The organism is Sphingobium xenophagum (assembly GCF_031457465.1).
GTDB classification, from domain to species: Bacteria; Pseudomonadota; Alphaproteobacteria; order Sphingomonadales; family Sphingomonadaceae; genus Sphingobium; species Sphingobium xenophagum_A.
This window is the reverse complement of record NZ_JAVDWV010000020.1, coordinates 1-55,233: the sequence shown is the minus strand read 5'-3', so window position 1 is coordinate 55,233 and position 55,233 is coordinate 1. Positions and strand designations below refer to the sequence as shown.

General features: G+C 61.4%; 60 protein-coding genes and 1 pseudogene (1 of these 61 only partly in view). 22 read left to right on the top strand and 39 right to left on the bottom strand.

Going from position 1 to position 55,233, the window contains the following annotated elements:
- The 4 genes from mobF to J2W40_RS18005 form a co-directional block, all read right to left on the bottom strand.
- A protein-coding gene (gene mobF, locus J2W40_RS18020) for a MobF family relaxase (protein WP_310227344.1) crosses the window boundary here: on the bottom strand, positions 1-357 show its start. Its footprint begins 2,598 nt before the window's first position; the window shows 357 of its 2,955 coding nt (coding positions 1-357); its start codon is at positions 355-357; the stop codon falls past the left edge of the window.
- Complete coding sequence (locus J2W40_RS18015; protein WP_310227343.1) at positions 354-2,444, bottom strand: type IV secretion system DNA-binding domain-containing protein; 2,091 nt, start codon at positions 2,442-2,444, stop codon at positions 354-356. Before J2W40_RS18015 ends, mobF begins: the two co-directional genes overlap by 4 nt.
- Entirely contained in the window at positions 2,441-2,740 is a 300-nt protein-coding gene (locus J2W40_RS18010; RefSeq protein ID WP_310227342.1) for a CopG family transcriptional regulator, read from the bottom strand. The genes J2W40_RS18015 and J2W40_RS18010 overlap by 4 nt, the downstream gene beginning before the upstream one ends.
- Before the next feature lie 159 nt (positions 2,741-2,899).
- Positions 2,900-3,226 carry a hypothetical protein gene (locus tag J2W40_RS18005; protein ID WP_310227341.1) on the bottom strand — a complete coding sequence of 109 codons (327 nt, stop codon included), beginning with the start codon at positions 3,224-3,226 and terminating at the stop codon, positions 2,900-2,902.
- Between the two features lie 661 nt (positions 3,227-3,887).
- Between J2W40_RS18005 and J2W40_RS18000 the strand changes: the two genes are divergently transcribed.
- Positions 3,888-4,115, top strand: a complete 228-nt coding sequence (locus tag J2W40_RS18000; RefSeq protein WP_262503701.1) for a hypothetical protein — start codon at positions 3,888-3,890, stop codon at positions 4,113-4,115.
- A 404-nt stretch (positions 4,116-4,519) separates the two neighbouring features.
- On the opposite strand, the gene J2W40_RS17995 is transcribed toward J2W40_RS18000, so the two are convergent.
- From J2W40_RS17995 to J2W40_RS17950, 10 genes are all read right to left on the bottom strand, one after another.
- Positions 4,520-5,500, bottom strand: coding sequence for an SLOG family protein (locus J2W40_RS17995; protein ID WP_310227340.1), 981 nt, complete (start codon positions 5,498-5,500; stop codon positions 4,520-4,522).
- 416 nt (positions 5,501-5,916) lie between these two features.
- The gene (locus J2W40_RS17990) at positions 5,917-6,927 is read right to left on the bottom strand and encodes a DUF2493 domain-containing protein (protein ID WP_310227339.1); all 1,011 of its coding nucleotides are present in this window, start codon (positions 6,925-6,927) and stop codon (positions 5,917-5,919) included.
- Positions 6,928-6,999: 72 nt separating this feature from the next.
- Entirely contained in the window at positions 7,000-7,278 is a 279-nt protein-coding gene (locus tag J2W40_RS17985; protein ID WP_310227338.1) for a hypothetical protein, read from the bottom strand.
- 86 nt (positions 7,279-7,364) lie between these two features.
- Positions 7,365-7,835, bottom strand: coding sequence for a DUF736 domain-containing protein (locus J2W40_RS17980; protein ID WP_069063991.1), 471 nt, complete (start codon positions 7,833-7,835; stop codon positions 7,365-7,367).
- 641 nt (positions 7,836-8,476) lie between these two features.
- Positions 8,477-8,809, bottom strand: a complete 333-nt coding sequence (locus J2W40_RS17975) for a hypothetical protein (protein ID WP_310227337.1) — start codon at positions 8,807-8,809, stop codon at positions 8,477-8,479.
- A 48-nt stretch (positions 8,810-8,857) separates the two neighbouring features.
- Positions 8,858-9,403 carry a hypothetical protein gene (locus J2W40_RS17970; protein WP_310227336.1) on the bottom strand — a complete coding sequence of 182 codons (546 nt, stop codon included), beginning with the start codon at positions 9,401-9,403 and terminating at the stop codon, positions 8,858-8,860.
- Between the two features lie 227 nt (positions 9,404-9,630).
- Positions 9,631-10,929: a hypothetical protein gene (locus J2W40_RS17965; protein WP_310227335.1), complete on the bottom strand. Its 1,299-nt coding sequence runs from the start codon at positions 10,927-10,929 to the stop codon at positions 9,631-9,633.
- Between the two features lie 12 nt (positions 10,930-10,941).
- Positions 10,942-12,144: an ATP-binding protein gene (locus J2W40_RS17960; RefSeq protein ID WP_310227334.1), complete on the bottom strand. Its 1,203-nt coding sequence runs from the start codon at positions 12,142-12,144 to the stop codon at positions 10,942-10,944.
- 95 nt (positions 12,145-12,239) lie between these two features.
- A complete protein-coding gene (locus J2W40_RS17955; protein ID WP_310227333.1) occupies positions 12,240-12,803 on the bottom strand; it encodes a DUF5983 family protein in 564 nt (187 codons plus the stop codon).
- Positions 12,804-12,868: 65 nt separating this feature from the next.
- Complete coding sequence (locus tag J2W40_RS17950; RefSeq protein ID WP_310227332.1) at positions 12,869-14,536, bottom strand: sensor histidine kinase; 1,668 nt, start codon at positions 14,534-14,536, stop codon at positions 12,869-12,871.
- Between the two features lie 157 nt (positions 14,537-14,693).
- Here J2W40_RS17950 and J2W40_RS17945 point away from each other — a divergent pair, with 157 nt between their 5' ends.
- Both J2W40_RS17945 and J2W40_RS17940 read left to right on the top strand, forming a co-directional pair.
- Positions 14,694-14,861 (top strand): hypothetical protein, encoded by a 168-nt coding sequence (locus J2W40_RS17945; RefSeq protein WP_310227331.1) that lies wholly within the window; start codon positions 14,694-14,696, stop codon positions 14,859-14,861.
- Complete coding sequence (locus J2W40_RS17940) at positions 14,861-16,258, top strand: DUF6880 family protein (protein ID WP_310227330.1); 1,398 nt, start codon at positions 14,861-14,863, stop codon at positions 16,256-16,258. Before J2W40_RS17945 ends, J2W40_RS17940 begins: the two co-directional genes overlap by 1 nt.
- Positions 16,259-16,295: 37 nt before the next feature.
- Here J2W40_RS17940 and J2W40_RS17935 read toward each other — a convergent pair whose 3' ends face one another.
- The 3 genes from J2W40_RS17935 to J2W40_RS17925 form a co-directional block, all read right to left on the bottom strand.
- Positions 16,296-17,360, bottom strand: a complete 1,065-nt coding sequence (locus tag J2W40_RS17935; protein WP_310227329.1) for a DUF5983 family protein — start codon at positions 17,358-17,360, stop codon at positions 16,296-16,298.
- 120 nt (positions 17,361-17,480) lie between these two features.
- On the bottom strand, positions 17,481-17,693 hold the full coding sequence (locus tag J2W40_RS17930) for a hypothetical protein (protein WP_310227328.1): 213 nt from the start codon (positions 17,691-17,693) through the stop codon (positions 17,481-17,483).
- A gap of 93 nt (positions 17,694-17,786) precedes the next feature.
- Complete coding sequence (locus J2W40_RS17925) at positions 17,787-18,995, bottom strand: DUF932 domain-containing protein (protein ID WP_310227327.1); 1,209 nt, start codon at positions 18,993-18,995, stop codon at positions 17,787-17,789.
- A 186-nt stretch (positions 18,996-19,181) separates the two neighbouring features.
- Here J2W40_RS17925 and J2W40_RS17920 point away from each other — a divergent pair, with 186 nt between their 5' ends.
- Complete coding sequence (locus tag J2W40_RS17920; protein WP_069064000.1) at positions 19,182-19,454, top strand: hypothetical protein; 273 nt, start codon at positions 19,182-19,184, stop codon at positions 19,452-19,454.
- Complete coding sequence (locus J2W40_RS17915; protein WP_310227326.1) at positions 19,444-19,995, top strand: type II toxin-antitoxin system VapC family toxin; 552 nt, start codon at positions 19,444-19,446, stop codon at positions 19,993-19,995. The genes J2W40_RS17920 and J2W40_RS17915 overlap by 11 nt, the downstream gene beginning before the upstream one ends.
- Positions 19,996-20,046: 51 nt before the next feature.
- Here J2W40_RS17915 and J2W40_RS17910 read toward each other — a convergent pair whose 3' ends face one another.
- The 5 genes from J2W40_RS17910 to J2W40_RS17890 form a co-directional block, all read right to left on the bottom strand.
- Entirely contained in the window at positions 20,047-20,388 is a 342-nt protein-coding gene (locus J2W40_RS17910) for a hypothetical protein (RefSeq protein ID WP_310227325.1), read from the bottom strand.
- A 31-nt stretch (positions 20,389-20,419) separates the two neighbouring features.
- Entirely contained in the window at positions 20,420-21,238 is an 819-nt protein-coding gene (locus tag J2W40_RS17905) for an N-6 DNA methylase (protein WP_310227324.1), read from the bottom strand.
- Positions 21,239-21,354: 116 nt separating this feature from the next.
- Positions 21,355-22,053 (bottom strand): hypothetical protein, encoded by a 699-nt coding sequence (locus tag J2W40_RS17900; RefSeq protein WP_310227323.1) that lies wholly within the window; start codon positions 22,051-22,053, stop codon positions 21,355-21,357.
- Positions 22,054-22,097: 44 nt separating this feature from the next.
- Positions 22,098-22,760, bottom strand: a complete 663-nt coding sequence (locus J2W40_RS17895; protein WP_310227322.1) for a hypothetical protein — start codon at positions 22,758-22,760, stop codon at positions 22,098-22,100.
- Entirely contained in the window at positions 22,753-23,211 is a 459-nt protein-coding gene (locus J2W40_RS17890) for a hypothetical protein (RefSeq protein ID WP_310227321.1), read from the bottom strand. The genes J2W40_RS17895 and J2W40_RS17890 overlap by 8 nt, the downstream gene beginning before the upstream one ends.
- A 214-nt stretch (positions 23,212-23,425) precedes the next feature.
- Between J2W40_RS17890 and J2W40_RS17885 the strand changes: the two genes are divergently transcribed.
- On the top strand, positions 23,426-24,316 hold the full coding sequence (locus tag J2W40_RS17885; RefSeq protein ID WP_310227320.1) for a Ros/MucR family transcriptional regulator: 891 nt from the start codon (positions 23,426-23,428) through the stop codon (positions 24,314-24,316).
- A gap of 144 nt (positions 24,317-24,460) precedes the next feature.
- Here the strand turns inward: J2W40_RS17885 and J2W40_RS17880 are convergent, their stop codons facing one another.
- From J2W40_RS17880 to J2W40_RS17870, 3 genes are all read right to left on the bottom strand, one after another.
- Entirely contained in the window at positions 24,461-25,429 is a 969-nt protein-coding gene (locus J2W40_RS17880; protein WP_310227319.1) for a M28 family peptidase, read from the bottom strand.
- 4 nt (positions 25,430-25,433) lie between these two features.
- Complete coding sequence (locus tag J2W40_RS17875) at positions 25,434-27,035, bottom strand: hypothetical protein (RefSeq protein WP_310227318.1); 1,602 nt, start codon at positions 27,033-27,035, stop codon at positions 25,434-25,436.
- Positions 27,036-27,197: 162 nt separating this feature from the next.
- The gene (locus tag J2W40_RS17870; protein ID WP_310227317.1) at positions 27,198-27,332 is read right to left on the bottom strand and encodes a hypothetical protein; all 135 of its coding nucleotides are present in this window, start codon (positions 27,330-27,332) and stop codon (positions 27,198-27,200) included.
- Positions 27,333-27,542: 210 nt separating this feature from the next.
- On the opposite strand from J2W40_RS17870, the gene J2W40_RS17865 reads away from it, so the two are divergent.
- Positions 27,543-28,202 (top strand): YecA/YgfB family protein, encoded by a 660-nt coding sequence (locus J2W40_RS17865; protein WP_310227316.1) that lies wholly within the window; start codon positions 27,543-27,545, stop codon positions 28,200-28,202.
- 262 nt (positions 28,203-28,464) lie between these two features.
- On the opposite strand, the gene J2W40_RS17860 is transcribed toward J2W40_RS17865, so the two are convergent.
- Positions 28,465-28,647, bottom strand: a complete 183-nt coding sequence (locus tag J2W40_RS17860; protein WP_310227315.1) for a hypothetical protein — start codon at positions 28,645-28,647, stop codon at positions 28,465-28,467.
- Between the two features lie 109 nt (positions 28,648-28,756).
- Positions 28,757-30,796 (bottom strand): ParB/RepB/Spo0J family partition protein, encoded by a 2,040-nt coding sequence (locus J2W40_RS17855; RefSeq protein ID WP_310227314.1) that lies wholly within the window; start codon positions 30,794-30,796, stop codon positions 28,757-28,759.
- A 148-nt stretch (positions 30,797-30,944) separates the two neighbouring features.
- Here J2W40_RS17855 and J2W40_RS17850 point away from each other — a divergent pair, with 148 nt between their 5' ends.
- Positions 30,945-31,220: an HU family DNA-binding protein gene (locus J2W40_RS17850; protein WP_409050402.1), complete on the top strand. Its 276-nt coding sequence runs from the start codon at positions 30,945-30,947 to the stop codon at positions 31,218-31,220.
- A gap of 56 nt (positions 31,221-31,276) precedes the next feature.
- On the opposite strand, the gene J2W40_RS17845 is transcribed toward J2W40_RS17850, so the two are convergent.
- Both J2W40_RS17845 and J2W40_RS17840 read right to left on the bottom strand, forming a co-directional pair.
- Complete coding sequence (locus J2W40_RS17845; RefSeq protein ID WP_310227313.1) at positions 31,277-31,912, bottom strand: DUF7146 domain-containing protein; 636 nt, start codon at positions 31,910-31,912, stop codon at positions 31,277-31,279.
- A gap of 495 nt (positions 31,913-32,407) precedes the next feature.
- The gene (locus tag J2W40_RS17840) at positions 32,408-32,698 is read right to left on the bottom strand and encodes a hypothetical protein (protein WP_310227312.1); all 291 of its coding nucleotides are present in this window, start codon (positions 32,696-32,698) and stop codon (positions 32,408-32,410) included.
- A gap of 223 nt (positions 32,699-32,921) precedes the next feature.
- Between J2W40_RS17840 and J2W40_RS17835 the strand changes: the two genes are divergently transcribed.
- Entirely contained in the window at positions 32,922-33,203 is a 282-nt protein-coding gene (locus tag J2W40_RS17835; protein ID WP_310227311.1) for an autoinducer binding domain-containing protein, read from the top strand.
- 48 nt (positions 33,204-33,251) lie between these two features.
- Here J2W40_RS17835 and J2W40_RS17830 read toward each other — a convergent pair whose 3' ends face one another.
- The 5 genes from J2W40_RS17830 to J2W40_RS17810 all read right to left on the bottom strand — a co-directional run bounded on the left by J2W40_RS17830 (position 33,252) and on the right by J2W40_RS17810 (position 34,593).
- Entirely contained in the window at positions 33,252-33,437 is a 186-nt protein-coding gene (locus J2W40_RS17830) for a DUF6961 family protein (protein WP_310227310.1), read from the bottom strand.
- Positions 33,434-33,634 (bottom strand): DUF5818 domain-containing protein, encoded by a 201-nt coding sequence (locus tag J2W40_RS17825; protein ID WP_096063370.1) that lies wholly within the window; start codon positions 33,632-33,634, stop codon positions 33,434-33,436. The genes J2W40_RS17830 and J2W40_RS17825 overlap by 4 nt, the downstream gene beginning before the upstream one ends.
- Positions 33,634-34,056 carry a thermonuclease family protein gene (locus J2W40_RS17820; RefSeq protein WP_310227309.1) on the bottom strand — a complete coding sequence of 141 codons (423 nt, stop codon included), beginning with the start codon at positions 34,054-34,056 and terminating at the stop codon, positions 33,634-33,636. Before J2W40_RS17820 ends, J2W40_RS17825 begins: the two co-directional genes overlap by 1 nt.
- 10 nt (positions 34,057-34,066) lie before the next feature.
- Positions 34,067-34,252 (bottom strand): hypothetical protein, encoded by a 186-nt coding sequence (locus J2W40_RS17815; RefSeq protein ID WP_310227308.1) that lies wholly within the window; start codon positions 34,250-34,252, stop codon positions 34,067-34,069.
- Positions 34,253-34,401: 149 nt separating this feature from the next.
- On the bottom strand, positions 34,402-34,593 hold the full coding sequence (locus J2W40_RS17810; protein WP_310227307.1) for a DUF6771 family protein: 192 nt from the start codon (positions 34,591-34,593) through the stop codon (positions 34,402-34,404).
- A 76-nt stretch (positions 34,594-34,669) separates the two neighbouring features.
- On the opposite strand from J2W40_RS17810, the gene J2W40_RS17805 reads away from it, so the two are divergent.
- From J2W40_RS17805 to J2W40_RS17790, 4 genes are all read left to right on the top strand, one after another.
- Entirely contained in the window at positions 34,670-35,260 is a 591-nt protein-coding gene (locus J2W40_RS17805) for an SOS response-associated peptidase family protein (RefSeq protein WP_310227306.1), read from the top strand.
- A gap of 381 nt (positions 35,261-35,641) precedes the next feature.
- On the top strand, positions 35,642-35,797 hold the full coding sequence (locus J2W40_RS17800) for a DUF4113 domain-containing protein (RefSeq protein ID WP_310227305.1): 156 nt from the start codon (positions 35,642-35,644) through the stop codon (positions 35,795-35,797).
- Positions 35,798-35,973: 176 nt separating this feature from the next.
- A complete protein-coding gene (locus tag J2W40_RS17795) occupies positions 35,974-36,366 on the top strand; it encodes a polyhydroxyalkanoic acid system family protein (RefSeq protein WP_310227304.1) in 393 nt (130 codons plus the stop codon).
- Between the two features lie 78 nt (positions 36,367-36,444).
- Positions 36,445-37,251, top strand: a complete 807-nt coding sequence (locus tag J2W40_RS17790; RefSeq protein ID WP_310227303.1) for a S1/P1 nuclease — start codon at positions 36,445-36,447, stop codon at positions 37,249-37,251.
- 117 nt (positions 37,252-37,368) lie between these two features.
- On the opposite strand, the gene J2W40_RS17785 is transcribed toward J2W40_RS17790, so the two are convergent.
- From J2W40_RS17785 to pdxR, 5 genes are all read right to left on the bottom strand, one after another.
- Positions 37,369-40,572, bottom strand: a complete 3,204-nt coding sequence (locus tag J2W40_RS17785; RefSeq protein WP_310227302.1) for an amidohydrolase family protein — start codon at positions 40,570-40,572, stop codon at positions 37,369-37,371.
- 78 nt (positions 40,573-40,650) lie between these two features.
- Complete coding sequence (locus J2W40_RS17780; RefSeq protein WP_310227301.1) at positions 40,651-42,891, bottom strand: TonB-dependent receptor; 2,241 nt, start codon at positions 42,889-42,891, stop codon at positions 40,651-40,653.
- A gap of 66 nt (positions 42,892-42,957) precedes the next feature.
- Positions 42,958-44,628, bottom strand: a complete 1,671-nt coding sequence (locus J2W40_RS17775; RefSeq protein ID WP_310227300.1) for an amidohydrolase — start codon at positions 44,626-44,628, stop codon at positions 42,958-42,960.
- Positions 44,625-45,239: an FMN-binding negative transcriptional regulator gene (locus J2W40_RS17770; RefSeq protein ID WP_310227299.1), complete on the bottom strand. Its 615-nt coding sequence runs from the start codon at positions 45,237-45,239 to the stop codon at positions 44,625-44,627. The genes J2W40_RS17775 and J2W40_RS17770 overlap by 4 nt, the downstream gene beginning before the upstream one ends.
- A 74-nt stretch (positions 45,240-45,313) precedes the next feature.
- The gene (pdxR, locus tag J2W40_RS17765) at positions 45,314-46,789 is read right to left on the bottom strand and encodes a MocR-like pyridoxine biosynthesis transcription factor PdxR (protein WP_310227350.1); all 1,476 of its coding nucleotides are present in this window, start codon (positions 46,787-46,789) and stop codon (positions 45,314-45,316) included.
- Between the two features lie 183 nt (positions 46,790-46,972).
- Between pdxR and ku the strand changes: the two genes are divergently transcribed.
- The 9 genes and pseudogenes from ku to J2W40_RS17720 all read left to right on the top strand — a co-directional run.
- On the top strand, positions 46,973-47,872 hold the full coding sequence (ku, locus tag J2W40_RS17760) for a non-homologous end joining protein Ku (protein WP_310227298.1): 900 nt from the start codon (positions 46,973-46,975) through the stop codon (positions 47,870-47,872).
- 476 nt (positions 47,873-48,348) lie between these two features.
- Positions 48,349-48,735: a GNAT family N-acetyltransferase gene (locus J2W40_RS17755; protein WP_310227297.1), complete on the top strand. Its 387-nt coding sequence runs from the start codon at positions 48,349-48,351 to the stop codon at positions 48,733-48,735.
- A 72-nt stretch (positions 48,736-48,807) separates the two neighbouring features.
- Positions 48,808-51,285, top strand: a complete 2,478-nt coding sequence (ligD, locus tag J2W40_RS17750; RefSeq protein WP_310227296.1) for a DNA ligase D — start codon at positions 48,808-48,810, stop codon at positions 51,283-51,285.
- Between the two features lie 152 nt (positions 51,286-51,437).
- Complete coding sequence (locus tag J2W40_RS17745; RefSeq protein WP_310227295.1) at positions 51,438-52,331, top strand: SDR family oxidoreductase; 894 nt, start codon at positions 51,438-51,440, stop codon at positions 52,329-52,331.
- Between the two features lie 345 nt (positions 52,332-52,676).
- Positions 52,677-53,435, top strand: coding sequence for a pyrimidine utilization protein B (gene rutB, locus J2W40_RS17740; RefSeq protein ID WP_310227294.1), 759 nt, complete (start codon positions 52,677-52,679; stop codon positions 53,433-53,435).
- Positions 53,435-53,818 (top strand): pyrimidine utilization protein C, encoded by a 384-nt coding sequence (rutC, locus tag J2W40_RS17735; protein ID WP_310227293.1) that lies wholly within the window; start codon positions 53,435-53,437, stop codon positions 53,816-53,818. Before rutB ends, rutC begins: the two co-directional genes overlap by 1 nt.
- Positions 53,811-54,593 carry a pyrimidine utilization protein D gene (gene rutD, locus J2W40_RS17730; protein ID WP_310227292.1) on the top strand — a complete coding sequence of 261 codons (783 nt, stop codon included), beginning with the start codon at positions 53,811-53,813 and terminating at the stop codon, positions 54,591-54,593. The genes rutC and rutD overlap by 8 nt, the downstream gene beginning before the upstream one ends.
- Before the next feature lie 5 nt (positions 54,594-54,598).
- Positions 54,599-54,793, top strand: a pseudogene (locus tag J2W40_RS17725) (pyrimidine utilization protein A); the annotation flags it as partial.
- A 66-nt stretch (positions 54,794-54,859) separates the two neighbouring features.
- A partial coding sequence (locus tag J2W40_RS17720) for an IS5 family transposase (RefSeq protein ID WP_310227291.1) occupies positions 54,860-55,233 on the top strand: 374 nt, incomplete at its 3' end.

Below are 55,233 nucleotides of genomic sequence, written 5' to 3'. Positions count from 1 at the left end.
CTCCAGATAGGAGATAGCCGCAGTCACCGCTCCCTCATGGGCGGCAAGCACGCGTTCGTCGCCTGCCACCAGCGCCATGATTGATACCGACTTGGGCGCATTGACCGCAAAATCCCAGCCGGGGTGATGCTGGATTTCGCCATCCCCGCGGTGCCGACCCAGTTGCTGATCGCCAACCTTTCCGGCGAGAAGATCACGAAACAATTTCGGATCGACAGCACCTGATAGACCGAGGTCCACCGCAAGCTTTCCACCCCATTCAGACGGTTCGTTGCCGCCCTTGGTGTAATAGTCGCCGATCGTATAATAGCGGGCGATATTGGCTGGTTTGCCATGAAGGCGTTGGGGCTGAATCATGCTGGCCTCGCCCGCTCACGCGGCCCGTCGTCGCGGCCGTGCTGGACAAGATCGGACCGGATTTCTCCCTGTTTGCCGGCAAGGATGGTCCAAAGGGTGCGGGGAGAGGCGGGAAGTTCGGCATTCTCTTCATCGAGCAATATATCTTCCACGCGCTGGGCATCGATATGCAGCGATGGCGGCGTCAACATATCCGGCTGCGGTGATGGCGTCGTGGTGGGTTCTGAGGATGCCGAAGGCTTCGCCGGCTTGATCTCACCCTGTTTCGCTAGCGAAGAAGCCTGAGTGGCTTCCCGCTCCATTGCTTCGCGAACACGCGCTTCGGCATGAGCGATGCGAACGAGCATCCCGGCCTTGTCGATCTGAATTGGGGGTGTCGTGCGTTCGAGGAAGGCTGGTCCCAGCGATGGTACGTTGTTGAACCGGCTGTCGAACCGGACCACGGGCAGATTGCGGCCAAAGCGCAGGAAGCCGACCAGATTGGGCAGGTTGGTGACCTCGGTCGACAGGACCAGCGGCCGCGTCACCTGCATGCGCGACAGGTTGACGCCGTCGCGCATGTCGTTGACGCCATAGGACATACCCTCATTGGCCTCGACCTGTTCGACCTGACCCAGGTTGATCGAGACATGCTCGGCGGTATCGGTGTCATTCGCCCGCAGCGCCACCCAGGTCGAGCAATAACCAGTGATAGCGGCCGCATCCTCCTTGCCGTAGGTCGCCTTCAATTGGGGATAGGACTGGAAGCCCAATATACCACAGCCACCATATTTGCGGGCACGGGCAAGGAAATCCGAGAGCGACGGCAGCTTATGCAGCGTCGGCAGTTCATCGATCACGCAATAGAGCCGACGGTCGCGATCTGGCGTCAGGCTCATGATCGCGCTGATCGCGATGTCGAGCCACACGGTGATGAGCGGGCGCAGTGACGGGAGCTGGTCGGCCTTCACGGTGATGAAGAGCCAACTTCCGTCCGCGCCTTTCTCAACCCAATCGCGGATCGAAAAGCCGTCCTCGGTATCGTCGAGATAGCCAAAACTGCGCATCACCGAGGCGAGCTCTGCCTGGATGCCGGCGGATGTTCGTTCGCCTTCGGTGCTGATGAAGGCGGCGGCATCGGTGCCGGTCACGAACGCGGCCAGATCCTTGAGCTTCGAGCGCAACAGCCGGTCGAGCAGGACCGAGACATAGGTATGTTGCTGGCGCGCCAGCTTGCGCATGACCGCAACCAGCGTACCCCGCGCCGCCTTGGCCCAGAAGGGATCGCCATGCTTGTCGGGAATGGTCGACTCCGCGATCTGATCATAATGATAGTCGCGCGGCACATCGACCCAGGGCGACCAACGCGCTGCGCGCTGATCGAGTGGGTTGAGCAGCATGTCCGTGCCCTGCCGATAGAATTTCTCGACGAAGGTTCCGGCCGTGTCGTAGACGATCGCGCGTCGGCCGGATTTGCGGATGCCATCAAGCATGCCGACAATGAGATTGGTCTTGCCCGTACCCGGCGCCCCGCACAGCAGGATATGCTCAGGCTCATAGGCCTCAGGCACCGGCACATTGCCGATGACCAGCGGTCCCTTGGTCTGTCGCCACAGTGCGCGTTTCACCTGCCGGATCGTGCCGAACCTTGCCCCTCGCAGATATTCGTTGGAGCCAAGCCCCCTGCCCGTCCGCGTGAAATAGAACCACGCCCATGAGAGCATGACCAAGGTGAGAAGGCCGGACAGCAGTGCGCCATGCAGCAGATACCCTTCAAATGCATGCAAGGTCTTTTTCGCCAATTTGGAGGCAACCAGCCAGTCCGCTGAGGTCCAGTAGGCCTGGCCTCCGGGGGTGCGAAACTGCACCGGATCATTGGTGCCGCCGGCGGCGTCCACCTTGATCGTGGCCTCGGCCAATTTGATCAGAACGAACCGCTCATATTCGGTGGACTTTTCGAACGCATACCAGAGCGTGCCGATGATCCAGATGATGAAACCTGCCAATATGGTCTGGTAAAAGACTTGGGTCGTCATGCGAACATTGTGGACGATCGCCTGCCCGCCGCGCGTCCACGAACCCAGCGTGTCATTGCGAAAGATGCTCATAAGGCATCCTCCCCACCAAGCAGGCCGCGTTCCGCGAGGATCATCCGTGCCTGCGCCATGCCCTGCTCGAGCGCTTTCGGCGATTGCTGGCCGACCGATGTCGCGACGATTGATAGGATCTGAATCGAGGTGGCGAGAATCTCATCCTGGGAGGAAAAGACGTAGCTCTTGCGCTCATCGACCGCCTGTTCGAGCACCTTACGGATAAAGCCCGACAGAGACAGATTTGCACCATGTGCACGGCGCATCAAGGCGGCATGCAGTGGTTCATCGAGACGAAAATTGAGCTTGGGCAAGCGAAGGGCTCCTTATGCGGAGACCTTCGGAAGTATCATGAAGCAATTGGACTTTACCGGATCGGCACATGGGGCGCAAGCTGACGCGTTGCCAGATTCATCCAGAGCGTTAGCGCTGGGGGAGGGGTGGCGACATCGAAAGGACAGGGCTGACGCGGATCAGTTGTTTTTGATGATGATCGATGGCAGCGGCGTTCCGCCTGTCTCCGCACGGTGCCGACGGATTTCTCCGATCCCCAGTCTGATCTTCCTGGCCACGACCTCCGACATGCGCCGCACCTCACTGGGCGTATCGAGACCAGGGACGCCTTCCAGAAACTCAGCCAGCAGAATCGTGAGCGTCTGACAGACTTCGGCCGAGCCGATATAGAGGGTATCTCCCTTATCTGCCGATGGTGATTGTTGCCTTTGCGCCGACACTTCGCAGATCGCCTTGACCACCGCCTGGCGGAGGTCGCTGATATATTCCTCATTCAATTCAGCCATGAGCGATATCCTTTCTGCCGCCCCGCAGAAACCATGAATTAAGCCGCGCTTCAACGGCCGCCGCCCGGCCGGTTCCAGCGCCGTCGCAATCCCGGATCGGGAATGGTGTAGGACGTGTATCACGAAATTAGCGACGCATTCTCAATTGGATAGGCGTATCCTAGGGAGTCCGGTGTTCCGCGTACTACAGCGCGCCGGATCGGCGTGAGACGTGTGATACAGGCATATTGCTTTGTTTTCAGGGCATAATATGCCCGCAGCACCCGTGCGTAGGGTCCATTACAAAACGGCCTTGCGCCGTGCGTCCTGCCTTACGCAGCGCGCTCGCGCTGCGCGGCCTCGTGCCGGTAGGCGCGGGGCTACCTTTCTGCTGGTTTTCAGTCGCCAATATTTGGGTGGTTTGAAGGGTAAAGCTCATGGCCTTGTTCTCCCAGAATATAAAAAAGGGGGCCGTGCATCAGGCCCGGTCCCAAGAGCGGGATTACTTTCATCAGGGGATTTAACGACAGGCTTCGCATGCCAGCATCGCCGCCTCGTCGGCGCGCCCTTTACCTCGCTCGTTCCGCAGGAAGCGGCAAGCCGCTCTTGCGTTGGCCCGTCGATATGGCAAAGTTGCGTGTGACGGGCAGGCCATCGGGGAAGGACGATGGAAATGCCAAAGATGACTGAAAGGGATCGGCTTGCCGATCTTGAAACACGTCAGCGCAAGCTGACGGAAGATCTGGAAACCGCCCGCCGCGCTCTGCGCGGCAAATATGCGGCCATGGTGAACGACGTGCCGATAGAGACGCTGACGGAGCGCGAGTTTCGCGAGCTTCTGACACAGGCTATCCGGGTTGGTGGCAGCGCAGCGCTGACGACCCTGAAAAAGTTGCCGCCGGTGACGTGACCCGCCGCGAAGCGGCAATCTGATGATAACCGGCAGAGGTGCGGCATAATGAACCTATTTCTGTCGGTATCAGAGCGCAAGATGACAACGGATATCGGCGAGACCTCCGCTGCTCCGACCTTACCGGATCACGAAGCCAGAGGACGCATTCCCCGCAATAGCCCTCCCCTCCTGTGAGCGTCACACTGGACGTTTATGCGACGACCAGCCCTTCCAAACCGCACCCGAAGGGTGTCCCTGCGACGAGCACGGCGAAGCCGCGCGCAGGAGGCCGGGACCGCGCTGGCGGTTCCGCATCGCGCCTGCGACGGGCCCGCTTGCGGGTCCCTGAGCGGGGGCGAGTGCTGCGCTCGAAAAAAGAAATGAGGATCGGCCCGGTAAACCGGACCGATCCTCTCGGGGCGTCATTGCGCCTCCCATTCCTGATCGCTGAGCCTGACAAACCGCGCCGGGATACGCTTCTCCCTGACCAGTCGCGCAAGGTGCGATTGCAATCCCGATCCTTCGCAAACCAGCGCTTCAACGGGACGTAATCCGACCATCTGCTCGTTGCGGACAAACCCCGCCCGCTTGCCAAGCTTTGCGCTGAGCCGGAATGTTATGAGCGTCACCTTGCGCGATGCCGCCCACGCGGCCGCCATGGCGTCGCATCCCTTGTCCTGCGCAGTCGTCGCCAGCACCATCATCGGATTTCGGGATTTGGCTTCATCGAGCTTGCCCCAGATGAGACGGTCGTCAAACCAGCATTCCGCTCCTCCTGAGAAGATCACGATGGGCCCTTGCGGGTTGTGCGCGTCGGTTCTGCGCTGGCGACGGGCGGCGAGGAAATCAGTGGCGGCAATAACCGACGCGGTGCGCTTGCTCGACACCAGCGATCCTCTGGGTGCGGACCATGGCCGCCCGGTTTCGGTGTGGAAGACGTCGGCGGCGTGGTCGCGCATGCACCGCAGCGCATCGGTAGCTTCGTCGAGATATTCAAGTTCGTCGCGTGCCTGCTCGAGTTCGACGCTGTGGATTTCGCTGCCATCGGCGCGACGCAGCAGGTCCTGAACTTGCCGTGTCGCCTTGTCGGCTTGGCCCTCCCATTGGTCGGCGACGTGATGGAAGCTGTTGACGATACCCCATGCCAGGCGTTGCGCGGCGGGTTCCAACCGCGTGTCCCGCAGGACATCGAAAAGTGTCGTGACGATCAGTTCGACGGCGAGCTGGGCTTCCCTTGGATCGGGCATGTCGGTCGCCATCTCCTCACCGCCTCGGCCAATGCGGATGCCTTCGAGATCGGACGCGAAGGCAGCGTGGAAATCGTCGGTGGTGGCCACTGTCTCCTGCGTGATGAATGTAGCAATGTCGGAAGGCGTGCGGTCGGCGTGGTTGATCTTCGTCATGAGAACCTCCTTTTGAAGCGAAAGAGGTTCCCCCTTGGGCACGGGCTCCGAGCGGCGGGGTCAAGGATCGCGGAACGCGACCGGCGCAGCCGGCGATGGGGGTCACGATTTTTTGGGGCGGCCACAAGGGTGAAGGCTGGACGCAATGCCTGACCCGCCCCAAAAAAAATGGTGGGGCCCCGTCGTCCTTGAGGCCGACGCGGTCCCGTGCCACCCTTGGAATTCTTGAGAGAGAGAAGAGGCGTTGCGAATCTGGGGCTCGATGCCCCTGATTCGCAAATGGGTGCCTCCAGGCGCTGACATCGGGGGGGGAGGCTGGCAACGCTTGCCCTCATTGCCAGGGTCAGCAGCTGTTCCATGAAAAAGGGGACAACACGCGTAGTGCTGTCCCCGAACGGAATGCAAACGATGTAATGTCAGGCGGCACGGCGACGTCGGCTGCGCAGGGGCGGAGTGACCTTTTCGACCGGAACCTGATCGGCCTTGCGGAAGGCATGGATCGGAACGCCGGCCTTGCGCAGGGCCTGATAAAGATTGGCCTGAATACCCGATCCCTCACCCAGCAAGGCTTCGACGGGTTTCAGATCCACCAGCTTACGGTTGCGGGCAAAGGGCGCTCCGCGCCCTGACCCCGTCAACGAAAAGGTCACCAACTGGACGTCGCGATTGCCCGCCCACGACGCCACGATCGCGTCAAAGCCCTTGCGCTGCGCGGTCGTCACCAGCGTCATATGCGGGATGCGTTCAAGGATCGTGTCGAGCCTGTCCCAGAGCAGCTGCCAGTCATGCCATTCGGCATGGCCCGAGGCGACGACGATCGGTCCACGGGGGCGGTACCGCTCGCGTTCGGCCAGTTCCCGGGCGCGCAGGAAATCCTGTATCGACACCTGTGTGGCGGTGGCGGCCTTCGATACGCGTGATCCGCGCGCCGGCGACCAGGGGCGACCCGACAGCACACGGAAAGTTTCGGCGGCATAATCGCGCATACACTCGACCGCCTCGCGCTGTTCGGTCAGCGACTGGCACAGGAGCTGTTTCTCCTCCAGTTCGCTATTGAACACCTCGGAAGGCTCCGTGCGCCGGATCATGTCGCGCAGCTCATGGACCAGCATATCTTCCTGTCGCTCAAGCTTGCCCGCGACGAAATGGAAACTGTTGACCATGCCCCATGCGATCTCGGGCGCGAGCGCGTCGAGGCGGGTATCGGTCAAAAGATCGAATATGGTGGCGATCACGCCGGCACAGTCGGCCTGCGCATGGAGCGGTTCGGGCATGTCATGCTCGCCCGGAGCCTCGCCCGGCGCAATGATCGAAAGCGGGATGGGATCGCCAAAGGCGCGCTTGAATTCCGGTGTCGCCGTCATCTGCGCAAACAGCGCAGGCAGGTCTGCGAAGTGGCTGATACGCCGCGAATGGTCGTGGGTCATTGGACTTCTCCTCATCATGGAAAAGAAAAAGGGGCGCGAACGCGCAACGGCGTCCCGCCCCATTATGTCGGATCAGTGCATGCTCGGTGCGCGGGCGAAAGCGGTCGAGCGCGTCAGGACGGCATCGACGATTTGCGCCGCATGGGGCGCAAAGGGTGTGCCTTCGAGCAGGTCATAAATAGCAGCGATGATTTCGCCGCATGTAACGCCGCCAAGGATCTCCGGCGAGCGAACCGCAAGCGTGTTTTGGGGTGCCAGCAGGTCCCGGATAGCGGGACTGGCCATGATCGCGGCGCAGAGCGCCGAGAGATCGGACAGCGGCGCGATGTCATGAAAAGAAGGAAGCGGCATGGACTGTCTCCTCATGCGAAGAAAGGAAAAGGGCCGGGGAAGCCTGACGCCTCCCCGGCCCGGAACGGGTTCCGATCAACGGGTGATCAGAACGGACCCTCCTCGCCGAACGGCGCGCCCGCACCGGCCAGCTCGCCGTCAGCCCCTGCGGTGCTGTCGCCGAAGCCGCCCTGATCGCGCGCGCCGCGGTCGTCATAGTTGGTGCGGCTGGTCCCCATGCCACCTCCGAAGTCGGAGCGCATGGTGTCGCGCCGCCATGCGACCATGTAGCCGCCATGATCGGCCGGGAAGAGCGCGATCGGCAGCGGCTCGGGCAGGCTGGGGTCGTCGATATTGCCGGCAAGGAAAACCTCGCCGGTGCGCTTGGAGGCGGCTTCCCACAAAGCGCCGACCTGAACCCAGCGACGCGCGACGTTGAGCGCAAGGACCTCATAGACCGGAGCCTTTTCATTCTCGCTCATGACCTTACGCAGCCCGATGCGCGGGAGATCGATCGTGCGGGTGGCGATCGAGCCCGTCAGGCGGCCGTTCTGATTGAAGATTTCACCGATGTTCATCGTCTTGACCTTTCGAATGTCGCTCGAAATCCATTTTCCGGCGACACCCTCCCCGTCCCTTCTCTCCTCTCTTTCCCACCCTTGCCCCCCGCGCCGCCCGTCGAAGGAACAGCGCTCCCCATGCCTCCCGCGCGACGCTCGCCCCTCCACCCCACCCGCCGCGCTGCGACCGGCGCACAATTCTGCGCACCCCCCCGGCAAGACGGGCCGCGAATGCAGGGCCGCCGGGGGCAGCGAGGGTGGATGAGGCGCGAGGTTGGAGGCGCGGCGATAGCCGCGCGGGCGCTACGGTCGGGGGAGTAGCGGTAGCGGTGCGCAAGGCGAGGCCGGGCGGTTCCTACATCCAGAGCCGGCAGAATTGCGATGACCGGCACCAACCGGTGCATTTCCAGTATCGCGCGCCATCAGTTGATGGCCGCGGACCGCCGGGGGAAACGCCAGGACATAGATCACATTGGCGACGCTTGCGGGACCGACAGCAAGCGCATGGCTCCTATGTGCCGATGAAGCATGGATCACGCCCCGCGGCCCAACCACATGGTCTTGCCAGGCAAACTCCGTAGTGGCGGCAGGCCTGGTGATGGCGGGTATGCGACATAAGGGGAAATCCCAGGACATCACCCTATTCGGGCGTGGCCATCTCAATCCTTGTCAGGCCGTGAAGCGCAGGTCCGCCCGGCATTGAAGCGTTCTATCCACGTGTTGATGTGGGAACGTTGCTCGATCGGGACAGCTGCCGCTGCACGCTGGAACTCGACAAGATCGAGCGGAGCATCCGCCATGATCTCGTCGATCTCGGTGCCATCGAGCAATCCCTCGGCGCGGATGAAGGCCGTCATCGATCCCGGCCGCTTTCGGGTCGATTTGCGCCATAGTCCCTCTATCGTGCGCAGGCGGGGCGCCGCGCGGGATTCGAGCAGCACGATAAGGCGCAATTCCTCGCGCGGCAGCGCGCGCACCTCCGACACCTGCATGGCGGTACAAAAGAAGCAGGAGCTTTTATGAAAGGCCGGCAAACCCTGCTAGGCTATCACACGCTCGCAATCTTCACGCGTGAAGCCCCAATCCCGAAGCGGGTATCGGTATTCATAGAGGTCCGAGCTATGCCCTACGCGGTGGGCGTAACGCTGATTGTCCCGGGCCGAGCAGTCGTAACCGATCAGCCGAACGACTTTCTGGCCATTGGCCCAGGCATGCTGTGCCGGAGGCCAGGCCTTGACCCATTTGTCCTGTGGCGAAATTTTATGACGCGCCGAGCAGCTATGCTGCCCGAATGCAATCGAGGGCAATGTGCCATTCGTCAAACAGGCATCGAGAAGTGAGGTGTAAGGCGGCCAATGCTTGAAGAACCGGGCCTGATATTCGACGATCTCGTTGGGAACGCCATGATCGTCCATCCATTGACGGAAGTCCGGGATGAGCCGTCGGGTGTGGGGCTGCTCGGGCATTGCCGCCAATAAGGTCATGTCAGGGATTTCGCCTCGACGGACAAGTTCGATGATCATGGCGGTCGAGTTGGTGCCTGCCCCCCATGCCGCGACGACGGGCGCACGCTTGCCCGCGCTCATGCGGCCATCGCCAGCCAGCGGTCCGGCCACACCGGCGGCCTTGTCGTTACCCGATAGGCCTGAAGGGGCACGATCCCGCGAATGACATAATGCGGGATACCCGTGTCCCGCCGAAGATTGAGGGCGATTTTATAGGCGTGATCGAATGAGCATAAGCGGCGCCGGCAGGGTGACAACCGGGCGGGCAGATCGAACGAGGGCATCATGGCCTCCATGCTGGAACAGGTTCAGGCAGCGATTGAACGGTCGGCATCGACCGCCGCAGCCGCGTTAAGCGCAAGAAGACTTTGGAGCGTGACGGGTGTGCGATTTGCCCGCCGGGTCCTGGGGCCTCGGGACGGCCTGGCCGGATCGTTGAACCGGCAACCGATACGCGCGGCATGCTTACCGATGACGGCGGGATCGCGGCCAAGCGCCTGGGCGACATCGACCATCGAGACGCCATGGGTCCAGGCATTGCGGATGGCGCAATCCTCTTCCGCACTGAACGCGCGCATGAAGCCATGCACCAGCCCCAGACGATTGGCATGATAGAGGACGGCGCGCACGCCCCGCCCAAGGTCCTGGGCAATGTTCCGTGTCGGGACCTTGCCATAATCCGCTCGCAACCGGGCCTCTTCCCCGGCCGTCCAGACAGGTCCCTGCCGAAACCCGTCGCGGCGGACATGCGTGCCGCGCAAGCCAAGCGCCTCTGCACGCCAGCGGATGGAATGCGGGCTGCGGCCGAGCCGCTCCCGCAGGGGCGTAAGGCTCGCGCCACTGGTATAGGCGTAGCGCAGGAGCTCGTCTTCTTCGATGATCCAGGGCCTGCCCCAACTCCTGCCGTAACCCAGTTTGCGAAGGCGTTGGCCAAGGCTGCGACTGTTCCGGGCCGGAAAACCTTCAGACGCCAGCGCCCTGGCAATGGCGACATAGGGCGCGCCTGTGGCCGCGAGTGCGAGTGCGCGGGCCATTTCCGCGTCGCTCCAGTCGTCCGGCTGGCAGGCATGGCGCAGCCCCAGCGCCGAAGCGCGGGAGATGACGCCAGCGAAGGGACGGCCGATGAGGCTGGCAATCTGGGCGACGGGAACACCCTTGTCGTACCCGGCGCGAAGCTGTGTATCTTCCCAACCGCTATAGGGCGGCGATCCGGGTTCTGAGAGACCGAGCAATTGCGCACGGGCATAGAGGGCGCTCACACCCCGGCCGAGACGCGCCGCCAGCGTCGCGGTTGGTTCCTGCGCGTAGCAGCGCGCCAGTTCCTCATCTTCCCATGCGATCCAGGATCGCCGCGAGTTCCGGCGCAGGCCAAGATCATGGATGCGGGTGGCCACGCCCGCACGGGACCGGCCAAGCAATATCGCGATCTCATCGATCGTGCAGTCGTCGGCGAAGGCTGCGCGCAGGCGCTGTATTTCATCGGGGAGCCATGCGTCGGCACGGAAGGCGAGTTCGACAAGTGGTGTCGTTGCGCCAATGTCCCGTTCAGGAATGAACGGCGTGAGCTCGACGATATCAGCGTCAAGATCGAAGCTTGTCTGGGTCATGGCGTTCTTCCTTCAGACCAGGCCGATAACGGGCGTATCGACGACACGCAGGCGCAACCGGGCCGACAGCCGCGCAATCCGCGTATCGCCGCGTGGCATGGTGTCGGACGCACCGATCGCGGCGAGCAGGTCGAGCCCGGCATCGATATCGTTCGCCGGCAATGCGAGGTGACGCGCGAGATCGTCAGCCGTGGTGGCGTTGGGCGCTATGTTGCCCAACGCGCCGACAATACGGGCTGCAGCGGGGGCGGCCGGATCGAGGAGGAAAGCGTCGAGCGCACGCTGGCCTCGCATGGCTACCTGGTTCCCTCTGGTCGGCGCGACCTCGCGCAGGGTGTCAAGATCGAGCAGGGTCCGGCTCTCGTCCGCATCGAGATCGGCGGCAGGAACGAGATCAGGCGTGCGCCCGATATGGGGGGTGATCGTGGGATCGATCTTCGCCAGCACCGGCGTCGCCGCAAGCGCCGGGCCGAAGGCGAAGAACTCGCCAGGCGGAAGCTGGCGCAGCAACGCAGCCTGATCGCTGCCGAACCCGAGAAGGTCGGCAGCGCGCGCAACATCGCGATCGAAGACGTTAAGGCCAATCAGATGATTATGCAGTTCGGAGACCACCGAACTGGCGAGCTTGGCGAGGCGCTGGGTCGCGATGATCGTGCCAATGCCGCGCTTGCGGCCGCGAGCGCACATATCCGTCAAGGTGGCGACCCCCAGACGGCGGGTTTCCGCGTCGCGGGCCGAGGCTGCCATATGTGGCGCGAGCAGATGCGCCTCATCGATGCACACCAGCACGGTGTGAGCCCAATGTTCGCGCGGCGTCGAAAGCAGCCCTGCAAAGAAGGCCGCCGCCTTTTCGATGCGATGATCGGGTTCCAGATCGGTAAGGTCGAGATGCAGGGCGATGCGGTGCTGCCGTGTTCGAAGCGCGAGCGCGGTAAGGCCATCATTGGCATAGTCACGCGCGATGACCGTAGTGGCGCCGATATGGGCGGCCAGGTTGGCGAACTCGCCTTCAGGATCGATAATGATGGTCGTGAGATAGTCGAACGCTTCTTCGATGATCCGGCGCAGCGTCTGGCTTTTACCAGCGCCCGAAGATCCCTGGATCAGACAGCGCCCCGCCATTAGTTTGCCCAGATCCAGTTCGAGCGGACTGGTCGATGAGCGCCCGAGCGGGACTTTCGTGTCGCGGGTGAAATCATGATTGGCGATCGTCATGGGATATGCTCCTTCGCCCGGGCTCTTTGGGAGCGGCCGGCGATGCTGATCGAGGAAAAGGGCTTGAGACGGTAAGTGGCTGGCGGGCCTGGCGATCAGGGATGTGTGTGCTGCGATCCGCCGAGTGGCTGCTCGGACAGCGTGGCGTCCTTTTCACAGACCTCGCAAAAGGCTGCGTCGAACACAGCGCCGAGCGCCCAGTCCTGGGCATCATCGTCCCAGCGCGCCCAGGCGTCGCGCATCACCTCGGCGCTGCCACATGCAGAACAGCGGATCGTGATCTTCCCAGTAGGGGTTGCGGCATTGACCGATTCCCCAGCGTCGCCCGTTGCCTCCCCCTGCACGGCCGCGAAGACCGGGAACCGATCGGAAGGCGGTTCATCACCGTCGAAGCTCAGCCAGTTCGCTCCAGCCTTGCGGGCGTCTGCCAGCAAAGCCCAGAATTCGGGTGAAAGCCCATCGGGGCGCTCGGGCCAGTCATCCATGAAGCCAAGATGGACCCAGAAGCCATATTGGTGCGCTTCGATGGCCAAGATCGGATGATCGACGATGATCCGGCCGCTCCTTCGCGGCGCGTGCTGGATCAGTCGGTCGATGGTGTCATGCTCGGCGCGGGGAAGATGCGCTGTCGAACAGGCGCAGACGGGGAAGCGGCGCATGGCCGGTCTCCTTGATTGGGTTGGGACAGTGGCGACAGGCGCGGCGAGCAAATTCAGGGGCCATTTCAATTCGGCAGAAAATCGACTGTGATGGCACCGCGTTCTGCGTGAATGACGATCTTGCGATCGAGCGGGATCAGCCAGCTCAGATTATCCCATGCGCTCATGTTGATCGCTTCGAGGGTGGCAGCGTCCTCCCCAAGGAGGATATGCGTAGCGTGCTGCCGCGCCTCGCGTTCGAAGGATCGCGACTGGGTGTCCCAGCTGTCGCAGTCGCTATCATCAGCCGCACAGAAGAGCGTAGCATAGATGATGCGGCTCAGTCTGTCCGGGGTGATACCACCATCGCGCGTGGCCAGGATGATGGCCTCCTCGATATCCCAACCGCCATTGCGGCAGACGAACGCCGGGATTTCGATGGAATGGACGCTATGCGGCGCGTCCTTGCCACCGGATTCACAAACCGTCAGCTCGATGACGATCCGATCGACCAGGCCGCAGGCAAAATCGGCGGGGAGGCACATGTCGTCGTCATAGCGATGCACGGCACCTTCCCTGTCGATGCGCAGGGAAATATCCCTGATCACCGGGAGCGTGTCATACCAGGCGTAGCCTTGCAGCGCGTCTTCCGCCTCGACGAGTTGCACATTCTCGATGGGCGGTTTGCCCCGAGCCAGCGCAAGCGACTGCGCGATATCGGGCTCCAGCGACGGCACGATCAGCATGGCGCCTTCAGGAGCGATCATGCGGCTGCTGCGCCCATGACAGTCGTCAGCGGTCTGCGGCCGCCAGATCGCCAGCCCTGAGCGCGCTTGCGGCAGCGTGACGCCCAGCTCGCACGCCCGCTGCCAGGCGGAAAAGGGCAGCCGATGGTCCGGTCGGGTCGCGATGGCCTTGTACAGGATCTGCTCGGCGGCGTCGCGAAGCGCCTTCAAGGCCGCGTTGTCGATCACTTCCTTGCGTGCCGGCAGCACCAGATGAATTTTCGGGGCATCGATGATGTCCATGCGGACCGTCCAGAGACGGCCACTATCCATTTCTTCCCGAACCGTGGGCAAGGCGCATTTGACACGGTGCCCGTGGAAATTGATGCGCGGGTAGCCTGGCCAATCAGGATCTCGATCATAGACACCGATACGGCAGCCGCAGGCGTTTTCGACAAACATGGCGTCCTTGAGGAAGTCTTCGCGGAGCAGCAGCGCCCCGTTCAAAGTGACCGGCAAGGGATAGTGACGGGCTGCATCGGCGACGGTCGCAGACAAGCCTTGCTTCCAGTCGGGCGGCATTTCGATCGAGATCAGCGTGCCCCAACCAATCCTGGCCGGGCCGATGGCAAGCGGCGCGCCGCTGTCCCATGCATGCGCGGGGATCTGGACTTTCCAGGCCGTGGCGGCAGAGGGGGAGAAGGACTGGATTTCGACCGTGCGGCCGGCAAGGCTGAACATGCCCATGCCGGCCGGGTCTTCGCTGCGCGCGATGTCATCGCCCCAGCCTGAATGTCCCAACATCAGCAGGGCGGCTGGATCGTCGATGCCGCAGCCATCATCGCGGATGTGCAGAAGGGATCGGTCGTCCTGTTCGGTCAGATCGATCGCGATGCAGGTGGCGTCGGCGCGCCTGGCATTCTGGAACATCTCATGAAGGCAGTCCCGGCTGTCGCCTGAAAAAAGGCGTGAAGCGCGGCGGATCGCGTTCGGAATGACGGCGCTATGGATCGTTGCGGGAAGGGGCATGGCGGTCTCCTTGGGTTCCGGACTGGAACCCATCATCCCTTCCCCTCTTCCTCCCCTCCATTTATCGTCAAAGGGCATGGTGCCCGTTGAGGCCCATGTGCAACCCGCTGTTGCGGCAGCGGTTCCCGGCTGCGAAGAACGAGGAATGCCTCAGGATATGGATTCGCAACTGACTGCCTTGCTCCGGCGCCTGCCGGACTGGATGCGTCGGGATATCGCCGCCACCGATCCGGCGCGGCGCGAACGCGCCGAGGAGGCACTGCACGCCATGCTGCTTGCCCTGCTCCAGGGAACGGCGGGGTCGGTATCAGGGCAGGACGGCTGATGGCGACCTCTGGAAAGGGCAATCGCGGTTCGGGCAAACTGACCTCCGAAGCGATCGAGGCGTTGGGACCCGCTCGCCTTGCCCGGCTTGTTCTCGCCCAGGCCGAGCGTGACGCCGTCTTCGCCCGCGCCGTCCGCATGGAGCTGGCGGCGAAGGACGATGGCGGCGCGCTGGCGCAAGAAATCGACAAGCGACTGAAGACCATCCGGCGTTCGCGAAGCTTCGTCGAATGGGACAAGGTGCCTGCACTCGCGCGCGAACTCGATCAGTTGCGCGAAACGATCATGGGGCCGCTAGCCGACCACTCGCTGAGCCAGGCGATCGATAGCTTGCGGCTGTTCCTGAGCCTTGCCGATCCGGTGTTCGAAAGGTCCGACGACAGCAGCGGTTCGCTTGGCGAGATATTTCGCCAAGGCGGCGAGGATTTGGGCCAGCTGTGGTGCCAGGCGGATGCGTCCGATGTCGAGCTGCTGGCGGGTGATATTCTCATGCTCGTCGAGGGCGACGGATATGGCGTTTTCGACGACCTGCCGGAAGCGGCGTCTCCAGCCTTGGGGCAGAAGGGCCGCGCAGCTTTGCGCGGGATGCTGCTTGAGCGGCAGGCGGCCAAGACAGGAAATGACCGGCGACAGTTCGACTATAAGGTCGGCTGGCTGCTACCCAAACTCGCCGATCTCGACGGCGATGTGGACGCCTATATTGCAACGGTCGATCCCGATCGCCGCAATCCCCTGCTCAATGCGCAGGTGGCCGCCCGATTGATCGCACATGGCCGTGCGGACGAAGCCCTCGACTGGATCGACGCGCCGGTTGAGCGCAGCCATAACGAGCGCGAGCTTGCCGATCTCAGATTACGGGCCTTTGAGGCGCTGGGCCGCAGGGACGATGTACAGGCGCAGCGCAAGGCGATCTTCGACCGCTGGCTCGACGGGCAGGCGCTGCGCGACTGGCTGAGGGCTTTGCCCGATTTCGAGGATGTCGCTGCGGAGAGGCAAGCCCTCGATCAGGCCATGGCATATGATCGAGCGACATCGGCGCTGGCGTTCCTGGTTGCCTGGCCCGATCTCAAGCGCGCCGGCAGATTGGCGAGGGACAGGCTCGAAGATCTGGAAACCCGGGCCTATGACGTTCTGCGTCCCGCCGCTGAGGCATTAGCGCAAGCCGACCCGGGTGGGGCCACCCTGCTCTATCGGCGGCTGGTCGCCGGCGTCCTCGACCGGGCAAGCTCGAAATATTACCCCTATGCCGCGCGGGACTTCGCGGCGGCGACGGCCTTGACCAACCGTATCGCAGGCGACGCCGACATCGTGTCGCATGAGGACTGGCTCGCCGAGCTTCGCAAAGTGCATGGACGCAAGATCGGCTTCTGGAATCAGGTCGCGGGGAAATTCGGATAATTAAGAGCAAGCCGGGGTGGCCAGTATGGAAATCCACTCACCAATGGTGGAGCGGCAGTCCGTCGACGTCACTGCCGTCACAGTCGAAGAGCAGGAACTGAAAGCTGCGCGCGCGACCGAAGGCTATGAGCCGCAGCAGGTCCTGCGGCAATTGCGCCCGGCGGTCGTCATCGATGGCGCGCGTCGGCACGAACCAGCCATAGACCGAAGCTGCGATGTCGATCGGTCGATCACTGGGCGGCCAGGACGCCCATTTATCGAGGCATGAGGCGGTATGGACCGTCAGATGGGCGGTCGATAGTACACAATAGCGCCCCTGCTCGATCGATCCGGCAGCAAGGGGAGACGGGTGGGCGACTGGGGAGAGGCGCACGCGATCCTTCGTGCAGCTTTCCGATGGATGACATTCGAAATAGCTTGATGTCACCTTGGCGTCGGACAGCGCATTCGGGTCGCGGGAGTCATCAATCTCGCTCCAATATTCACGGCAATAAGCGCCGATTTCCGCGTCGAGAACCATTTCATCGGCCGCGACGTAGATGTTCATTCCATGCCGATGTTCAATGACCGCCGTGTGGACCTCTATCGGCCATGGCAATGGGCAAGCGGCGATCGCGTCTTCGCTGGCGCGGATAGCATTGATCAGGGCGTAACGTGCCGGTGGATCGAAGGTATCGGGCGCTACCAGGGCAGCGCGCGCCCGCGCGAGAAGCGCGAGATGGCCGTCACGGCCGGAGGCCGCGTCATCTCCTATGGGCGGAGTCGAAGTGACTGGGGCGTTGGCGCCGGGTGGCTTTCCGCGGATAACCGGATGGCGAGGGTCCGACCAGTCGATCGTGTCGGCAATCCAGCGGGGCACAAAATCCCAGTCGAACGACAACGGATATTCGCCTTCGACCGCGCGCCATGCCGCCTCCACCGCATCGACCCAGCCTACCACGACAAGGCGAAGCGCCGCAGTGCCTAGAGTATCGACGCATTTGCCCAGAGCGAGCGCCCGGCTGCTTGCATCGTGATTTGTCACAGGGCGATCGCGCAGTTCGAGGACGGCTTCCCAAAGACAAGCGGCGGTTTCGAGATGGGATAGCGTGTAACGGGTCATGGATATGGCTCCGGCGGGAGGAGACAGAACGCTCGCAGTTCGGGCAGCGGCTGGACTGGCGCACACATCTGAGGATTCCAGCCCGCAAGGGCTGTCATTGGGAATGATCGCAGGAGTGCATCAGACGATACGGACGGTGGCGGTTCGGCTGAGGTCGGGAATGCGCGCATCGTCATAGACGCTGTTCACCGACATCTGCAGCGCCTGTTGCTCCGCAGCGAACCAGGTTGAGGCGGGAATGGTATAGGTCTCGGTGGCATAGTATTCGCCGCCGCTGAAGAAGGCGATGTCGACGACAAATTGCGGCAGGGGAAGGGACGATTGGGCGCGCATGGCGACATCCTTTCATGACGATGGCCACCCCGGCGAATGACCGGGATGGCGAGGAGGGAGGTGGAGAAGGCATGAGAGCGGCGGCGTCGGGCCTCAAAGCGCCTGTTCGAGCAGCTTTCTGGCCTTGTTCTCCAGGTCGAGGCGGCAGTCCTGATGCGGCTTCGCCCGCGCCAGCGCTGTTATGCCCTGGACGAAATCATAGATGGACTCAGGCGGACGGCCTTCTTCTGCCAACACGGTCTGGATGATCTTTGCTGTCTCGGCCTTAGAAAAGCCGCGCTTACGCAGGAAGGGTTCGCGGTCTTCCTCCTTGCGCGCAACGATCCGCTCGCGGGCGGCCTTGATGCCAGAGATGAAATGCGAGGGCGATGAGTTTGCGAAATGCTCAAGCGCCGGCGCGGCCTGATGGGCAAAACGGGCGGCGGCGAATTTCGAGTGGCGGATATTGACCTCCTCAAAATTTTCGACACCCCACAGACAGCGGTTGGCGCATACGCCGCGCAGGTAAAAGGTCGCGATCCCGAGGGTCTTCGAGCCAACCTCGCTGTTCCAAGCGTAGAAGCCGCGAAAATAGAGGTCGGGATCGCCGTTAGGCAGCTTGCCCGCCTCAATGGGGTACGTATCGTCCACGAGGAACACGAAAATGTCCCGGTCCGATGCGTAGAGTGTGGTCGTCTCTCGGGTGATATCGACATAGGGGTTATAGGTCATGCTGCCCCAATCGATGGTTCCAGGCACCTTCCACCTTGTGTCGCCGACGCCATCTCCGGCAAAGGCCATCACCGCCTGCACCAGTTCCCAGTCGAAGATCCTGCCATATTCCGACCCGGTAGCAGCCCGCAATTCGGTGCGGCCATTCTCGGTCTGGAGCAGTTTGACCTGCTCGCCCCGGTGGTTGATCAGCCCATGCTGGAGATTGATGCCGGCAAGCGCGGCTGGAAGCTGGCGCAGATAGGAGGCTGGCGCTCCGACCAGACTTGCCACCTGGCCGAAGGACCAGTTGGTCGGCGCAAGCGGACGATCATCGCCCGGCGCCATGAGCATCAATCGCTCTGGATTGTCGCTTTTAGCCTCAACCCGGATCGACCGACTTTCAACGATGCGCGTGGTCGCCCGGTCCGCGCGACTGCGCACGGCGTCATAAAGGCTGGTGAGCGAGAGATATTTCTCGTCGTCGGGACGTGAGAACCACTCGGAGGATACGCGGCTGCTCATATGTCCGCGCGAGTGTCCGCGCGAGACATCGATCCGATAGGGAGCCTTGAGCCGGGGACTGTCGGTCATGGGGGCAAGAGTCGCCATGGAAATCGTCTCCTTGAGATATATAGCGACAGGCGCTTCAAGGCCCCTGTCACATCCCCACCCCACTCTTCCCTTTCTCGCGTCACGCGATCATGGTTTTACAACGCCAGGACAGGCGGCAACGGCGTCGCCTGTGGCTTGCGCGTTTTACAAAATAGTGTATATGTTGAACGAAAGGAGTCAGTGATGGCCACGAAGCACGAAGATCATCTGTCCCAGCGACATGGAGCGGTCGTGGCCGCTGCGAAGGCGGCGGGCTTATTGTCGGGAACGAACAGCGCTGTCGGCGCGCGCGTGCCGCGTGAACTCATCGATCGCGCCAAGATGCGCAGCGGCATCGCCTCGACCACCGATCTCGTCGAATATGCGCTCGCCAAAGTGGCGCTCGAAGATGACTTCGGCGCCAGGCTTGTGAGCCGGAAGGGTGCGATCCCGGCGGATATTGTGCTTGGGATTTGATCGCAAGGCCTCGTTGCGCAGGATCAGGCCGCAGCGATCTGCAGCAAATCTGGCACGGCGACCCGAAGAAGAACTGCCGCTCGTTCACAAGGCACCGGTCATAGGCCGGGAGCTTCTGCTCGACACCTGCGTCTATATCGATGTGCTTCAGGGCAAGACGTCGGTTGAAGTAGACTCCTTGCTGGAAAACCGGATCGTCAATCACTCCAGCGTCGCGCTTGCCGAGATGACCCATCTGATGGGTGCGCTCGATCCGGCCGACAAACGCACGGCCTCGGTGCTCAAAACGCTGGGGCGTACGATCGACGATATCCCGGAGCATCGCCTGAGCGCCCCTTCCTCTCGCATGTTCGGAGAGGCAGGGATGCTGACAGGCATGGTTACGAGGCTTTCCGGCCAACCGCATTCGATCGCTCTGCTGAACGACGCCCTGCTTTTTTTACAGGCGGCTGCGACTGGCTGTGACCTGCTGACCGGCAACCGGCGCGATTTTGATTTTCTGGATCAGCTCATCCCAGGGACGGGCCTCATCCTGTACTGACGGCTCGCGCGCGCCCGGCAAACCAATTATGATCCCGACCGCCATCATCGCTCAAGCGACGCGCCAGCAGCACCAGCGTTCAGCGGCCTGTCGGGGGCTGAGCAAGCTATGATTTCCGGCACACCATGAACGAAACGAAGGATCAAGCGCGAGAGCCGGATCGCCGAGCCGGTCGATAACATCCTGCATGCAGCAATCGACCGGGTCGATGGCTGTCTCGGCTTTGGCGGCAGCGACGGCGGCCTGAAGCCGCGCCATCATTTTCTCGGCTTCATCGATCGAAATATCCTCGACCGCACGCATGCCGCCGCGTGGTCCGCAGATGGCCAAAGTTATAATTGTCGTGCCGGACGGTATCCGGCTCAATGCGTCGATATGGACATGATGGGACATGCCAATCTCCTATGATGTGAGATGTGGGAGATCAAAAGAGGCTCAACTGTCGCGGCATGGATCGCTGCGATACCCCTGGTTCGTGCGATGGCGGAACGGCGACTTGCGATTGTGAAGTCGGGCCGGTCGCGATGGTCGCGCGTTGAGCGGCCTCAGCCACGGGTTCACGACGTTGGCAAAGGGCGAGCCGAGCGGTCCATCCCTCCAATATATGCGCTGGGGTGAACCAATGGTCCTGTATCTCGCCCGACAAGGCGTTTCCGACCATGAGATGGGCTGGAATATGAAGCAATGAGAACTGGATATAGGCCATGTGGATCGCACGCGGATCGATATCGATCGCTGTCACATGAAGGTGCCGCTGATAGTTATGCCCGATATCGCGCATGGCCTCGGCAAGCGCGATCACCATAGATCCCGCGCCGCATGCGGGCTCCATGGCGGTCACGAAGCCATGCTGCGCGATCATCGCTTCCACATTTTCGCGATTCCCCAGCGTGGCCTGCGCCATGTAGCGACTGAGCGCATAGGGTGTGAAATATTGCCCCCGCGCCTTGCTGTGAAGGTCAAGCTCGTGAAACAGGGCGCCCAACACGTCACCAAGCCCAACCTCGAGCGCCTGCACCAGTTCGCCCAATATTTGCGGAAACAGATCGATAACATCCGGCCGATAGCGCCCAACGATATCTAGATAACGAACCTCACGCGGTTCGCGTTGATGCACATCGACACTGTTGGCCATAGCGATCGCCATAGCCTCCATGCAGTCACCGAAGACGGCATAAAGATCATGGCGCGGCTGGCTACGGCGCAACAGCGCCGCCATGGCCTTGATATGCGGCTGGTGCACGCAGGCCTCCACGCTTGATTGTGAGATGAACGGTGCCGGGTGGCCGATGGCGACGGATTTTCCTCTGAAGCGCTGTTTGCGGCCGATCGGCGTTTCAGCGGATGGTGAGGTCGTGCTCAGGAAGCTTTTTGCCATTCGTAGAGAAGATGATCGTCGGGACCATATTCCGAACCGATGGCGATCCGGACAAAGCGACCATCGCAGGCAAAGGAGGATGCCCGGGGAAAGGACAGGTAGGAACGACCTTCTAGGATAAGGTCGCCGGAGCGCACTTGCGTGATTTCGCGGGTCGTCCCGAGAAGACGATGACCGGCGGGCGCGTCGATCAGCTTCAACCGATCACCCGCTTTGATGCGCTTCTTGAACGCCGCCAACGATATGACTGGGTCAACGGGATTGCGGATACCCCGACGTTTTGCCAATGCCGACCAATAGGCCTGGCCGATGCGGACCTCGCCGTAGAAACTGCATGACCAGAAATCCTGCAGCGGATTGGTCCGGGTAAACCCGAACCGCTCCATTTGATCGCGCACCTCGACGATGAAGGCGTTTTGCGCATCACGGCCGGTCAGGTCGGCAGGGGAATCTAGTATCTCCACAATGACTTTGCGCCCTCCGGCAAATTTCTCTGTGCGGATCGCGAAGGCGGGTCCGGTAAAATGCTGTGTCAGATGGCGTTCGATCCGGGACGCGAGCGATGGCAACGCTTCACCGGCGCGATAGATATCGCCCTCATAATGAAAATTGCCGCGTTCATCATACTCGGTTTGGCTATAGAGGCGCGCGGACGCGCCCGGCGCGTTAGCGTCGGTCATGATGTCATCCTTATGGCTCGATCAAATTTGGGGGGTGGAGTGCGTCAGGCCGACGGCACTTTCATGGAACAACACTCGCGGTAGTCGGCCTCAGTTAGGGCAAGAGCCCAGTCGAGATAGCCGAGACGCGTGTCGCCATTGGCAACCTCGGCCTGCCAATCTGCCGAGGGATATTCTGGATAGTCGATCCATGGATCGGGCGGTTCCACCGGCGGCGTCACAGCATATCGAACCAACCGGCGCGCCAACTCTTCCTGGGTGCTAGCGAATTCAACATGATCGGCGAATATCGCGCACCATCCTCCACCAAAGCTGTCGCGGCGTGGGCGCGAACAGCCATAGCTCCAGACGAACCCGATAGGCGCTACTTTCAAGCTCTCCTGGCAACAGCGCCTGATGAGTTCTGCAATCGGACCTGGCTGGAAGTCAGTCGTGCCATAGATGGCGACGGTGCGCTCGGCAGCTCCTGCAATCTCGATCTCGGCCCCGAAATCCGGGAAGTCGGGATCATCGAAAATCTCAAGCAGGCCGTTGAACGGATTGGCGAGATCGTTCGGCATGAATGCAGCGAGAAATTCGGCGCTCGGTTCGCCTGGAGCAAGGTCAGCCAGCAGATCGGACGCGTGCTGCCATGCCTCCTCGATCAGCGCGCTTTCACGCGCCGTGCAGGTGAACGCGAAGGATCCTTGAACACAATGGTCAGCCATGGACTGTCTCTGTCATTGCTTCATCGGTCGGCTCTTTATCGACCAGCACCAGCGGCGGCGGGTTCATACGCGCCAGCCTATATTCCGCCTCGATTGCCGCGATGCTTCCCAGTTGCCGGATGCGCTCGATCGAAAACATCCGCTGGTCATCCTGCGTCGTGAGAAAGTTTTGCGGTTCGCCATGGCCCCGGTAAATGCCGCGGACAGAGGGGAAGGTTCCGCCAAATCCGTCTGACCATCGGACATAATGCAAACCAAGACGTCGGCAGCTTTCTTCGATTTTCTCGAAGCATCCATTGGCCACTTCATGATCCATGAGCGTGAGAGGGCCGGTTGCGGGAAGATATGTGGGATCGAATGGCGTGCCGTCCCAATCGATGGCAGGATTATCGTGGACGATTGCTTGGACGAAATCAGGATATTGCGAACGGGGAATTATTCCGCCGATCATGATGTGTGCGGATACGCGGTCGGCTATGGCACGCCTTTCCTTGATACAAGACACCGGTCGTTCTCCCCTTTGCTCTTCCCCCTCTCCTTTCGCGGTGCGGATGAACGCCCTTCATTCCCGGCTTGCAAATGCAGCATATTCCCGTTTAGCTGCTGCAATTCTCATCCGGTGATATCCGGCATCTTCCCTTCATTCCTCTACCGGGAGTTCTCTTGTGGCCGATACTGAGCAGTCTGATTTCACCGCAATGACGGTGCAGTTACTGAGCGCCTATTTTTCCAACAATCAGGTTCCAGCCGGCGAGATTGCCGGGATCATTGAAGCGACACGCGGCGCATTGGAACGAAAGGCTCAGGTGGAGGCCCCGCCAGTAGCGCCCGATCATGTTCCTGCTGTCTCGGTCCGCAAGAGCCTTGGCTCACGCGAGCACATCATCAGCATGCTTGATGGCAAACCATACAAAACCCTCAAGCGGCATCTGGCGGTCAATGGTCTGACACCGGCCGAATATCGTGAGCGCTATAATCTTCCCAAGGATTATCCCATGGTCGCGCCTGCTTATTCGGAACAGCGGCGCATCGTCGCCCAAAAGCTCGGACTTGGACGCAGGGTCGGCGCGAAAACGGAGGCTGCGGCACCGCTGGATGAAGCATCGCCAGTTGTAGAGGCGGCACCGGTTGTCGAAGCGGCGCCGGCACCTTCCAGCCCAGAAAAGCCCAAACGTGGTCGTGGCAAGGCTCCCGCTATCAAACCCAGCGATGAGTCCAAGATCATTTCATCCGAGCCAAAGCCGGAACCTGCGACTGTGCCCGTGCAGGCGGCGCCCATAAAGCCAGCCAGGAAGAAACTGGGCGTAAAAACGGCGCAGCGCGCTGCGAAGGCCCCGACTGCAGCCATGGAAGCGCCAGCAGAACTGGCAGTAGCAGATCCCGCAACGCCCAAGCCTGCCAAACCAGTCAACGAGAAAAGGATGGCTGGAAAAGCCGCAACATCAAAGGCTGCAGCATCCGCGAAGCCGAGAGGTGCAAAGCAGCGAGCATCTGCGGTCAAGCCGGACAAAGGCGCTAATAAGGTAGCGGTAGCGGCACCAGCGCTGACGGAATGATGTCTTGGACGAGGCGCGGTATAACAAGCCGTGCCTCGTCTGTTCGCGGATCAAGCAGCGTCTTATCAGGGGAAGGGCATGATCGGGTCGCGCAGGATGTGATGATCGGGTTACTGGGGATGTTCCGCCAGCCTACGTCGAACATCATGATACCATGAGCGGGCGATAGCCTGGGTCATCTTCCATCTCTGCTTCCCAGGCGATTATCCGGAAATCGTCCAGAGTGACGCCGCACTCCTCCAGCATCCGAACGGCCAACTGTGGATTCTCCGCCACCGCGTCCGCGAAGTCGCCCGGGTGTTGGCGATAGCTTTCGTGCCATCCCCAACGAACGTCTTCCTGTATCGAGGGATCGCGCTCGATCACCAACTGGGAAGCATTCAGTTCCAGCATCGCGGCGAGCAGCTTCTCGCAATGGTCGACGTCGAGCGTTTCTCTCGGCCCATGCTGACCATGATAGCCTACCGACAGGTTAGTACACTCGGAGACAATACCTGCATATTCGTTGGTGTCGGTATAAACACCTGTATCGTCAGGCCTGTATCGGAAGCCTGGGTTGAGGCCGTTGAGGGCATTCGCCAGGCTAAACGCAAAGGTGTCAGAACATGTCCGCCCGTAGCTTTGATGGGTGATGACGTCGCCAAGGCCAGCGCGGTCGAAGGCGATTGCAGCTTCGATACCCTGCAGCAGATCCGGCGTATTGCGCTGGATCCAGCGGGATCCCAGGCACCCTTGCTCTTCGCCGCGATGGAACAGGTAAAGGCCGGGGCGACCTGTCGCGATCATGTTGAGCATGATCCATATACCGGCCCCGTCGTCGGCGCCGAGCGACATGCCGGCCTTGCCATTACACAAACCGGCAATGCCGAGTTCGTCGATGCCCACGACCTGCTGCCCGCCGCGTGCTGCGACGGTATCCACATGGCAACTCCACATCACGCGAGGTCTGTCCCCGATGGTGAGTATCCGGTTGCCAAAGGCGTCGGCAGTCATACCGGGGACCCGATCGAGATATTCCCGGCAGAAGGCGCGTTCGATGGTGCTGTCATGAGGACGTGCCCACGACAGGATTTCGAGCAGGCCGGTTCGGCCTGCAACATGATGACAGGTCATGGGATCAGGCTCCTGCTTGGGAAGCGGCGGCGCAGTAGAGGGGCGCTGTCATCGCGATGGTGGGACAGCTATTCCCGGGAATGCGAGGCGACGGGTGGCTCTCGCCCTGCGAGCACGAACCATCGTGCGGCTTATCGACATCGTGCAGGAGCGCTTCGCGACGATGGCGCGCTGCCTCGTCTCGTTCACGCTCTAGCCTTGCGCCTCGAGCGCGCTCGCCAGCGGCCTGCCACTTGGCGACGTCCGCATGGATCGCCGCCATTTCATCGTGGAACTGGCGGTAAGCAAGGATATGCGCATTGGCGCAAGAGGAGTTGTCATCGTCAAGCGGCTCGGGAAGATGATCGTCGGACAGCCATTCGCCATGATATTCGGTGAGGTCCTCCACTTGGAACCAACCGCCGGAGCCATCGCATTGGCGGCAGCAACGGCTGATCCACCATTGGCAGCGATCTTCGAGATAGACGGCGCCGAACGCCACTGCATCTTCTTCAATTATGCTATGCGAACTGCCGTCCGCATAGATAGTGATGAAGTTTTCGTCGTCGCTATAGTGGCACTCGTTATGCTCACAGAAGGTGCTGTGGTTGTGGAAGCAACTGTAGCACCATTCCTCATATCCACCGCCACTAAGATATACCGAATCATAGGGACTGCCGTCACTGTCGCAATGCGGACAATACCAAGGGTCGTTTGCCAGCCCGGTCGTACTCTCACAGGAGACACTACCGTGGCCGATAACGAGATATTCGCCATCATCGGCAAGGTCGCCACCTGCGTCGATATACGGAACGACAAAATGGTCATCATCCTCGATGCGTCGGATGCGAGCGCCGTTCAGGCTGCCTTCGGTGTAGCCAGCACCCTCAAGCAATAGCTTCAGACGGGAGACATCTCCATAGATTCTGGTGTAGATTTTACGGCTTGGCCAAATGACGCTGCGGGCTTTGGCGTCCTCGCGCGATCCAATATAAGCGAGAGCTGTGTCCGGCCCGGCATAAACGCGTGTCGGATGACATGAGCTATCAAAGCCGCACGCCGTATGTGCCATGCAGCTGCTGGGGCCGCCGACATAGACGTCTTCGATCTCGTCTGCGTCCTGGGTTACCTTGAGCGTGTCCTCCTGTAATTGGACGGACAATCTGGCGCACCAGCCTTCGATCGCGTTGTTGTCCAAACGCTCGCAGAAGAAGCGGTTGAGGTAGCGACCCGGCGACATCACCAGTTGGCGATCCATTGCCCCTTTTGCGGCATTTTCGGTAAACGCAATCTTGCCCGACTGCTCCGTGGAGATATGGCAAAAATGCTCGTCATGCCTGGCTTGATACCAGTGTTCATCGTGCCAGGGCGTGGGCAAATAGGTGCCGTCGGCAAAGCGGAGCTTCTCACGGATCTGCCAATCAAGGTCGCCGATCTCCGCGCCGACAAGCGCTACACGGAACCCCACATCAGGTGCACGCTCGATAAGCCTTTGCCGGGCAGCTTCAGCATCTTCAAAGCTGGACCACAAATATTGCTGGTCGCCGTGCGGAGCATAATTGAATTCGATCGTTACCGGCCGCCAATCGGCAGCCGAATAGGAGGACAGGATTTGGAACTGTACCATGGACGTGACTCCACGCAGCTGCGTGCAATGGGCACGGGCTGGATTGTAGGGTTGGGATTGCGCGGGCCTCAGCAAGGGAGGCAGATCCGCGTTCGCTATGATGTTAGCGATCCGCCTCGGTTTGCTTCAGGCGGGTTTATGGAAATTTCGAGGGTCGCGGCGCTACACGAGGGTCAGGTCGACCACCACATGTTCATAGGTTAGATCGGATGTCGGCTCTTCATCCCGGTTAAGGGAGGCGGACAGGACAACGCCCAGTCCTGATTCGATGTCAGTGGAGACGTGAACGGATGGCATGCCAACCAATCCCTTGTCGAAAACTTCGAACAGACGCTTGGCACATCCTGGGACTGCGAAACGGCAGTTGGGGCAAGGTCATGGGCACCTCATGCGAGAACAGGACAATCCGCCCGGCTCCTTCCCGCTCTCCTTCATTTCGTGCCCTGGATTTTCTGGGCGACAGATCAGAACCGGTGACGAGGGATCGGCGCGGAGCTATGGACGGGTATGGCTATTCCACTCGACTATCTCGACGAACTCGACCGGCTGCTGCTTGACCAGGGCGAGGATTGCATGCTGCTGTCGCAACTGGACGGCTTCCTCACCGCCATCCTGGTCAGCCCCGATCTGCTTGCCCCCAGCCAATGGCTGAAGAAGATCTGGGCTGGTGATGACGGCACGGGCATGCTGGAGTTTAGCGAATTGGGCGGTCTGCAACATTTCACCGATCTCGTCATGCACCACTATCATGTCGTCCTGGCCTGCCTGGACCAACCGGGCAGCTTCGAACCGGTGCTGGAGATCGACACACGGTCGGACGAGACATTATGGGAGTTGTGGATCGAAGGTTTTGGGCAGGCGATGGATTTTGCACCGTCGGGATGGCAGCGTATCCTCGACGACGATGATGCCGGTTGCCGCGCCGCGATCGAGGGCATCCGCGAGCTGCGCGCGTTCGCCGATGGCACAAAGACGCTCTCTCTAACTGCGGAAGACCGATGGGATAAAGAAGCACCCGACTTGATCCCGATCTGGGTCGAGATGCTGCACCAGTGGCGGGTTGAAAATGACCCTGATCGACCGGCCGTCATCAAGCGCCAAAAGACCGGGCGTAACGATCCATGCCCCTGTGGTCAGGCGCCAAGTACAAGAAATGCTGCGGCCTGAATTAAACGACGGCCTAAAGCGGAGGGAACTGATCGGCCGTCAGTTCGACGTTTCTCTGCGCCCCTGCAAACGGCAAGCGGCCTGCCTCACCTCGCTGAAGGCAACGGACGATCGACATCTGTCCGGCTAAAGTCGTCTCCGACGAACGGCAACGGGCAACTCCACTTCTTTGCGATCTCATCGGCGAAGCAGTCCCCACGACGATCTCGACGCCAAAACCTGCGACAAGCCGACGCGCCTGTGTTTCACGTTGCGCCGTCCGCTACGTTTCAGGCATGCCGTCATCACCATAGAGGAAATCCTGGCTATGCGCCGCCTTCGGGCCAGTCGTCGCTTTGGCTCTGGCGGCCAAGCGCACCTTTTCCTGCAATGCGCGGCGGCCGGCTGGATCGGTCGGTACTGGGTCAGTTAATCGGCCTTTCGCATCAGATGCGGAAATATGCATGGGAGTTATCCCTGACTCTGTAGATTGATCGCAACTCTTACCATTGTCTGGTCTCATTCAAGGCGCAAGCCCTGGGGCCGGGAATGAATTTCCGGCCCCAGGGTCGCATTCAGGCAGCTTGCGCGAAGCTTTCGTCGCCCGCGCTGTTACCTTCCTCGTTCACCCCGTCCGCAAGGTCGTTCCCGCTATGGTCGGACGAGGTCGACGCGGCGCGGTTTCCCGGCGCGGCAAACCGCATTTCATCAGGCAGCCAGGCGAGCGCCCGTTGCTGGATCTCGGGCTCGATAATGACGTCGCCACCAAATAGCCGCTCGGCCGAAGCGGCCAGATCGTGCTTCTTCGAGCCGGAATAGCGCATGCGAAGTTCCAGTCCGCCGATCTCCTCGAACAAAGCGAGGATGCCGGGCTTGGTCAGCTTGTCGAAATAGGTCAGCGCCGTCGGCCGCCACCAGGCTGCGACATCGATACCCATCTTGCGCCCCAGATGATCGAGGAAGCCTGCCTCGCGGCGTCCTGCAGGAACCGCGTGAAGCGTGCGTGCTATCGCCCATCCCAGCCAGGCCGCGCGCGCTGCATCGGCAAGCGCGCAGAAGGCTTCATAGCGATCCGGAACGGTCTGATGTTGGAGCCAGCTGCGATCGAGCGCCTCGTCGAGTTTCGTCCATTCACCGGCGGCAGCCGTTGCCGGCTTAAAGTCGGGGAGGAGTCGGGACGGTGCGGAGGCCCGCAGATCGCTCGGGATGTCAAAGGATCCCAGGCGGGATTCGCGGTCGACCATGATGAAGGTGCCCAGACTCAACGCGAACGCAGGATCGCTGGCGACGTGGACGGCCAAGAGCTCTGTCTTCATCATCGCCAGCATTTCGCGAAGGCGCTGGCTCATCGCCGGACGAGTGTCGCCGACGATGCTGTTATCCTGCATTTCGTCGCCGACGTCATCATCACCCTCGTCGTCCTCATTGTTGGCCTCGCAGTTCGCCTCATTAGAAACCGGCGCGACATAAAGCTGGTGATGGACATGCGGAGTACCGTCGGGAGCCAGCACGACATAGGCGAGCGCAGACGCTTTCTGTTCAGCGTCAAACACTGGCGCGCGGTCAACGATCTTCGTCAGTTCTGCCTGAAGCGCGGCATAGCGCTGCTCCTCGTCATCATGGGGTTCATAATCCTCATCTTCGGCAAGGCGCTCGATATCCGCGATCTCATCCTCAATCTCCTGCTTGCGCGCTTCCTGCTCGTCCGTGAGCGGCTCGGCAACGCCCGTCAGTGGTCGCAGCGCATAGGTTTCCATATAGGGAATATGACCACCGGCGACGACGCGAACCTCTCCCAGGCCCTCACGCTCGCGGATCGCCTCGGCCTGAGCGGTGAGTTTCGTCTCGGCCAGTTCATCGAGGATATGGGTGTCGATCCAGCGCTCGTCGCCAGCGGTGGAAAACAGATCCGCGTCCTCAACACGGCCGCCAGCCGCGATATAGGCATCCCGCCCGACGAGCAGGGCTTTGGGATCGTTCGCCCGGTAGCTGTAGCCATTGAGCGCCCGTCGGATTTCATTGACGTTGTCGCGCGAATAGCTGTTGCGCAACGCTTCCCAGACCGCAGTCTGGCGACCGGTGTCGGCAGTGGTCGCGTAGGCCTTGGCGATATCGAGGGTGATTTCATCGGCTTCAAGCGCCTCGAAGATCGGCTGGGCGAGGTTAGCAAGACGCAGACGCCCGATTACGAAACGCTCCTCGATGCCGAAGCGCTTGGCGATTTCCGCTGTGCTGCGCCGCTCAACCTCGATCAGATCGCGAAATGCCAGACAGTCTTCGGCAGGCGACATCTGAAGCCGATCATAGTTTTCAGCGAGGCTGATTTCACGGCCGTCTTTCGTGTTGGCGAGAATAAGGACGGGCACCTCATGATCGGGCGGCAGCGTCCCCTTCTCGATCAAGCGATGGATTGCATCGAGACGTCGGCCACCGGCCGTGATCCGATAATGACCCTTTTTGCGGGACACCGGCACCCCGACGAGATTCTGGATGAGGCCATGTCCCGCGATGCTGGCTTCGAGTTCCGCGTCAGCGCGCGGATCGGTCCGCTTGCGCACATTGACGGGCGACTTGGTGAGATGGGTTGCCGGGACGAGGATGGATGGCTTGGTCATGCAACAAACTCCGCAAAAGCTGCGGCCCGCACATCGAACCGCGCATCCGGTCCCTTCCCCCTCTCCTTTCGTTTGCGCCGTTTTGACGCGTGACGGCACGATGCCGTGACGCTAGACACGGCAGCTGCATAATTTCAGGAGGAAGTTTATGAACAATTCCGAGCTGGCTGAAGCGCTCACCGCCGATCATGGACTGACCAAGGCGGATGCAAGCAAACTCGTCGACGCCCTATTCGGCGCGATCGCCGACGCCGCGGCCAAAGGCGATGAGATTTCCCTGAACGGCTTCGGCAAGTTCAAGGTGAAGGACACAGCGGCGCGCGAGGGCCGTAATCCGGCCACCGGCGAAACCATCGCGATCAAAGCTTCGAAGAAGCTGACATTCACGCCCGCCAAGGCGATCAAGGATCGTCTGAACGGTTGAACGGCGTCGGCTGCCCTGTTCCTGGCTTTGCAGGGCAGCCCTTCGTTTCATAGCGATCAGGCAGCGCGCGGCCGCCCTTCGAGCACGTCCGCCCAATCATTGTGTGGCGGTGGTGGCCATGCGCTGACAATCTCCAGGCCAGGGCGTTTATAGGCAAGGCGCGCATTTTGGTTCGCCTTCCACCCGGCCGCGTCCCTGTCGAACAGCAGGACGAGTCGATCGAGCCAATCGGGCAACAGAATATGTCCGGCCCGTTCCGCCCCAAGAACCGCCCAAACCGGAATCCCATGCAGTTGCATCGCCGCCAGCGCGGTTTCGATGCCTTCGGCCAGGCCGAGGACCGGGCCGGGAGGTACAAGTTGTACTGCGCCGCGACCTGGACGCCCGAGCATCATGCGAGGATCGGCCAGATCGCATGCCCGGGTGGCGACTGTCGGATCGAGAAAGGTGCGGTGAATGGCGACGATCCGACGCCGCTCGCGCACGGCTGCGATCATTGCGGGCCGGAACACCGCGCGGCGGCCTCGTCCCAGCGGCGTGCGTGAATTATAACGCAAATCATACCAGGGCGGCTTGAGCGCACGTTTCGAGAGATAGGTTTGCGCGGGCGTGCCGATGAGATTCGCCGATGCGTCCCATATGCGTAGGGCCGGGCCTGCCCCGGCTTGAAGCAACGGTGGCTTGCTCGACAAATTCGAAATATGTCGCTCCAAATGGCGGGCGCGTAAATGCCGGATTGCCCTCAGGACGTCTCTCCTGTCGCAGCCCGCAAAACATTTGAAGAGCAATGCGCGCTCGCCAACCCGGATCGACAGGCTGGGATTATGGTCATCATGGGCCGGACACAGGCATAGGCCTCGATCTTTCTGCCATGTTCCGCCCAGCTTACGGCACAGGCTTGCCCCCTCAAATTCCAGTTCAAGAGATTTCATCATTATTGTCCCGCATGACGAATAATCCGTGATGTCTGTTCGGACACGCAGCGACATGTCCGCGGCGCGGCACATTGTTGCTGGGCGTAATTGATGGAATTTCCAGGTTCGTTTGACGGGCTATCACCGCCCCCGACAGCGAGGGAGTAACCCGCGCGAAATGCTGAAATGGCGAATGCTACGTAACCTGATCCACGCCAAGGGACAGCATGCTCCGCCGCGTTTGAACACCTGCAGATTGTGTGTGGACGCCTCCTATGTAGAATGTTCTTCATCAAAGCGCCGCGCTGCTTGCAGTATGTGTCGGCGCAGCTTTTTCAGGGCTATGCCAAGTCGATCGGCGATATCGTTAATGGCGCACTTCTGAACAAAGTAGAGTTCAAGAACCGGCATAATCGCATCAGGCGCTGTATGGATAACATTATGCAAGCACTGCGCGTCTTTCCGCACTTGCTTTGCGGTGCGGACCGTTGCCGAAATTCGGGAGATAGCCGCGAATGTCGCAAGAGCCAATTTGGTTATGAGGCGGGAGAGCATGCCAGACATCTGAACAGTCCTGATGTCGTCAGGCAGGTTCCATTCTTCCTCTCAGCCTCCCCTCCAGTTCGCTCGAGCCTTTTGCATGTGCGAACCAGGCAGACTTATGGATTGAAGTGGCACGGAAATTTTCCGTTGCGGTGCATTGTTGATAGAAACTCAGGGGCGGACGTTGGCGGGTCGTCGTTAGCGAGCCTGATTAACAACTTCCGCTGCCAAAAGAGAGTTATTCATGATGCACAGCCAAGAGTTTCAGTCGATCATTCAGGCATTCTATGGCGCGAAAGACGACCAGGGAATATATGAAGTATTTGATCATATCACATATTTTCTTGGCTTCAGGTATTTCGCCATTGGCCACCATATCGATGTTCTCAATCCACCGATCGTGTCCTTTGGAATTGAAAACTATTCACCGAACTGGTTGAGAGATTTATTTCATGATCGGTACTTCATGGACGACCCAATTTATTTTCTTTGCAACGGGCGACACGCCGGCTTGTACGTCTGCTGAGAACACCGCCGTCCATGCCTTAAATGTATTGACCAGGGCAACGACCGGCTATTGAGCGCGTGATCGCATCATCATGTCCATCCGGTGTGCAATATCTTTCCATAGCGCCACGCCAGCCATGTCTCCCTCAACCGCAAGGGAACCTATCCGTTCGGCCACTTTGCGCGGTGCGTGCTCCCCATGCTGCTTCATCAGCATGGACACCGCGCCCCACAAAAGCTGGTCTTGCGTCATGCCAGGGTGATCCGTTCGACGGCAATCAGGTCAAAACCGTCACGCACACCGATGATGGCAACGCGCTTGCCCAGCAGAGGCCGCCAGGTCTTGGTGATCTCCAGTCGCCACTCGCCTCCATCGGCTACCCGCAGCACCGGATAGAAGTCGCCTTCCAGAAGAATGCCGGTCAGCTCATGGCGCGTTCCTCTCGGCATCAGCGACAATGCCCCCGCGCATGACGATCCCATCGCAGGACAGTGCCTGACCTGATCATCGCGCAGCTTATGTCACCCGTCCCGGGCAGACTGCACCATGCGCCTGTGCGACCGCCCCGCGCCGATCCACTCGACACGCAGCGCATGGTCGGCGCCGATACAAGAACATGCCCGGTCCGCGCCCTGCCTTTTGCGCCACCCAGCAAGCGCACCAGCCGGTCCCGTGCTGCAATAGCCGATGCCCTGGGGCAGGGGTGCCCCTGTTTGCATGTGCCGTCCAGCTCGCGCGCGGCGATACCAGCCAAACGCACCTTTGGACCTTCCGCACACCAGATAGGGCCGTCCCCGTCCCAGACATGGGTCGGCGTACAGGCAAAGGCCTGCCCGGATGCCAGAACGACTGCAGATAGGGCGGCAAGCATGAGCGTCGCTTCAGCCGTCGGCCAGGATGGTCATGACACTGTCGAGACTGCCCTTGACGACGAGATAATTTCCCTTCTCGAAATTGACCGCGCTGGTGTCGTTCCCACCGCGGTAGCGTCGAACGAAACTGACCCGATCGACATTGACGACCACGAAGTCGCCGTCCACCGTTTCGAAACGTACCAATCCGTTCATATCTATTCCCGATCGCTCAAACCGAGACGCTAGCGTGGCGGGGCCGGATTGCACAGCCGCTATGCGGTCTATTGCTCAAGATCAGGAAAGCGGCAGACTATTCAGCAAGACTGACCCTGTGCATCACCCGATCTACCGCGGGCTTGCCGTCACAAAGGCAGCGTCATCTGGCGGATGTCAGGAATAGTCGGGGGATTTTCGATAGCCACGATGACGCTTTGCGCCAGTTCCACCGCCGCTTGTTCGCGCAGGCGCTCGTTGGGTGCAGTGAGGGCGACGCGTGCCCAGGCCGGGGCGTGAAGCAGGCTCTGCGCGAGCCAAAGAGAATCGGGGTGAGTCATGGGTCTGATCGTAAAGAACATATCAGGAACGAAGCAAGAGGCTTGCGATGAAATTGGCGATCGCTAGGCTGCCCGGATGTGCAATCACTATCGAACCGACCCGGACAAGATCCTCAGTTGGCGGGACTATGCGGGGTTCGATATCCGCCAGCCCAACGCCGCGTTCGCCACGGACGTCTGGCCTAAAAAGCTGGGCATGATCGTCCGCAACGATGATGGTGTGATCCGAAGCGACGTCATGTCCTGGGGCGTGCCAACCCAGGTCAAAGGCAAAAGCGGAAAGATGCTGGAAAAGCGCATCACCAATGTGCGGAATCTCAGCAGCCCATTCTGGAAGTCGATGCTGGCCAATCCTCCGCAGCGGTGCCTCGTACCCTTTTCGACATTCGCGGAACCCAAGATCGGGGAAGGACGCGATGAGTGGTGGTTCAACGTGATCGATCAGCCGATCGCCGCTTTTGCAGGCATATGGCGGCAGAGTGACCATGGTCCGGTCTATGCTTTTCTGACCTGCGAACCCAATGCGCTGGTCGCGCCGCTGCATCCCAAAGCGATGCCGGTCATAGTTGAACCGGCCGACTATCAGGCATGGCTATCGACGGATTATGACGGTGCCTGTGCGATGGCGAGGGCATATCCTGCCGCGCAGATCACCATCCAGGGTTAGAATATACAAGGAATAAAGGACCAGTTCGGACAATCGGACTATGCCGGGTCGGGTATCTGATCCTTGGCCCATTTGATGTTTGAGCCCATACCCATTGCCTTGTCGTGTCCAACCTGCCGCGGCTGCTATTGAGCTTTCCGGCAGGCTTTCCTTCGACGCGCAGGACGACATGGAGGAACCGATCAATCTTGCCGACTGGCTGATTGAGCATCCGGCGGCAAAATGGTCTCATGGCCCTTTCCTACGCCTGGCGTGGCATAGAGAGCGCTTGGCAAGAGGGCTACGGCGTCACCAAGGCGGGCGTCATGCTGGAAGACCATCGACGCTGATGGACGACCGCGAACGCTGTTCGAGGACGATAGCGGGCGGCGTGATCGATTGATGGGCGCCATGGATCAGGTCAATATGCGTTTCGGGAAATTCGCGGCCGTTCCAGCCAGTCAGGGGTTCAAGCGCGAATGGGCGGCCAGATCGGACAGCAAGTCGCCCAACTACACCACCTGCATTGCCGAGGTGCCCGCCGTAAAGGCGAGATGAGCAAGGTTGGCTGCTGGGGATCCCTTGTCCGATGTGTCTGGATATCGCCCAACCGGCTGATCTCGAGCGATGAACGATCCTGGCAGTGAACGGTCAGCGCTGCCCACGTTGGGCATGAAGGCAGTCCTTCCCCTTCCCGGTTAAGCACCACCCCCCTACCCCACAGCCCCAGCCTCATGATGCGGACCCACGCGACAGAGCCGGAACCACATCCTTGGTCCAAGCGTCCATGGACCATGGTAACTCCCACTGAAATTGACATTCCCCACACTCTTGGTCGCGACGAGGCCATACGGCGCATGGAGAGGGGCGTTGGCAAACTGGCCTCGCACATCCCGGGCGGCGCAGCCGCTGTAACCCATTCATGGCCCAGCGCTGAGCGTCTTGCATTGACGGTCGCGACCATGGGCGTCGAAGTGCCCTGCACGGTTGATGCGGAAGACAGTCGGCTGCGGGTGACGCTCCATCTTCCTAGCATGCTGAGCCTGATGTCAGGGCCGATCGCCGCCATAGTAGAGAAGCAGGGCGAACGGCTGATGCTGGACGACAAGGCCGACAGGACGATCTAGGGTCGCGCCACGCGGAACGACATACCATCTACAGCAATCCGTCTTTCCCTGGAGAGGAAATGCCGCCAAGGAACAGCCATGCGTATATTCTCCCTTCTCGCCATCCCATTCCTTGCATGCACACCCGCACAAGCTTGGGGTCCTGTCGGCCACCGCATAACCGGTGCCATCGCCGATGAAAATCTGAGCGGTGTTGCACTTGCCCATGTCCGGCTCTTGCTTGGTGCCGAGAATTTGGCGGAAGCGGCGACCTGGCCCGATGACATGAAGTCCGACCCTGCCGACTATTGGCAGAAGAAGGCTGGCCCCTGGCACTATGTGACGGTCAGACAAGGGGACAGCTATCAAAGCAAAGACGCGCCGCCAGAGGGCGATGCCATGAGCGCGCTGGATGGTTTTACAGCTACGTTGCGCAGTCCCAAATCGTCCATCGAGGACAAGCGGCTGGCCCTCCGCTTCATCGTGCACATCATCGGCGATCTGCATCAGCCATTGCACGCCGGCGGTGGCGATGATCGGGGTGGCAATGATGTCAAGGTGACTTGGTTCGGCCGCGCGACCAACCTTCATTCGGTGTGGGACTCGGCCATGATCGAACAACGCGCCTTGTCCTATTCCGAATATGCGCAATGGCTGTCGCGCTCGATATCGCCCGAGCAGCTGATCGAGTGGAGCGATCCTGCGCCTTCGCTCTGGATTGCCGAGAGCATCGCGCTCCGCAAGACGATCTACCCCGCCGACTCCAACATGTCCTGGGATTATGCCTACGCGCATCGGTCTGAGATGGACGATCGACTGAAGCGCGGAGGCATAAGGATCGCGGCCTATCTCAATCGGGTATTCGAGCCCGGAACCGGCAACGATCTGGCCGCACGAACTAAATGACATGCCTCGACACATAGTGTGAATGTGACGACGCATTCAGTCAGTGGCTATGTCATTTGCGACTTGGCCGTCCGCCTTCAAATTATAATTGAAACTGTAAATGCTAGCGTCGCGACATCACTGCACGCCTTCTTCCGAGAACCACGCCAATTCGGCCTTGATGTCTTGCGGCCAGATTTCGTCTAACGTCATCGGGTCATAGAGGCGACCATTTTTCATCACAGCGCCAATATTCATGGCATTCGAAATATCAGCCGTCGGGTCTGCGTCCAAGATCAAGAGATCAGCGAACTTGCCCGGTTCCAGACTGCCTACATCGTCGCTATGGCCGATCACCTCGGCCGATCCGATCGTTGCGGCCTTGAGCGTTTCCATTGGCGTCGCGCCGCCCGCGGCGAAAGCCTGCATCTCCCACTGATAGCCCAAACCCTGCATTTCGCCATGGCTGCCAATGCCCACCAACCCGCCCGCGCGCTGGATAGCTACGGCATCGGCAGCGATCAGGCGCCAGCTTTGCGACTCGGGCGGCATCCAGTGGCGATTGCGGAGCTTTTCAGCGACGATGCCAGGCGGCACGAAATGGCGGAATTTCAGGTCGTCCTGCGGGCGTTTGTTGATGATGAAATCGAACAGTGCCGGGGTCGTGCCATAAGCGACCGAGATGGTGGGCGTGTAACTGGTGCGGCTCTGCGCAAAGAGGCGGACAATGTCCTCCCGCAGCGGCGATACCGGGACGCTATGTTCGTTGCCCGAAAAACCGTCGATGGCGTGGGTCAGGTTCAGTACCATGTCGCTGGCACCTTCGGTCGTGGGCATCATGCCCAGATCCTTTGCCGCCTCGACCATATATTGGCGCTGCGCGCGGTCGCCGATCATATAGCTCTTGATGTTGCGCGTGCGATAATGGTCGCGATAGCGGGTAAGGACGTCGATCGCGTCCTGCTTGCTGTGGATTTCAGCATTCACGAACACGCCCGGCCCGGTGGACCAAGCGCGCGGGCCGCGCATCATGCCCGCATCGATCATGTCCTGATAGGCGAAGATGTCGGTGGTGAAGGGCTGGACGTCCAACGCCGAGGTAACGCCATAGGCCAGGTTCGCGGCGAAGTCCCAATGACCCCTGTCATGAATGGCGCGGCGGATTTCGAACCAGTGAGCGTGGGTGTCGACAAAGCCGGGGACGATATATTTGCCGCTGACATCGCGGATGGTCGCGCCGCTGGGAATGGCGAGCGAGCCGGATGGGCCGACGGCGACGATGCGGTTGTCGGTAATGACAATGTCGGCGTTGGCGACGACATCCTGCCCGCCCGCCATCGGTAGCACGGTCGCGCCGCGCAGCACGATGCTGCCCCGGGGCACATCGCGCGGCAGATCGACCGGCAGGGTGAAGCTTTGCGCCTGTGCCTCAGCCCCCTGAGCGGAGGCAGACAGCGCCTGTTCGATCGGCAGGCGCTGGAACGTCGCGCCGACCGACCAGGTGATGGTAGCGCCCTTATCCGCCCAGTCTGTGAAGTCGGCGCCGATCCGGGTCAATTTGTGGCGCGCGACGCTGGCGGCATTCAGGTCGATCGTCGGCGGCTCCGCGCCGTTGGCGGGCGGGACGTCGATCAGGTAGATTTGCGCAAAGGATTTGACGAGCGCGTGTCTGCCGTCGGGGCTGAGGCGCACCTCGTCCACCGGTGCGGGTCCCGGGAAATATTGCCCCAGCCCGGGCGCCAGCACGCGCAGTTCCAATTGCGGATCGCCGCCGGACAGCGGCACCGTGCTGACCCCCGCCGGACTGTAGAAAAGGAGACGACCGTCATCGCCGAAATGGAGCAGCCGGGCACCCATGGCATGAGTGACGAGTGTGGCAGGGCCACCCCGCGCGTCCATGCGGATAATGTCGGTTGGGCGTGACGGGTCGATTTCGGACGCGGCGCGCAGGCGATCATAGTGGTTGGCGCGCAAAGCCACCACCGTCTTGCCGTCGGGCGTAAAGACTGGCTGGGTATAGAAAGCCGGAAATTGGGTCAGTCGCCGGGGTTTGCCGCCGCTCGTCGGCACGGTCCAGACATGGCCGCCTTGCGTAGCGGTCCAGGTTACATAGACGATGCTTTTGCCGTCCGGGGACCAGCCGGGCTGGAAAGCGTCATCGGCCATGATCCGTATGGGCGTGGCGCCTGGGACGAGGCTTTGCACATAGAGGCCGCCCAGAGCGGTGAAGGCGACGCTCTTGCCATCGGGCGACTGGCGGGGGGCCTGGACGACACGGACACGAACCGGGCCTTCCTCTTCCTTCTGATGGACGCGGGTGAGCGGACCAAGACCGAGATTGACCGGGGCGGTGAAGGGAATGTCCGTTCGTGTCCCGCTGGCGATGTCCAGCCGCGCCAGTTTGCCGCCCACGCTCATCAGCAGCGCCTTGTCGCCCGGCATGAAGGTGAAGCGCGGCAGCAGGTCGGCATAATAGCCGCCATCCTGGCCGTCGCGATCGATCGGAAAGGCGATCCACTTATCCTCACCCGTATCCAGGTTGCGTAGGCGCAGGCCGTTCTTCTGTCCCCCATTCGCCGTGGTGCGACTGGCATAGGCGAGCAGCTTGCCGTCATGCGACAGCGCCGGGCGCATTGCGCCGCCGGCCGACTGGATGATGGTTTGCTCCACGCCGGTCTTGAGGTCGCGGCGCGCGATCGACCAGTTGGGCAGGTCGTTCTCAGTCCAGGTATGCCCGCGCTTGGTGGCGTAGTAGAGGGTGCGGCCGTCAGGCGCGGCGACCGCGCCCATGGCGTTCATCCGGCCATCCCAATTGTCGGGCGATCCCGCCTTGGTGATCTGGATGCCGCTGCCGCCATCCTTGTCATACATGAACAGTTCGAACGCCAGGATCGCGTGGACGGTCCGCGATACGGTGACGAAGCGGCTGTCGGGAGACCAGGCGGGAGAGCTGTAGATGGCGACGCTGCTGTCGCGGGACAGTTGCTTGAGGCCCGTGCCGTCGGCGTTGGCGATCCACAGGTTGGTGACGCCCGACCGGTCGGAGATGAAGGCGAACTGCTTGCCGTCGGGCGAAAAGACCGGATTGCGCTCGAACGCCATGCCGCTGAGCAGAGGCCGTGCCGTGCCACCGGCTGCGTCGAGGGCATAGATGTCGCCGAGCAGGTCGAACAGGATCGTCTTGCCGTCGGGGGCCATGTCGGGCTGCATCCAGGTGCCTTCATGCGCGTCATAGGCCAGCGTGCGGGTCGGCTGGAGGCTGAGGCCGCCCTTGTCCTGCGCGTGAAGGGCGGGCGCGATCAGAAGGGCGGCGCCAAGCAGGAGGGAAGCGGTAAAACGCATGGCGGCCTTTCTGGCAGGTCTGGATTGTAAAGAAAATGGGGCCGCCTGCCATGTGGCAAGCGACCCCGGTAGTAAGGATTAGAGGCCCCAGTCGAAGCGCAGGCCAATGGTGCGGGGACGAATGATCGAACCCTGCGGCGTGAAGGCATCGTTTGCGAATGGGGCATTCAACACGCCATATTTGTCGAAGACATTGTTCGCGAACGCCATCAGCCGCACCTTTTCGCCCAAGCCCACCGAAGCGCGCAGGTCGAAGACGTTGAAGTCGCCGCGCCGCGACACATCGTCGAAGCTGGTCGGCGCCGACGACAAATAGCGATGCGCGACATCGAAGGTCGGCGCGCCGGACACGTCGGCAAAGGTCAGGGTCAGGCTGTTGGCCACCGACCATTTGGACGAACCGGGCAGCGTCGTCCCCTCGGGATAGCCGCCCAGCCCTGCCGCATCGAAAGGATAAGGCAGGAATTCGGTGATCTTGGCGTCCTGGTAGGTCACGTTGCTGCTGAAGCGGACCATGCGGTTGAGGTTGACCGTGCCAGAAAATTCGACGCCCTTGATCCGTGCGCCGCCGGCATTGACGACATAGGAGAAGTAGGACGGTGCCGGGCCGAAGAGACGGGCCTGGATATCATCCCAGTCGATCTGGAAACCGGTCAGGTCGATGGCGAAACGGCCGTCGGGAGTCTGCGCCTTGATGCCCGCTTCGTAATTCTTGACCGTGTCGCTTTCATAGGAGGCGGGGATGGTCGGCAGCAGGCCCGCATTGGGGTTGATGCCGCCGACGCGGAAGCCTTCCGAATAGGTCGCATAGGCCATCACGTCCTTGGTCGGGCGGAAGGCGACCGTCACCTTGGGGGTGAAGCCGTCTTCCTTCTGGTTCACGCTGCCGGTGCTGTCGGTCGGCGTATAGCCGCCCGGATAGCCGCCCAGCGCGCCGGCCTGGTTCAGCACGTCGGCTTTCGCGGTGGTGTCGAAATAGCGGCCACCCAGGGTGATTTCGAACTGTTCGATCGGCTTGAACGACAATTCGCCGAACACGCCGAAATCCTCGTTCGTGCTGCTGGTATAATAGCCATAGAGGCGATCGCCCGGCGTCAGCTGCGCGCCGCTAAAGCCGCCGAACAGGTCAGGATTGGCGTCGATAAACGCACCCGCGCCCGCCTGAATGATCTGGTCGTAGCTGGTCTTCTTCGCCTGCATGTAGCTGATGCCGACCAGCCATTTGAATGGCCCTTCGCCCGCCGAAGCCAGGCGCGCCTCCACCGTCTTGATGAGCGCATCCGCCTCGCCCAGCGAATAGGCCGCGCCGTCGCCGGTCGTCACGCCCGTCACATAGGGAGAGGGATAGGAGAAGATGGTGGTGTTGTTCTTCTTGGTGATCGATCCCAGCACCGTCAGGTTGGCGATGTCACCCACTTCCTGGTCGAGACGCAGGCTGCTCATCCAGAAATCGGTTTCCTGCGTTTCGGCGCGCGGCAGATTGCGGACATAGGGGTTGGGCAGGTCGAGATAGGTCTGGTCGTCCAGCTTGCTGTCCTGATAATTGGACAGGAACGTGACCTTGGTCGTTTCACCCAGATGCGCGACGATCGATCCGCGAAGACCCCGGCTGCGGAAATCGTTGGAGCCGTTAACGCCGATGCCCGGATTGTCGAGATAGCCAGCGTCCGAGCGCTGGAAAGCGACCAGGCGCAGGGCGAGTTGATCCTGCACCAGGGGGATGTTGATCATCGCCTTGGCCGCATAGTTGAGTTCGCCACTGGCATTCTTGGTCGTGCCAATCAGGCCAGACGCGGCGGCGTCGATCTTCGACGCATCGGCGACATTGGCAACATAGTTGACGAGGCCACCCAGTGTGGACGAGCCGAACAGCGTGCCTTGGGGACCGCGCAGCACTTCGACGCGCTGGAGGTCGAACGTGTCGATGTCGGGGATGCCGATCGGGAAGCCGGGTTCCACGATGGGGACTTCGTTGAGATAATAGCCAACCGTAGTCTGGCCCTGCTCATGATAGGTGGTGGCGGCAACGCCGCGGATGACGACTTCGGAAATTCCGGGCTGATAGTCGTTGAAGACGACGCCGGGCAGGCGCGTGATATAGTCCGACAGGCTGTTGGCGTTCATCGCCTTGAGCTGTTCGCCAGTCACGGCGCTGATCGGCATCGCGACCTGGCGGATATCCTCGTTGCGCTTGCCCGCCGTTACGATGATGGCGTCGCTATCTTCGGCAGGCGCCTGCGCCAGGACGGGCGCGGCGAACAGGGTCGCTGCCGCCAATGCGGCCAGGCTGACCGACTTTATGGGCATAATCGTCTTCATGTCTTGTCCCCTTTTGCTGGGCTGGGGCGCCGTGTTCGGTCGCCCTCGCCCGGTGATGAAATCGCGTCAGGCGCTAAAGCGTTCGGCGCCGTTCACGATGGTCTTGAGTATCTTCGTCGCGCCGGTCTTGGCCGGGTCGATGGCGAACAGGTCGGCGTCCATGACCACGAAGTCGGCCAGCATCCCCGGCGCGATCCGACCCAGGCGATCATCCTGGAATCCGGCAAAGGCGTTGGTCACGGTATAGGCGCGGAGCGCCTGCGCCATGGTCAGCTTCTGGTCCGGCAGCCAGCCACCCGGATTGGCACCGTCGATCGTCTGGCGCAGCACGGCGGCGGCAACGCCCGTCAGCGGATCGAGCGGCGCGACGGGCCAGTCGGAGCCGAACGCGACCTTCGCGCCGGCGTCGAGCAGCGATTTGAAGGCATAGGTCCCCTTCAACCGTTCCGCGCCGACGCGCTGGATCGCCCAGCGGCCATCGTCAATCGCATGATAGGGCTGCATTGCGGCGATGACCTGCTGTTTGGCGAAACGAGGTATCGCGGCGACCGAAAGATGTTGGGCATGTTCGATGCGGAAGCGACGGTCGCGCGGGCCGTTTTTGGCAGCGGCGGCGGCGAAGATGTCGAGCGCTTCGTCATTGGCCCGGTCACCGATCGCGTGGATGGTGATCTGGAAACCGGCGGCATCGGCGTCGTTGGTCCATTGCTGGACGTCCGCCATCTTGTGCAGCGGCATCCCGCTATTGCCCGGCGCATCGTCATAGGGCTGGTAGAACATCGCTGTACGCGAGCCGAGCGACCCGTCATATTGCAGCTTCAGCCCGCCCCAGCGCAGCCAGTCGTCGCCGCGGCCTTCGACATCGACCAGCGCCTTGACCTTCGCCCAATCCTGCAACGGCAGGAAGGAATAGAAGCGCATGTCCGTTTCGCCCTTGGCGCGCAGGCGGCGCAGCGCGTCATGGGTCACCCAGTCCAGTTCAGTGGTGTGGACCTGGGTCACGCCCTTGGACAGGCCATGGGCGATGCCCTTGCGCACGGATGCTTCGCGGTCCGCGTCGGTGGGCGCTGGGATGGCGCGCTTGGCGAGGTCCATCGCGGCGTCTTTCAGGATGCCGGTGGGATTGCCATCTTTGTCGCGCACGATGACGCCGCCGGGGACGTTGGGCGTGTTGCGGTCGATTCCGGCGACATTGAGCGCCGCGCTGTTGAGCGCCAACATATGGAGATCGAGCCGCTGCACGGCGACCGGGGTGTCGGGGGTCACCGGATCCATCCAGCTGCGGTCTGGCAGTTCCCCGCCCCATAGTTCCGCGTCCCAGCTGCCGCCCTGGACCCATTGGCCAGGTTTCAGGCTGCGCGCCGCTTCGCCAACGATGCGGGCAAATTCCTGCGGACTTTTCGCCTCGCGCAGATTGGGTTGGGTGAGGAGGTCGGAGCCGATCAGGAAATGGGTGTGGCAGTCGATGAAGCCGGGCATGACGAAGGCCCCGGCCAGATCGACGACGCGGGTCGCCTTGCTGCTGTGCGCCTTGACCGCCGCGCTGCCCAGCGCTGCTATCCGACTGTCTGCGATGCCGATGGCGGACAGTGCCGGCGCGCCCTGCCCGGTCCAGACCGTGGCGTTGATATAGGCGGTGTCGAGCGACTGCACCTTCGCCCAACCGCGCCCGGCCAGCAACGCCAGCGCGACGCTCCCTCCGCCCCCGACCAGCAGATTGCGACGGCTGATGCTCATGCCTTTGTCTCCTCTTCGAGCCGCTCTTCATTGTAGAGCCGCATCCAGTCGCGCAGCGGACCGTGCGCCATGTTGCCGACGATCTCGTTGATGCCTGCCTTCGATTCGTCACGGCCCAGTTTGAACCGGCCATCGATCGTACGGACATAGGCGCGAAAGGCGATGATGTGCGGGAGCATGGCGGGTAAGCGCGCTTCAGCGTCGCTCACCTTCCACGGCGCGGCGTGGCCCTGCTCCATGCGGTCGGTCAGCCGCTCGATCGATTCGCGCGTTTCATCCGGCACGAACGCGACGTCCACATGGACAGCTGCAGCGGCATAATTCCAGGTCGGCACCCAGGTCGGATTACTGAGCAATTCCGGGGAGATATAGGCCTGCGGCCCGTTGACCAGCACCAATGCGGACGGTTGTTCGCGCAGCAGCGCGACCTGCGGGTTGGCGATCGCCATATGGCCGAACAGCGCGACCAGCGATCCGTCCGCATCGCATTCCGCCAGCAGCGGCAGCGGACTCGCCCCGAATCCGGCCGCTCCCGCCGACACCAGCCAGCAAAGCGGGTTCTGGTCGATCAGGGTAACGACATCGTCGGGGTCACGCGGCGGATATTTCATGACGCTGACAATGAGTCGCAATGGACCAGCCAGAAACATACAATTTCACAAAGTGAAGGGGTCCAAGCCGATTTTCAGTTGTGCGTGCAATCTTGCAACGCCTGAAGCACGGCGCGGGCCTCCTTTTCGTCCAGGCTGGCAAAGCCCAGGCGCAGGCCGCGTTCAGCGCTGTCGTCGGCGGCATAGCTGTGCGAGGACGCGAAGCTGAGGCCAAGAGCAGGCGCGCGCGCCTCGATTCGATCGAGTGCGGCGAGATCGCGAAAGCGCAGCCAGAAGGCAAGGCCGCCGTCGGGCACGCGATAGTCGATCAAGTCTCCCAGCGTCGCGTCCAGGCTGCGGGCGAAAGCATCGCGCCGGGCGGCATAGATTTGCGCGGTCTTGCGGATGTGGCGGCGCACCTCCCCGCTTTGTAGCAGATGCGCAGCGACCAGTTCGGTGATGCTGTTGCCCATGCCGTCGATCAGCGAAATCTGATAGGCAAGCGCGTCGATCACCTGCGGCGCGGCAGCGATGTAACCGATGCGCAGCGCCGGCACGAGCAGCTTCGACATCGACCCGGCATAGATGACCCGCGCGGGCGCATAGCTGGCCATGGGTAGCAGCGGTTGCGCGCCGAAGTGAAATTCATGGTCATAGTCATCCTCGATCACCGCGAAGCCGAATTGGCGCGCCAGTTCGAGCAGGCGCAGACGCCGGTCGGGCCGCATCGAGACTGTGGTCGGGAATTGGTGGTGCGGCGTCACGAAGATCGCGCGCACACGATGTTTGCGACAGGCACGTTCGACATCAGAGACATCGACGCCATCCTCATCCAGACCGACCGTCACGATTTCAGCCCCGCAGGCGCGGAAGGCGGCGACGGCGGGCTCGTAGGTGAGCCGCTCGACCAGCACCGCGTCGCCCGGCCGGATCAGGATGCGGGCAGTCAGGAACACGCCCATCTGGCTGCCGCGGGTGATGCAGATATGGTCGGCGCTGACCATCAGGCCGCGCTGCCGCCGCAGCATGTCGGCGATCGCGCGTCGCAGGTCGGGAGATCCGCGCGGGTCACGATAGGACAAGCTGTTGGTGCGGGCGGCCTCCTCCGTCGCCTTGCGATAGGCGCGCGCGAGCAGGTCGGCGGGGAGCAGGCGACCGTCCGGCACGCCTTCGTCCAGCTTGTGCCAATGGCCGACCGGGATAGCGATCGGCCGGTCCGGCGCCGCGAGAAACGGAAATTCGGTGTCGTCCGGGGCGATGGTCGTTGCGACAGGAAGATGTGGCGTGGTGGCCATCTCGCCGCGTGGCAGTGACGTCGATACCCGGGTGCCGCGCGTGCCTGCGCTCGCCAGCCAGCCTTGCGCGATCAATTCCTCATAGGCAGTGACGATAGTCTTGCGATTGACCTCCAGCGCGTCGGCCAGGTCTCGGCTGCTAGGCAGATAGTCGCCCGGCTGCAGACGGCCGCGCTCAATCTCATGCACTAGACCATGTGCGATCTGCATGTAGCGCGGGCTATCTGGCGCGATCTTGACGCGCTCCTTTAGCAACAAAGTCCAGGGACGAAGCATCGATAGACCATGACGGTCATAGCTGTTGAAATCCAGCATCGGTTTGACACTAATCGCGCCGACGGGTGGCAGGCTCCTTCTGGCGCGTAACGCTGTGCTTAGCTACTGGATGACGCCAAAGCGATGTGCACGGAACGGGACCAAGCGCGAAGGGTTGATGCGACAGACCGGCAGGAGATGATCATGGCTGCACGACCCTATTGGAAAGGCCAGATCAGGCTTGCACTCGTCTCCATCCCCGTCGAAATCTATTCCGCGACCCGGAGCGGCGCAACGATCGCCTTCAACCAGATCCATGAACCTTCGGGCAAGCGCATCAAATATGAGAAGATCGTGCCCGGCATCGGGCCGATCGATCTCGACGACATCGTCAAGGGCTTTGAATATGCCAAGGGCGAATATGTACTGCTGGACGAGAAGGAGATCGAAGGCGTCAAGCTGGAGAGCAAGAAGACGCTGGAATTGACCCAATTTGTCGATGCGCACGACATCGACATGATCTATTTCGAAAAGCCCTATTATGTGGTGCCCGCCGATGACCTGGCCGAGGAAGCCTTCATCGTCCTTCGGGAAGCGTTGCGGCGGAGCCGGAAGGTCGGCCTTGGTCAACTGGCGATGCGCGGCCGGGAATATGTCGTCAGCATCAAGGCGTGCGGCCGCGGCATGGTGATGGAGACGTTGCGTTACGCCGATGAAGTCAACAAGGCCGCGAGCTATTTCCGCGACATCGGCGATGGCGAGCCGGGTGAAGAATTGCTCGATCTCGCCACGACCCTGATCGACAAGAAGACGGGCAAATTCGACGCGAGCGATTTTCACGATCGCTATGTCGAGGCGCTGAAAGAGCTCATCGAACATAAGAAGAAGGGCAAGACGCTCAACATCGATAATGACGATGACGCCAGCGCCGATCCACGCGGCAACAATGTTGTTGACCTGATGGCGGCGCTGAAAAAATCCATCGGTCCGGCCAGCAAGGCCAAAGCCCAGGCAAAGAAGCCGACGGGCAAGGCCACGACTAAGAGTGATGCGAAGTCGGCCGACAAGACACCAGCAAAAGCGCCTGCCAAGAAGCGGGCGTGAGCAGCTCGTTTCCGTTGCTTTGCGTGTAGTGGATCATGACCGACGCGCCCAACGATCAGACGCTGCGCGAAATAGCCGCTCATCGTGGTTTCAAGCTGGTAAAGTCGCGCAGACGCAAGATCGGTGCGGGCGATTATGGCAAATATGGGCTGATCGATGGGAGCGGGAAACCCTTGCTCGGCGTCAGTGACGAAGGGCTGACCGCCTCGCTGGAGGATATCCAGATTTTTTTGCGCAAGAGCGCGACAAGCACATGGAAGGCATCAGCCGACGCGATGCCTTCGCGTCCGGCATCACCACGAAGAGCGAAGGCGACGGCGCATCAGACGGTCGAGCCTGCCGTTAGGCCGCGCTCGAAGCGGTCCACAGGGCAAACGCCAAGGTCCGCACCGAAGATATCGGTCAAGCCCACACCCATGCCCACATCGGCACCGCTCCGCATCTGCACCGCCAGGTCAGCGGATGCGGAAGGCGTGATGGCACTGCTGTGCCAGCTCGATAAGGTCACTATCGACAAACGCGGGGTCGTGAATAATCTTGAGCGGGTCGAAAAGGCCGGCGGCGGCACGCTTTTGGCTGTTTTGAAGGGGATCATCGGTTGTTGCAGCTGGGCTTTGATCCCGACGCTTCAATATGGTCTGATCGGGCGCATCACGGTGTTGATAGTGGATGAAGGCCATCGCCGCAAAGGTATCGCGACCGCGCTGCTGGATGCTGCGACAAAGGCGCTGCGCGATACAGGATGCACGCGGATTGAAGTGATGAGCGATATCGCCATCAAAAACGCGCATAATTTCTTCCGCGCTTCGAGGTTCGAGCAGACCAGCTACCGCTTCGCCCGGGCCATCGATGCAAAGGCGTGACCCATTTGCGATACCCCCGGAACGAGTTGGCGCGTTTGCGGATTGACGGGCAAAGGGACGGATCGAACCGGCATGGCCAAGGCGCAGGACAAATCTCCGAAGGACAGCCTGGCGCTCTATCGGGCGAAGCGCGATTTTGCGCGCACGGCCGAGCCTGCCGGTGCGGAGTTTCCGACGACCGGCAACGGCTTTGTCGTCCAGAAACATGCAGCGTCGCGGCTGCATTATGATTTCCGGCTGGAACTGGACGGCGTGCTGGTCAGCTGGGCCGTAACCCGTGGGCCGAGCGCCAATCCCGACGACAAGCGTCTGGCCGTGCGGACCGAAGATCATCCGCTCGATTATGCGCGGTTCGAAGGCCTGATCCCCAAGGGCGAATATGGCGGCGGCACCGTCATGCTGTGGGACAATGGCACATGGGAAGCGATAGCGGGTAAAGACCCGCGCAAGACGCTGCCCGAAGGGCATCTCCATTTCATCCTCCACGGCCGCCGGATGCAGGGCGAATGGATCTTGTTCCGGCTCAAGCCACGTGGGAAGGAGCGCGGCGAAAACTGGATATTGCGCAAGGTCAATGACGGCTTCGCCGGTGGGTCGGACGATCTGGTCAGTCACCATCTCACCAGTATCGACAGCGGCCGCACGATGGAGGAGATCGCCGCCGGAAAACCCGTTTCCAAGGGCAAAGCCGCAAAAGCGAAAGCGGCTGTACGCGGAAAAGCGAAGGGCGATGCTCCGCCGCCGTTTCAGCCAGTACAGTTGGCGACGCTGGTCGATCATGTGCCTGCGGGCAACCATTGGTTCCATGAGCTGAAATATGATGGCTATCGCACGTTGCTGGCCATCGCCGGCGACAATGGCCGCGCCTATACGCGATCGGGCCTCGACTGGTCCGATCGCTTTGCCGGATTGATCGCTGACGCAACAAAACTGGACGCATCCAGCGCCCTCATCGACGGCGAGGCCGTGGTGATCCTGCCCGATGGCCGCACCAGTTTTCAGGCCTTGCAGGCCGCGCTCAAGGAGGATCCGGGCCGGATCGACTATATGGCGTTCGACCTGCTGGCATTGAATGGCGAGGATTTGACCGGGCGGCCCTTGCTTGAACGCAAGGCGATGCTCGCCACGCTGATCGGCGACGGGGTGGGGCATATTCGTTATTCCGACCACATTGTCGGGCGCGGTGAGCAACTGTTCGAGCGTTTTTGCGGCGCGGGGCTTGAAGGCGTCATCTCCAAGCGGGTGGATGCGCGCTATTCCGGCGCGCGATCGGGAAGCTGGGTCAAGACCAAGTGCATCCGGCGTCAGGAATTCGTGATTGTGGGCTGGTTACCCTCGGACAAGCAGCGCGGGTTCCGCTCGCTGCTGCTGGGCGTCCACGACAAGGGCGTGCTGCGGTTCGCCGGGAAGGTCGGCACGGGCTTTTCGGCAGATGAGATGGCGCGGCTGCTGGCCTTGATGGCACCGCTGGCCCGGAAGACGCCGACGGTTAAGGCCCCGCGCGCGCCGGTGCGCGAGGCGCGCTGGATCACACCGAAACTGGTCGCCGAGGTCGCCTTTGCCGAGTTTACCGACGAAGGCGTGCTGCGCCATTCCAGCTATCTGGGTTTACGTGAGGACAAGAAGCCGGAAGACGTCGTGCTGGAGGTCGAAGCGCCCGTCGGACAGGCGACGCGGCCCGCCGCGACCAGCGGGGTCAAGATCAGCAATCGCGATCGGGTGATCTTCCCGGAGGGCAAGCTCGCCAAGGGCGAGTTGGCCGACTATTATGAGACGGTGGCGGATATCATGCTGCCCTGGGCAGGCAGTCGGCCGATCAGCCTCGTGCGCTGTCCGCAGGGCCGCGACAAGAAATGCTTCTTCCAGAAGCATGATGCTGGCAGCTTCGGCGACGACGTCAAGCAAGTCGGCATCTTGGAAAAGGACGGCCATGAGGAACCCTATCTCTTTGTCGATACGCCCGCGGGGCTGCTGACGTGCGTTCAAATGGGGACGATCGAATTTCACGGCTGGGGCGCCAGGATCGAGGATGTCGAGAAGCCCGACCGGCTTGTGTTCGATCTTGATCCCGACGAGGGGTTGGCGTTCAAGGATGTGGTGTCAGCCGCCTTCCACCTTCAGGATATGCTGGCGCAGATGGGGCTCGTGACCTTTCCGATGGTGACGGGTGGCAAGGGGGTGCATGTGATCGCGCCGCTGACCCCCAGCGCGGAATGGCCGCAGGTCAAGGATTTCGCGCATCGGTTCGCTACCGCCTTGTCGCAGGCCGATCCCGACCGGTTCACCGCCGCACTCGCCAAGGCGAAGCGGACGGGCAAAATCTTCATCGACTATTTGCGCAACCAGCGCGGCGCGACGGCCGTCATGCCCTATAGCGCGCGATCGCGGCCGTTCGCACCGATCGCCGTGCCGATCAGCTGGGAGGAACTGCGCACGCTCGATGGCCCAGACCATTGGCATATCGGGGATGCAAGCGAGATGGTGAAACGCGCGGCTTCGAAAGATCTGATCCATTGGGGTAGAGCCGATCAGATCCTGCCCGATCTTTAGTCTGCTGCGGCCAACGACGTCGACCGTCGGTGAACTGGGGCATTGCCAAGCCTAACGCAGGAACTCGCGGACGGGGTGGTTCGTAATTTGACCTTCAGCCTTCGGAGCGACGTCGAAAATGTCCGCCCGCCATTCATCAGCAAGGAACCCTCATGGCCGATCGCCTCACTCTGCAAGATCCACGCAATCAATATCCCAAGCCGCCTTTTCCCAAGCAGCCCCAGCCAGCCCCCGGCATAGCGGCGCAGATGGACCCGACACCGGACCATGGCGAAGAAAGCTATGTGGGGTCGAGCAAGCTCAAGGGACGCAAGGCGCTCGTCACGGGTGGCGATTCCGGCATTGGTCGGGCAGCGGCCATCGCTTATGCAAGGGAAGGTGCCGATGTGGCCATTGCCTATCTGCCCCGCGAAGAGAGCGATGCACAGGCCGTCATCGCCTTGATCGAAGCGGAGGGACGCAAAGCCGTCGCGCTACCCGGCGACGTAACAGATGAAGCCTGGTGCCGCCAGTTGGTCGCCGAGGCGGTCGCCGGTCTCGGCGGGCTGGACATATTGGTCATCAACGCGGGCCACCAGCAGTTTCGGGACGATGTGCAGGCGGTCAGTTCCGCCGATTTCGACCGTACAATGAAGACAAACCTCTATGCGCTGCACTGGATCGCGCAGGCGGCGGTGCCGCATCTGCCCGCCGGTGCATCGGTCATCACGACCGCATCGATACAGGCCTATGATCCATCGGCCATCCTCCTCGACTATGCGACAACCAAGGCGGGGATCGTGGCCTATACCAAGGCGCTGGCCAAGCAGCTGATCGAGAAAGGCATTCGCGCCAATGTTGTAGCACCTGGTCCCTTCTGGACGGTCCTGCAATCCACTGGCGGCCAGCCGCAGGAGAAGGTCACGAAATTTGGCGAGCAAAGCCAGTTCGGCCGCCCCGGCCAGCCCGTCGAGATTGCGCCGATCTATGTGCTACTGGCATCGCAGGAAGGTAGCTATATCACTGGCGAGGTCTATGGCGTGACGGGCGGCGCAGGTATCGCCTAAGCAGCGCTGGGTTGCGGCCATATTTTAGTAGCCGAATGATCACCGACACGAGCCGTGGTGTTAACCGAAAATCTCTGTCATCGACCCTTCCTCGACATTCAGACGCAGGCTTTTCGCTCCTAGCTGCGGGAGGTCCGGCTTCTGTCAGGTGTCAACCCTTCCTCTGCGGCCATTTTCATACTCTATGTGCACACGGTCAGTTGTTGCGCTGATTGTCGGCGAACTCCAGCGTTTCTAATTGGCTGTGGAATGAAGTTTCCTGCCGAAACTGGGCTGCGTTGACAAAAGACTTCAGTCAGAGGCGTGAGCCAGCGAGGTTGAGGGCGCACGCTGCTTGACCACTGAATGCATTTGCTCAATCCTGCGCTGGTGAACGAAATCATCATCGATCCGGCCCCTTCCCGTTCCGGCCCCTCTGCGGTGCTCCTGGCGCGCCCCGAAGCGATCCGTCTAGATGCCGCGACGACGGCGGTCATCGTCGTGGATATGCAGAACGCCTATGCCAGCGAGGGCGGCTATGTGGACGAGGCTGGCTTCGATATCGGCCGGGCGGCTGGGGTGATTCCAAAGATTGCCGAAGTCGTCGATATCGCGCGCGCAGCGGGCATCCCTGTCGTGTTCCTGCAGAATGGCTGGGATTCTAACTATGTTGAGGCAGGCACGCCGCTCTCGCCAAACTGGCATAAATCCAATGCGCTCAAGACAATGCGGGCGCGACCCGAGCTGGCCGGGAAGTTCCTGGCGCGCGGTGGATGGGACTATGAGCTTGTGGATGGCTTGCATGTGCAGGAGGGCGACCTTCGCGTGCACAAGCCGCGCTATTCCGCCTTCTTCAACTCGCAGCTCGATTCCGTGCTGCGGGCACGCGGCGTCCGCACGCTGATCTTCACCGGCATCGCCACCAATGTCTGTGTCGAATCGACCCTGCGCGATGGTTTCCACCTCGAATATTTCGGTGTGATGCTGGAGGACGCCGTGCATCATCTGGGGCCGGACTTCATCCGAGAAGCCAGCCTCTACAATGTCGAGAAGTTTTTTGGCTGGGTGAGTAGCGTCGCCGATTTCACAAACGCTGTCGGCCAACTGCCTCCGAAGGACTCCTGATGCCTTTCGAACCGATCAATCCGCCCCAGTTTCCCACACCAATAGCGCCTTATTCGGCCGGAGCGAGGGCCGGCAACACAGTGTACGTCTCGGGCGTACTGGCGCTTGGAGAGGGTGGCGCGGTGCTGCATATCGGCGATGCCGCCGCGCAGACGCGTCATGTGCTCGACGTCATCAAAGCCACGATCGAGGCTGCGGGCGGCACGATGGCGGACATCGCCATGAACCACATCTTCCTTACCGACCTTGATGACTATGCCGCCTTCAATGCGGTCTATGCCGAATATTTTCCGGGCGACAAACCTGCGCGCTACTGCATCAAGTGCGAATTGGTGAAGCCGGAATGCCTGGTCGAGATCGCCTCGGTCGCCCATCTTGGCTAGGGCGGCAGGGCTTTACTACGAGATCCATGGAAGCGCGGATGCGCCGCCGTTGATATTGTCGAGCGGCCTTGGCGGCTCGGCGACCTATTGGGCACCGAACCTGCCGGCGCTGGCTGCGCATTTCCGCGTCATCGCTTATGACCATCGCGGCACCGGCCGCAGCGACCGCGCGCTTGGTGACACCCTATCGGTCGAGGACATGGCGAGCGACATGATCGCGCTGATGGATGCCCTCGGCATCGTGCGTGCCCATTGCATCGGCCATGCGCTGGGCGGGGCCATCGGCGTCGAAACCGCCATCCACACAGGACGGATCGACCGGCTGGTCGTCATCAACGGCTGGCGCTCCCTCTCGCCCCATACGCGGCGCTGTTTCGCCGCCCGCCTCGCATTGCTGCATGGCGCTGGCGAGCGGGCCTTTCTCGAAGCACAGCCGCTTTTCCTCTATCCGTCCGACTGGATCGCTGCCCACGACGAAGAGTTGAAGGCTGACCTTGAACACCATCTCGCGGCTTTTCCGGGCGTCGAGACGATGGACCAGCGCATCGCCGCCGTGCAGGCCTATGCGCCCAATCCGGCGGGGCTGGCGACCCTCGAAAAGCTGTTCGTCATCGCCACCCGCGACGACTTCCTTGTGCCGTTCGCCACCGCGCTCGATCTCGCCGCGCCGGTTGCGCACGCCCAAACCGCCACATTCGATTGGGGCGGTCATGCCTGCAACGTGACCGATCCCGACACTTTCAACCGCGTCGTTCTCGAATTCCTCAGGAGTTGAAGTCCATGCAGGTCGGCGTTTTCATCCCTATCAACAATAATGGCTGGCTCATCAGCGAAAGCGCGCCGCAATATCTGCCAAGCTTCGATCTCAACAAGGAGATCGCCCTGCGCGCCGAGAAATACGGGCTCGATTTCCTGCTATCGATGATCAAACTGCGCGGTTTTGGTGGCAAGACGCAATTCTGGGAATATGGCCTAGGTTTCGTGGACAAAGGTTGACAGTAGACTCGCCGTTTGATTCAACGCTGATTTTTGGAGGTAGCGTTGGGCGAACGGATCGGGTTGTCGGATGCGGAATGGGCAATCATCGGCCCTCTGTTACCTCCTGAGCATGGTCGCGGTTGCCGGCCCGCGCAGGATAACCGACAGTATTTCGAGGGGATGATGTGGATCGCCCGGACAGGCTCGCAATGGCGACACCTGCCAGACGAATATGGCAAGTGGAACAGCGTTTTCCGCCGCTATCGGCGATGGGTGACGACTGGCATGTTTGAGGCCATGCTCGAAACGCTTGCCGAAATGGTGGAGCGAGATGCCAGCGCTGATATGATCGACAGCACCGTCGTCCGGGCACATCATTGTGCAGTCGGCATAAAAAAGGGACTCAGGAAACCGAGGCGCTTGGCCGATCGCGCGGC

Excerpts from the sequence above, each read along its gene's own strand:
- J2W40_RS17850 (WP_409050402.1), top strand. The coding sequence starts at position 30,945 with ATGAACAATTCCGAGCTGGCTGAAGCGCTCACCGCCGATCATGGACTG.
- J2W40_RS17995 (WP_310227340.1), bottom strand. The coding sequence starts at position 5,500 with ATGACGAAGATCAACCACGCCGACCGCACGCCTTCCGACATTGCTACA.
- rutC (WP_310227293.1), top strand. The coding sequence starts at position 53,435 with ATGCCTTTCGAACCGATCAATCCGCCCCAGTTTCCCACACCAATAGCG.
- J2W40_RS17830 (WP_310227310.1), bottom strand. The coding sequence starts at position 33,437 with ATGACGCAAGACCAGCTTTTGTGGGGCGCGGTGTCCATGCTGATGAAG.
- J2W40_RS17980 (WP_069063991.1), bottom strand. The coding sequence starts at position 7,835 with ATGAACATCGGTGAAATCTTCAATCAGAACGGCCGCCTGACGGGCTCG.
- J2W40_RS17965 (WP_310227335.1), bottom strand. The coding sequence starts at position 10,929 with ATGACCCAGACAAGCTTCGATCTTGACGCTGATATCGTCGAGCTCACG.
- J2W40_RS18000 (WP_262503701.1), top strand. The coding sequence starts at position 3,888 with ATGACTGAAAGGGATCGGCTTGCCGATCTTGAAACACGTCAGCGCAAG.
- J2W40_RS17895 (WP_310227322.1), bottom strand. The coding sequence starts at position 22,760 with ATGGCTGACCATTGTGTTCAAGGATCCTTCGCGTTCACCTGCACGGCG.
- J2W40_RS18005 (WP_310227341.1), bottom strand. The coding sequence starts at position 3,226 with ATGGCTGAATTGAATGAGGAATATATCAGCGACCTCCGCCAGGCGGTG.
- J2W40_RS17900 (WP_310227323.1), bottom strand. The coding sequence starts at position 22,053 with ATGACCGACGCTAACGCGCCGGGCGCGTCCGCGCGCCTCTATAGCCAA.
- J2W40_RS17985 (WP_310227338.1), bottom strand. The coding sequence starts at position 7,278 with ATGCCGCTTCCTTCTTTTCATGACATCGCGCCGCTGTCCGATCTCTCG.
- J2W40_RS17960 (WP_310227334.1), bottom strand. The coding sequence starts at position 12,144 with ATGACGATCGCCAATCATGATTTCACCCGCGACACGAAAGTCCCGCTC.
- J2W40_RS17945 (WP_310227331.1), top strand. The coding sequence starts at position 14,694 with ATGGATTCGCAACTGACTGCCTTGCTCCGGCGCCTGCCGGACTGGATG.
- J2W40_RS17910 (WP_310227325.1), bottom strand. The coding sequence starts at position 20,388 with ATGTCCCATCATGTCCATATCGACGCATTGAGCCGGATACCGTCCGGC.
- J2W40_RS17880 (WP_310227319.1), bottom strand. The coding sequence starts at position 25,429 with ATGACCTGTCATCATGTTGCAGGCCGAACCGGCCTGCTCGAAATCCTG.
- J2W40_RS17835 (WP_310227311.1), top strand. The coding sequence starts at position 32,922 with ATGATGCACAGCCAAGAGTTTCAGTCGATCATTCAGGCATTCTATGGC.
- J2W40_RS17755 (WP_310227297.1), top strand. The coding sequence starts at position 48,349 with ATGGCACTGCTGTGCCAGCTCGATAAGGTCACTATCGACAAACGCGGG.
- J2W40_RS17775 (WP_310227300.1), bottom strand. The coding sequence starts at position 44,628 with ATGAGCATCAGCCGTCGCAATCTGCTGGTCGGGGGCGGAGGGAGCGTC.
- J2W40_RS17815 (WP_310227308.1), bottom strand. The coding sequence starts at position 34,252 with ATGAACGGATTGGTACGTTTCGAAACGGTGGACGGCGACTTCGTGGTC.
- ku (WP_310227298.1), top strand. The coding sequence starts at position 46,973 with ATGGCTGCACGACCCTATTGGAAAGGCCAGATCAGGCTTGCACTCGTC.
- J2W40_RS17865 (WP_310227316.1), top strand. The coding sequence starts at position 27,543 with ATGGCTATTCCACTCGACTATCTCGACGAACTCGACCGGCTGCTGCTT.
- J2W40_RS17935 (WP_310227329.1), bottom strand. The coding sequence starts at position 17,360 with ATGACCCGTTACACGCTATCCCATCTCGAAACCGCCGCTTGTCTTTGG.
- J2W40_RS17745 (WP_310227295.1), top strand. The coding sequence starts at position 51,438 with ATGGCCGATCGCCTCACTCTGCAAGATCCACGCAATCAATATCCCAAG.
- J2W40_RS17950 (WP_310227332.1), bottom strand. The coding sequence starts at position 14,536 with ATGCCCCTTCCCGCAACGATCCATAGCGCCGTCATTCCGAACGCGATC.
- J2W40_RS17955 (WP_310227333.1), bottom strand. The coding sequence starts at position 12,803 with ATGCGCCGCTTCCCCGTCTGCGCCTGTTCGACAGCGCATCTTCCCCGC.
- J2W40_RS17790 (WP_310227303.1), top strand. The coding sequence starts at position 36,445 with ATGCGTATATTCTCCCTTCTCGCCATCCCATTCCTTGCATGCACACCC.
- J2W40_RS17975 (WP_310227337.1), bottom strand. The coding sequence starts at position 8,809 with ATGCAGGTGTCGGAGGTGCGCGCGCTGCCGCGCGAGGAATTGCGCCTT.
- J2W40_RS17925 (WP_310227327.1), bottom strand. The coding sequence starts at position 18,995 with ATGGCGACTCTTGCCCCCATGACCGACAGTCCCCGGCTCAAGGCTCCC.
- J2W40_RS17870 (WP_310227317.1), bottom strand. The coding sequence starts at position 27,332 with ATGCCATCCGTTCACGTCTCCACTGACATCGAATCAGGACTGGGCGTT.
- J2W40_RS17800 (WP_310227305.1), top strand. The coding sequence starts at position 35,642 with ATGGGCGCCATGGATCAGGTCAATATGCGTTTCGGGAAATTCGCGGCC.
- J2W40_RS17920 (WP_069064000.1), top strand. The coding sequence starts at position 19,182 with ATGGCCACGAAGCACGAAGATCATCTGTCCCAGCGACATGGAGCGGTC.
- J2W40_RS17940 (WP_310227330.1), top strand. The coding sequence starts at position 14,861 with ATGGCGACCTCTGGAAAGGGCAATCGCGGTTCGGGCAAACTGACCTCC.
- J2W40_RS17890 (WP_310227321.1), bottom strand. The coding sequence starts at position 23,211 with ATGATCGGCGGAATAATTCCCCGTTCGCAATATCCTGATTTCGTCCAA.
- ligD (WP_310227296.1), top strand. The coding sequence starts at position 48,808 with ATGGCCAAGGCGCAGGACAAATCTCCGAAGGACAGCCTGGCGCTCTAT.
- J2W40_RS17875 (WP_310227318.1), bottom strand. The coding sequence starts at position 27,035 with ATGGTACAGTTCCAAATCCTGTCCTCCTATTCGGCTGCCGATTGGCGG.
- J2W40_RS17810 (WP_310227307.1), bottom strand. The coding sequence starts at position 34,593 with ATGACTCACCCCGATTCTCTTTGGCTCGCGCAGAGCCTGCTTCACGCC.
- J2W40_RS17855 (WP_310227314.1), bottom strand. The coding sequence starts at position 30,796 with ATGACCAAGCCATCCATCCTCGTCCCGGCAACCCATCTCACCAAGTCG.
- J2W40_RS17785 (WP_310227302.1), bottom strand. The coding sequence starts at position 40,572 with ATGCGTTTTACCGCTTCCCTCCTGCTTGGCGCCGCCCTTCTGATCGCG.
- J2W40_RS17820 (WP_310227309.1), bottom strand. The coding sequence starts at position 34,056 with ATGCTTGCCGCCCTATCTGCAGTCGTTCTGGCATCCGGGCAGGCCTTT.
- pdxR (WP_310227350.1), bottom strand. The coding sequence starts at position 46,789 with ATGCTTCGTCCCTGGACTTTGTTGCTAAAGGAGCGCGTCAAGATCGCG.
- J2W40_RS17990 (WP_310227339.1), bottom strand. The coding sequence starts at position 6,927 with ATGACCCACGACCATTCGCGGCGTATCAGCCACTTCGCAGACCTGCCT.
- J2W40_RS17860 (WP_310227315.1), bottom strand. The coding sequence starts at position 28,647 with ATGCATATTTCCGCATCTGATGCGAAAGGCCGATTAACTGACCCAGTA.
- J2W40_RS17770 (WP_310227299.1), bottom strand. The coding sequence starts at position 45,239 with ATGAAATATCCGCCGCGTGACCCCGACGATGTCGTTACCCTGATCGAC.
- J2W40_RS17795 (WP_310227304.1), top strand. The coding sequence starts at position 35,974 with ATGATGCGGACCCACGCGACAGAGCCGGAACCACATCCTTGGTCCAAG.
- J2W40_RS17840 (WP_310227312.1), bottom strand. The coding sequence starts at position 32,698 with ATGTCTGGCATGCTCTCCCGCCTCATAACCAAATTGGCTCTTGCGACA.
- J2W40_RS17930 (WP_310227328.1), bottom strand. The coding sequence starts at position 17,693 with ATGCGCGCCCAATCGTCCCTTCCCCTGCCGCAATTTGTCGTCGACATC.
- J2W40_RS18015 (WP_310227343.1), bottom strand. The coding sequence starts at position 2,444 with ATGAGCATCTTTCGCAATGACACGCTGGGTTCGTGGACGCGCGGCGGG.
- J2W40_RS17970 (WP_310227336.1), bottom strand. The coding sequence starts at position 9,403 with ATGAGCGCGGGCAAGCGTGCGCCCGTCGTCGCGGCATGGGGGGCAGGC.
- J2W40_RS17805 (WP_310227306.1), top strand. The coding sequence starts at position 34,670 with ATGTGCAATCACTATCGAACCGACCCGGACAAGATCCTCAGTTGGCGG.
- rutB (WP_310227294.1), top strand. The coding sequence starts at position 52,677 with ATGCATTTGCTCAATCCTGCGCTGGTGAACGAAATCATCATCGATCCG.
- J2W40_RS17780 (WP_310227301.1), bottom strand. The coding sequence starts at position 42,891 with ATGAAGACGATTATGCCCATAAAGTCGGTCAGCCTGGCCGCATTGGCG.
- J2W40_RS17825 (WP_096063370.1), bottom strand. The coding sequence starts at position 33,634 with ATGCCGAGAGGAACGCGCCATGAGCTGACCGGCATTCTTCTGGAAGGC.